50 protein-coding genes (1 of these 50 cut by a window edge) are annotated in these 57394 nt (G+C 58.5%); 22 read left to right on the forward strand and 28 right to left on the reverse strand.

Going from position 1 to position 57394, the window contains the following annotated elements:
• The 6 genes from TRL7639_RS20830 to TRL7639_RS20855 form a co-directional block, all read right to left on the reverse strand.
• The coding region (locus TRL7639_RS20830; RefSeq protein ID WP_085797837.1) for a RidA family protein at nucleotides 1-276 on the reverse strand (276 nt) is incomplete at its 3' end.
• A 12-nt stretch (nucleotides 277-288) separates the two neighbouring features.
• A complete protein-coding gene (locus tag TRL7639_RS20835) occupies nucleotides 289-1401 on the reverse strand; it encodes an aromatic ring-hydroxylating oxygenase subunit alpha (RefSeq protein ID WP_207559705.1) in 1113 nt (370 codons plus the stop codon).
• Nucleotides 1402-1403: 2 nt separating this feature from the next.
• A complete protein-coding gene (locus TRL7639_RS20840; RefSeq protein ID WP_085797838.1) occupies nucleotides 1404-2585 on the reverse strand; it encodes an aromatic ring-hydroxylating oxygenase subunit alpha in 1182 nt (393 codons plus the stop codon).
• A gap of 23 nt (nucleotides 2586-2608) precedes the next feature.
• Nucleotides 2609-3877: a flavin-containing monooxygenase gene (locus TRL7639_RS20845; RefSeq protein WP_085797839.1), complete on the reverse strand. Its 1269-nt coding sequence runs from the start codon at nucleotides 3875-3877 to the stop codon at nucleotides 2609-2611.
• 163 nt (nucleotides 3878-4040) lie between these two features.
• The gene (gene phnY / locus TRL7639_RS20850) at nucleotides 4041-5483 is read right to left on the reverse strand and encodes a phosphonoacetaldehyde dehydrogenase (protein WP_085797840.1); all 1443 of its coding nucleotides are present in this window, start codon (nucleotides 5481-5483) and stop codon (nucleotides 4041-4043) included.
• A 101-nt stretch (nucleotides 5484-5584) separates the two neighbouring features.
• A complete protein-coding gene (locus tag TRL7639_RS20855) occupies nucleotides 5585-6379 on the reverse strand; it encodes a glycoside hydrolase family 25 protein (RefSeq protein ID WP_085797841.1) in 795 nt (264 codons plus the stop codon).
• A 180-nt stretch (nucleotides 6380-6559) separates the two neighbouring features.
• Between TRL7639_RS20855 and TRL7639_RS20860 the strand changes: the two genes are divergently transcribed.
• Entirely contained in the window at nucleotides 6560-7411 is an 852-nt protein-coding gene (locus TRL7639_RS20860; protein WP_085797842.1) for a D-amino-acid transaminase, read from the forward strand.
• A 74-nt stretch (nucleotides 7412-7485) separates the two neighbouring features.
• Nucleotides 7486-8238, forward strand: a complete 753-nt coding sequence (locus TRL7639_RS22930; protein ID WP_133057686.1) for a HEPN domain-containing protein — start codon at nucleotides 7486-7488, stop codon at nucleotides 8236-8238.
• A 124-nt stretch (nucleotides 8239-8362) separates the two neighbouring features.
• On the opposite strand, the gene TRL7639_RS20870 is transcribed toward TRL7639_RS22930, so the two are convergent.
• The 6 genes from TRL7639_RS20870 to TRL7639_RS20895 all read right to left on the reverse strand — a co-directional run bounded on the left by TRL7639_RS20870 (nucleotide 8363) and on the right by TRL7639_RS20895 (nucleotide 15645).
• Complete coding sequence (locus TRL7639_RS20870) at nucleotides 8363-10576, reverse strand: NADP-dependent isocitrate dehydrogenase (protein WP_085797844.1); 2214 nt, start codon at nucleotides 10574-10576, stop codon at nucleotides 8363-8365.
• 260 nt (nucleotides 10577-10836) lie between these two features.
• The gene (locus TRL7639_RS20875; protein ID WP_085797921.1) at nucleotides 10837-12300 is read right to left on the reverse strand and encodes an aldehyde dehydrogenase; all 1464 of its coding nucleotides are present in this window, start codon (nucleotides 12298-12300) and stop codon (nucleotides 10837-10839) included.
• A gap of 9 nt (nucleotides 12301-12309) precedes the next feature.
• Complete coding sequence (locus TRL7639_RS20880; RefSeq protein WP_085797845.1) at nucleotides 12310-13347, reverse strand: LLM class flavin-dependent oxidoreductase; 1038 nt, start codon at nucleotides 13345-13347, stop codon at nucleotides 12310-12312.
• 3 nt (nucleotides 13348-13350) lie between these two features.
• The gene (locus tag TRL7639_RS23510; RefSeq protein ID WP_085797846.1) at nucleotides 13351-14268 is read right to left on the reverse strand and encodes a flavin reductase family protein; all 918 of its coding nucleotides are present in this window, start codon (nucleotides 14266-14268) and stop codon (nucleotides 13351-13353) included.
• A complete protein-coding gene (locus TRL7639_RS20890) occupies nucleotides 14265-15071 on the reverse strand; it encodes an alpha/beta fold hydrolase (RefSeq protein ID WP_085797847.1) in 807 nt (268 codons plus the stop codon). Before TRL7639_RS20890 ends, TRL7639_RS23510 begins: the two co-directional genes overlap by 4 nt.
• Nucleotides 15043-15645, reverse strand: coding sequence for an amino acid synthesis family protein (locus TRL7639_RS20895; protein ID WP_085797922.1), 603 nt, complete (start codon nucleotides 15643-15645; stop codon nucleotides 15043-15045). Before TRL7639_RS20895 ends, TRL7639_RS20890 begins: the two co-directional genes overlap by 29 nt.
• 108 nt (nucleotides 15646-15753) lie before the next feature.
• On the opposite strand from TRL7639_RS20895, the gene TRL7639_RS20900 reads away from it, so the two are divergent.
• Entirely contained in the window at nucleotides 15754-16440 is a 687-nt protein-coding gene (locus TRL7639_RS20900; RefSeq protein WP_085797848.1) for a GntR family transcriptional regulator, read from the forward strand.
• 4 nt (nucleotides 16441-16444) lie between these two features.
• On the forward strand, nucleotides 16445-16735 hold the full coding sequence (locus tag TRL7639_RS20905; RefSeq protein ID WP_085797849.1) for a DUF1330 domain-containing protein: 291 nt from the start codon (nucleotides 16445-16447) through the stop codon (nucleotides 16733-16735).
• On the opposite strand, the gene TRL7639_RS20910 is transcribed toward TRL7639_RS20905, so the two are convergent.
• From TRL7639_RS20910 to TRL7639_RS20920, 3 genes are read right to left on the reverse strand one after another with little or no spacing between them, the layout of a single operon-like run.
• Nucleotides 16732-18246, reverse strand: a complete 1515-nt coding sequence (locus tag TRL7639_RS20910) for a tripartite tricarboxylate transporter permease (RefSeq protein WP_085797850.1) — start codon at nucleotides 18244-18246, stop codon at nucleotides 16732-16734. The genes TRL7639_RS20905 and TRL7639_RS20910 overlap by 4 nt on opposite strands.
• 1 nt (nucleotide 18247) lies before the next feature.
• Complete coding sequence (locus TRL7639_RS20915; protein WP_085797851.1) at nucleotides 18248-18730, reverse strand: tripartite tricarboxylate transporter TctB family protein; 483 nt, start codon at nucleotides 18728-18730, stop codon at nucleotides 18248-18250.
• Between the two features lie 56 nt (nucleotides 18731-18786).
• On the reverse strand, nucleotides 18787-19773 hold the full coding sequence (locus TRL7639_RS20920) for a tripartite tricarboxylate transporter substrate binding protein (protein WP_085797852.1): 987 nt from the start codon (nucleotides 19771-19773) through the stop codon (nucleotides 18787-18789).
• A gap of 115 nt (nucleotides 19774-19888) precedes the next feature.
• On the opposite strand from TRL7639_RS20920, the gene TRL7639_RS20925 reads away from it, so the two are divergent.
• From TRL7639_RS20925 to TRL7639_RS20935, 3 genes are read left to right on the forward strand one after another with little or no spacing between them, the layout of a single operon-like run.
• Nucleotides 19889-20554 (forward strand): response regulator transcription factor, encoded by a 666-nt coding sequence (locus TRL7639_RS20925; RefSeq protein WP_085797853.1) that lies wholly within the window; start codon nucleotides 19889-19891, stop codon nucleotides 20552-20554.
• Nucleotides 20551-21936: a sensor histidine kinase gene (locus tag TRL7639_RS20930; RefSeq protein WP_085797854.1), complete on the forward strand. Its 1386-nt coding sequence runs from the start codon at nucleotides 20551-20553 to the stop codon at nucleotides 21934-21936. Before TRL7639_RS20925 ends, TRL7639_RS20930 begins: the two co-directional genes overlap by 4 nt.
• On the forward strand, nucleotides 21903-22928 hold the full coding sequence (locus TRL7639_RS20935) for an ABC transporter substrate-binding protein (RefSeq protein WP_085797855.1): 1026 nt from the start codon (nucleotides 21903-21905) through the stop codon (nucleotides 22926-22928). Before TRL7639_RS20930 ends, TRL7639_RS20935 begins: the two co-directional genes overlap by 34 nt.
• On the opposite strand, the gene TRL7639_RS20940 is transcribed toward TRL7639_RS20935, so the two are convergent.
• The 3 genes from TRL7639_RS20940 to TRL7639_RS20950 form a co-directional block, all read right to left on the reverse strand.
• Nucleotides 22929-24302 carry an FAD-dependent oxidoreductase gene (locus tag TRL7639_RS20940; RefSeq protein ID WP_085797856.1) on the reverse strand — a complete coding sequence of 458 codons (1374 nt, stop codon included), beginning with the start codon at nucleotides 24300-24302 and terminating at the stop codon, nucleotides 22929-22931.
• A gap of 86 nt (nucleotides 24303-24388) precedes the next feature.
• Nucleotides 24389-25363 (reverse strand): alpha/beta fold hydrolase, encoded by a 975-nt coding sequence (locus TRL7639_RS20945; RefSeq protein ID WP_085797857.1) that lies wholly within the window; start codon nucleotides 25361-25363, stop codon nucleotides 24389-24391.
• A gap of 102 nt (nucleotides 25364-25465) precedes the next feature.
• Complete coding sequence (locus TRL7639_RS20950) at nucleotides 25466-26377, reverse strand: LysR substrate-binding domain-containing protein (RefSeq protein WP_085797923.1); 912 nt, start codon at nucleotides 26375-26377, stop codon at nucleotides 25466-25468.
• Nucleotides 26378-26512: 135 nt separating this feature from the next.
• On the opposite strand from TRL7639_RS20950, the gene ugpB reads away from it, so the two are divergent.
• From ugpB to TRL7639_RS20975, 5 genes are all read left to right on the forward strand, one after another.
• On the forward strand, nucleotides 26513-27814 hold the full coding sequence (ugpB, locus tag TRL7639_RS20955) for a sn-glycerol-3-phosphate ABC transporter substrate-binding protein UgpB (protein ID WP_085797858.1): 1302 nt from the start codon (nucleotides 26513-26515) through the stop codon (nucleotides 27812-27814).
• Between the two features lie 72 nt (nucleotides 27815-27886).
• Nucleotides 27887-28768, forward strand: a complete 882-nt coding sequence (ugpA, locus tag TRL7639_RS20960) for a sn-glycerol-3-phosphate ABC transporter permease UgpA (protein ID WP_085797859.1) — start codon at nucleotides 27887-27889, stop codon at nucleotides 28766-28768.
• On the forward strand, nucleotides 28768-29619 hold the full coding sequence (gene ugpE, locus TRL7639_RS20965) for a sn-glycerol-3-phosphate ABC transporter permease UgpE (protein ID WP_085797860.1): 852 nt from the start codon (nucleotides 28768-28770) through the stop codon (nucleotides 29617-29619). Before ugpA ends, ugpE begins: the two co-directional genes overlap by 1 nt.
• Nucleotides 29620-29631: 12 nt before the next feature.
• Nucleotides 29632-30687, forward strand: coding sequence for a sn-glycerol-3-phosphate import ATP-binding protein UgpC (locus tag TRL7639_RS20970; protein WP_085797861.1), 1056 nt, complete (start codon nucleotides 29632-29634; stop codon nucleotides 30685-30687).
• Nucleotides 30684-31634 (forward strand): glycerophosphodiester phosphodiesterase family protein, encoded by a 951-nt coding sequence (locus TRL7639_RS20975; protein ID WP_085797862.1) that lies wholly within the window; start codon nucleotides 30684-30686, stop codon nucleotides 31632-31634. The genes TRL7639_RS20970 and TRL7639_RS20975 overlap by 4 nt, the downstream gene beginning before the upstream one ends.
• On the opposite strand, the gene TRL7639_RS20980 is transcribed toward TRL7639_RS20975, so the two are convergent.
• The 3 genes from TRL7639_RS20980 to TRL7639_RS20990 all read right to left on the reverse strand — a co-directional run bounded on the left by TRL7639_RS20980 (nucleotide 31631) and on the right by TRL7639_RS20990 (nucleotide 34467).
• Nucleotides 31631-32608, reverse strand: a complete 978-nt coding sequence (locus tag TRL7639_RS20980) for an agmatinase (RefSeq protein WP_085797863.1) — start codon at nucleotides 32606-32608, stop codon at nucleotides 31631-31633. The two genes, TRL7639_RS20975 and TRL7639_RS20980, sit on opposite strands and share 4 nt — an antisense overlap.
• A gap of 108 nt (nucleotides 32609-32716) precedes the next feature.
• Nucleotides 32717-33694, reverse strand: a complete 978-nt coding sequence (locus tag TRL7639_RS20985; protein WP_085797864.1) for an HpcH/HpaI aldolase/citrate lyase family protein — start codon at nucleotides 33692-33694, stop codon at nucleotides 32717-32719.
• A gap of 122 nt (nucleotides 33695-33816) precedes the next feature.
• Nucleotides 33817-34467 carry a response regulator transcription factor gene (locus TRL7639_RS20990; protein WP_235820476.1) on the reverse strand — a complete coding sequence of 217 codons (651 nt, stop codon included), beginning with the start codon at nucleotides 34465-34467 and terminating at the stop codon, nucleotides 33817-33819.
• 209 nt (nucleotides 34468-34676) lie between these two features.
• On the opposite strand from TRL7639_RS20990, the gene TRL7639_RS20995 reads away from it, so the two are divergent.
• Genes TRL7639_RS20995 through TRL7639_RS21010 form a run of 4 tightly spaced genes read left to right on the forward strand, consistent with a single transcriptional unit; the run spans nucleotide 34677 to nucleotide 38988 of the window.
• Complete coding sequence (locus tag TRL7639_RS20995) at nucleotides 34677-35921, forward strand: pyridoxal-phosphate-dependent aminotransferase family protein (RefSeq protein WP_085797865.1); 1245 nt, start codon at nucleotides 34677-34679, stop codon at nucleotides 35919-35921.
• A gap of 9 nt (nucleotides 35922-35930) precedes the next feature.
• The gene (locus TRL7639_RS21000; protein ID WP_085797866.1) at nucleotides 35931-37130 is read left to right on the forward strand and encodes a malate--CoA ligase subunit beta; all 1200 of its coding nucleotides are present in this window, start codon (nucleotides 35931-35933) and stop codon (nucleotides 37128-37130) included.
• On the forward strand, nucleotides 37127-38017 hold the full coding sequence (gene sucD / locus TRL7639_RS21005; protein WP_085797867.1) for a succinate--CoA ligase subunit alpha: 891 nt from the start codon (nucleotides 37127-37129) through the stop codon (nucleotides 38015-38017). The genes TRL7639_RS21000 and sucD overlap by 4 nt, the downstream gene beginning before the upstream one ends.
• The gene (locus TRL7639_RS21010; RefSeq protein ID WP_085797868.1) at nucleotides 38017-38988 is read left to right on the forward strand and encodes a 2-hydroxyacid dehydrogenase; all 972 of its coding nucleotides are present in this window, start codon (nucleotides 38017-38019) and stop codon (nucleotides 38986-38988) included. Before sucD ends, TRL7639_RS21010 begins: the two co-directional genes overlap by 1 nt.
• Before the next feature lie 33 nt (nucleotides 38989-39021).
• Here TRL7639_RS21010 and TRL7639_RS21015 read toward each other — a convergent pair whose 3' ends face one another.
• Complete coding sequence (locus tag TRL7639_RS21015) at nucleotides 39022-39450, reverse strand: MerR family transcriptional regulator (protein ID WP_085797869.1); 429 nt, start codon at nucleotides 39448-39450, stop codon at nucleotides 39022-39024.
• 158 nt (nucleotides 39451-39608) lie between these two features.
• Between TRL7639_RS21015 and TRL7639_RS23155 the strand changes: the two genes are divergently transcribed.
• Nucleotides 39609-39860, forward strand: coding sequence for a WGR domain-containing protein (locus TRL7639_RS23155; RefSeq protein ID WP_165759868.1), 252 nt, complete (start codon nucleotides 39609-39611; stop codon nucleotides 39858-39860).
• On the opposite strand, the gene TRL7639_RS21025 is transcribed toward TRL7639_RS23155, so the two are convergent.
• Both TRL7639_RS21025 and TRL7639_RS21030 read right to left on the reverse strand, forming a co-directional pair.
• A complete protein-coding gene (locus TRL7639_RS21025; protein WP_085797870.1) occupies nucleotides 39857-41197 on the reverse strand; it encodes an NAD(P)/FAD-dependent oxidoreductase in 1341 nt (446 codons plus the stop codon). The two genes, TRL7639_RS23155 and TRL7639_RS21025, sit on opposite strands and share 4 nt — an antisense overlap.
• 8 nt (nucleotides 41198-41205) lie before the next feature.
• Nucleotides 41206-42513, reverse strand: coding sequence for an NAD(P)/FAD-dependent oxidoreductase (locus TRL7639_RS21030; RefSeq protein WP_085797871.1), 1308 nt, complete (start codon nucleotides 42511-42513; stop codon nucleotides 41206-41208).
• Nucleotides 42514-42743: 230 nt separating this feature from the next.
• Here TRL7639_RS21030 and TRL7639_RS21035 point away from each other — a divergent pair, with 230 nt between their 5' ends.
• Nucleotides 42744-43160 carry a group III truncated hemoglobin gene (locus TRL7639_RS21035; protein WP_085797872.1) on the forward strand — a complete coding sequence of 139 codons (417 nt, stop codon included), beginning with the start codon at nucleotides 42744-42746 and terminating at the stop codon, nucleotides 43158-43160.
• Here the strand turns inward: TRL7639_RS21035 and TRL7639_RS21040 are convergent.
• Nucleotides 43157-44038 (reverse strand): helix-turn-helix domain-containing protein, encoded by an 882-nt coding sequence (locus TRL7639_RS21040; RefSeq protein ID WP_235820478.1) that lies wholly within the window; start codon nucleotides 44036-44038, stop codon nucleotides 43157-43159. The genes TRL7639_RS21035 and TRL7639_RS21040 overlap by 4 nt on opposite strands.
• Nucleotides 44039-44124: 86 nt before the next feature.
• Between TRL7639_RS21040 and pobA the strand changes: the two genes are divergently transcribed.
• On the forward strand, nucleotides 44125-45297 hold the full coding sequence (gene pobA, locus TRL7639_RS21045; protein ID WP_085797874.1) for a 4-hydroxybenzoate 3-monooxygenase: 1173 nt from the start codon (nucleotides 44125-44127) through the stop codon (nucleotides 45295-45297).
• 237 nt (nucleotides 45298-45534) lie between these two features.
• Here pobA and TRL7639_RS21050 read toward each other — a convergent pair whose 3' ends face one another.
• A complete protein-coding gene (locus TRL7639_RS21050) occupies nucleotides 45535-48750 on the reverse strand; it encodes a 2Fe-2S iron-sulfur cluster-binding protein (RefSeq protein WP_085797875.1) in 3216 nt (1071 codons plus the stop codon).
• Between the two features lie 202 nt (nucleotides 48751-48952).
• On the opposite strand from TRL7639_RS21050, the gene TRL7639_RS21055 reads away from it, so the two are divergent.
• The 3 genes from TRL7639_RS21055 to TRL7639_RS21065 all read left to right on the forward strand — a co-directional run bounded on the left by TRL7639_RS21055 (nucleotide 48953) and on the right by TRL7639_RS21065 (nucleotide 53734).
• Nucleotides 48953-49729, forward strand: a complete 777-nt coding sequence (locus TRL7639_RS21055) for a DeoR/GlpR family DNA-binding transcription regulator (RefSeq protein ID WP_085797876.1) — start codon at nucleotides 48953-48955, stop codon at nucleotides 49727-49729.
• Nucleotides 49719-51326, forward strand: a complete 1608-nt coding sequence (glpD, locus tag TRL7639_RS21060) for a glycerol-3-phosphate dehydrogenase (protein WP_085797877.1) — start codon at nucleotides 49719-49721, stop codon at nucleotides 51324-51326. Before TRL7639_RS21055 ends, glpD begins: the two co-directional genes overlap by 11 nt.
• A gap of 74 nt (nucleotides 51327-51400) precedes the next feature.
• The gene (locus TRL7639_RS21065; protein WP_085797926.1) at nucleotides 51401-53734 is read left to right on the forward strand and encodes a Tex family protein; all 2334 of its coding nucleotides are present in this window, start codon (nucleotides 51401-51403) and stop codon (nucleotides 53732-53734) included.
• Between the two features lie 523 nt (nucleotides 53735-54257).
• On the opposite strand, the gene TRL7639_RS21070 is transcribed toward TRL7639_RS21065, so the two are convergent.
• Both TRL7639_RS21070 and TRL7639_RS21075 read right to left on the reverse strand, forming a co-directional pair.
• Entirely contained in the window at nucleotides 54258-56414 is a 2157-nt protein-coding gene (locus TRL7639_RS21070; protein ID WP_133057687.1) for a S8/S53 family peptidase, read from the reverse strand.
• Between the two features lie 164 nt (nucleotides 56415-56578).
• On the reverse strand, nucleotides 56579-57394 hold the 3' portion of the coding sequence (locus TRL7639_RS21075) for a replication initiation protein (protein ID WP_085797879.1). Its footprint extends 450 nt past the window's final position; 816 of the gene's 1266 nt are visible here — the last part of the coding sequence; its start codon lies off the right edge, out of view; the stop codon is at nucleotides 56579-56581.

Below are 57394 nucleotides of genomic sequence, written 5' to 3' on the forward strand. Positions count from 1 at the left end.
GACGTCGGTGATGTAGACCACGACCTTGACCAGATGGCTCATGTCACCGCCGCACTCTTCGATCAGCTGGCGGATGTTCTGCATCACCTTGTGGGTCTGCTCGACCGGGTCGTGACTGTCGATGTTGACCGCATCATCCAGGTTCTGCGGACACTGCCCCCGCAGATAGACGGTCTTGCCGCCCTGGGTGACAACGGCCTGACACAGGTCGTTGTCCAGGTTCTGCTCAGGGTACGTCTCGGACGTGTTGAACTTGCGTATGCGTGTATGGGACATTTGTTTTCCTTGTTACGCGACGCATTGCGCCCGATCTTGTTTGGCAAGCCACAACTGAAAGTCGCGGATCGTGCCTTCGTAGTTGTCTTCGGCCAGAGGCCCCGCCAACGCATGAGCCGAGTTCAGCGCCACTTGCATGCGTTCCAGTTTTTCCCTGTCTTCTCGGTTTACGTCTTCCCACAAAGCGATGCGGCGGGCGATGGTTTCATCATCCAGATCGTCGCCATAGGCCGACATCGTCCATTTCACCCGGATCTCACCCGCGCTGAGGGGGAAGATGCTGATCGACACCAACAGACTGGCGGCCTGACTGGCCACTTGCGTCGGGAAGACCGAGAAAAGGGTCGAGCGCAGGCGCTCATCCTCGGACAGGCCCGGCGCACCGTAGCCCCGGGACGGGACGTCCTTGGGGTAATTCGCAGCGTATGATGTGTACCCGTCCCCGCCCAGCAATTTGCGCGCAAGACCCGTGGGCGTGTACCCGTGCAGCGTTTCTGGGTGCACCACCGACAGGTGATACCCTTCCATGAAGTTCTCGACGAGACACTTCCAATTGGTTTTCCACACTTCTTCGGCCACATGCACGAGGCGGAACTTTTCGCTCTCATACGGCGCCAACAGCGCTTCAAGCTCGGGATAGTGGAACGGCTCGGCATCAGCGTCGAGGCTTACATAAATGAATCCGTTCCAGATTTTCACGTTGTGACGATACAGCCCGCATTTCTTGGCATCGAAGCCTGCGTTTTTCATCCGCGCCGCCCGCATCAACGCGCCATCCAGATCATAGGCCCAGGCGTGATAAGAACAGACAAAGCGCTTGGTCTGACCACGCCCTTCGGCCAAGGGCATGCCCCGGTGGCGGCAAACGTTGGCCAGGACCGCGACCTTACCGTCGGATTGGCGCACAACGATCAGCGGCTCGTTCAACAGTTGGGTCGCAAAGTAGTCCCCCGGCTCGGGAACCTCGTCCACGCGTCCTAGGCAATGCCAACCCCGACGCAGGACCGTGGCGGCCTCGTGTTGGAATTGCGATGGATCAGTGTAGAACGCCCCCGGCATACACATCGGGCGATCTGCTGGCAGGGAAGCAAGTTCCTGCAGTTGCTTGCTCAGTTCGCTGTACATCTTCAGGCCCCCTCCTTGGCGTCAGAAACTGCGATCTTGGGTTCAAAGCTTGGGTCCATCCGGCTCATGAGGTATTGTGCAAAGTCGAAATTCGGACGCTCGAGATGCGACAGATGCCCCGGCTCGGCCCCATCGGCACAAAGGCCGCGATAGACTTTTTCGGTGCAGCCGCGATCTTCGACGTTGACCTCATCAAGCAAAGTCTTCAGCTGGACCAAGTTTTCCTGCGCCTCGGCGTCATCGGCATAGTCATCCGACATGCCGCCGCCAAAGCGGATCTGAACCTGAGACGGCCCCTTGGGATGCAGGCTGAGATACCAGAAATAGCCCGGCGTCAGCGTGATCAGCAAGCTGGGATAGATCGCCAACAGGAAGGTCGTGCGCCGCTCATCGCCCTGCAAACGATCGTTGCTGGGGTGCGCCATGGCAATCCGCAGCGTCTCATCCTTGAGGATGGTGTGATAGTTGAACGCCCTGCGACCCGGCGGGCAGATCATCTCGTCCAGCCGCGACAGCCCGCCGATGGTGCCCGCGTGGCAAACCGGCAGGTGATAGCTTTCCATGAAGTTCTCGGCCAACACCTTCCAGTTGGTGTCCCACAGATGTTCTTCAAAGAAAGTCTCGGTGTAGTTGGTCATGTCGTAGCCTTTGACCAACTCCTCGACCTCGCTCAACTGCTCGGCCACCGGCTGCGCATCCGGGTTCAGGGTGACAAAGACCCAGCCCAGCCATTCCTGGCAGGCGATGTTGGGCAGGGAATAGTCATCCTTGCAGAACGCCTTGTTCCCGTTCATCGCAGGTGCGCCACGCAAAGACCCATCCAGATTGTAGGTCCAGGCGTGATACGGGCAGACGATCGACTTGGTCTTGCCCCGCCCATGCAGCAGGGTCGACATCCGGTGGCGACAGACATTGGAATAGGCCCGCAATTCGCCATCCTTGTCCCGCAAAACGATGATGGGCTGGTCGGCCAGCTCACAGGTTACATAGTCGCCAACTTCGGCCAGAGAGCTGGCACGGCCCACACAGAACCAGTCTTTCTTGAAGATATGCTCGATCTCGTGAGCCAGAAACTCGTCAGTGTAGTAGACCGACGGTGGCATGGCGCGGGCTTGATCAAAGGGGGCCGACACATTCTTGCGCAGCGCATCGACGGGGTTTTCGATGGGGTCAAAGACGGTCATCTCAATTCTCCTCACGTGGCGCGTTATTCAGCGGCGGCTGCAGGGGCTTCGGGGACATATTCGCGATAGTTTTTCTGGATGGCTATCTGATCTGCGACATAGGCCGCGTCGTGCCAGACCCCCCAGATAAACGTCGAACCGCGGCGCGATTGCCAGGGAAGTCCAAGAAAATAGATCCCCGGCTCGTTCGAGACACCGCGCTGGTGCACAGGGGCGCCGGTTTCATCAAAGGCATCGACCTGCATCCAGCTGAAGTCTTGACGGAAGCCCGTCGCCCAGATGATCGTGGTGATTCCTGCCGCTTCCAAATCCAGTTCGCGGATCGGGTTGGTCATGCACTCGGGGTCGGGCAACATGGTGCGTGCCTCGGGCTCCATCGGCAGGTCCAGACCCATCTTGTCCGCGTAAGCATCAGCCTGATCCAGCATGTCGATATAGTTGGCATCACCCGCGGAAATGTTTTCGCAAAGGTCGCTGTCGATCATCAGCTTACCATCCGCAAAGCCGCTGGCCCGACCCAGAAGAGTCATGCCGTCATGCGCCAGGCGACGGAAATCGACGGTCTTGCCACCCTGCGCACCACTGACCGAAATGGTCACGTGCTCGGTTCCCGGCTCTTTGGCCGGGATGTCCCACAGACCCAGAACACCCAACCACCAGCAATAGTCGCGGCCCCGATAGGCGCGCGGCGGACGGTCATGGGGGCCGACACACAAATAGGTCTTGCGGCCTGAACGCTGCAGCTCGTCCGCGATCTGGCCACCCGAAGACCCGGCACCGACTACCAGAACAGCACCCTCGGGCAGGTCATTGGGATTGCGGTAGGTAGACGAATGCATCTGCGTCACGCCCGCACTTTCTGGCACCAGCGGGGGGATGACTGCATGCTGGAAGGCGCCCGTGGCCGCGATGACCGAGTTCGCCTCGATCACGCCGTCCGAGGTTTCGACGGTAAAGCCCGACCGCTCCTCGTTCCGTTTCAAGGATGTCACCTCAATGCCTGTCCGGATCGGAGCTTCGATCTTCTGGGCATATGCATTCAAATAATCCGCCACCTGTTCCTTGGGCGGGAAAGCATCTGCGCCACAGGTGGTGAAATGCAGGTTTGGAAACCGGTCGTGCCAGGCAGGGCCATTGGCCACCAGAGAATCCCACCGACGCGAGCGCCATGCCTCGGCCACACGATGCTTTTCCAGCACCAGATGAGAGATCGAATTGCGGCTCAGGTGTTCGCTCATTGCGATCCCGGCCTGTCCGGCACCCACCACCAGGGTATCGACGTATTCCACCATCTCTCTTGGCTCCTTTAGCTGTGACAGAAGCAACCCTGCCACGGCGAAAAGCGCTCAAAAAGAACAGTCTCTCTTACTGGGAATTAGGCGTTGCCTAATTGGAGGTTCGCCCCCACTAACAATCTGCAAAAGTTATGGTGGGAAATTCTTAAACAACACCCGATCAGGTCGGCCATGGTAGTGAGTATGTCTTGACGTTGGTGAAGAATTTCATCGCCTCGATCACGCCCTCTTTGACCCCATTTCCGCTATCCTTGATGCCCCCAAAGGGCGACATTTCAATCCGATAGCCGGGTTGTTCCCAAATGTTGCAGGTGCCCACATTCAGCCCGTTGATATAGGCAATTGCCCGGTGCAGGTCGTTTGTGCAGACACCCGATGACAAGCCAAAAGCCGTACTGTTCGAAATGCGCATCACCTCGGCATCGTCGTCCGGTACGCGCACAATCGGAATGATGGGGCCAAAAGTCTCTTCCATCACCAACTCACAATCATGCGGCACATGGTCGACCACGATGGGCGGCAGCAGCGCGCCGACACGCTCGGGGTGGTACAGGATGTTCGCGCCCATCTTGGCCGCGGCCAACAGCCGATCTTCGAACAGTTTTGCCGCGTCCGCATGGATCACGCAGCCCAGTTGCGTTTCGGGATCCCGAGGGTCACCAAAGTGGATTGCCTTGGCCTGTTCCACAACAAAGGGCACGAACCGATCCGCGACACTCTCTTGTACCAGAATGCGTTTGATCGCGGTGCACCGTTGGCCCGAGTTGCCGGTCGCCCCTGCCACGGCCAATGCCGCCGCCCTGTGCAGATCATCCTCGTACAGGTCATTGCAGACGATCAGCGGATCATTGCCGCCCAGCTCCAGCGCCTGACGTTTATAGCCCGCCTTCTGCGCAATCAGCTTTCCCACCGGCACACCGCCGGTAAAGGTAATGACGTCGATATGGTCGTTCGTCACCATCTCGTCCCCGATGTCACCGGGCCACCCAGTGACCACCTGAAACATCTCGGGCGGCAGCCCGGCCTCATACAGAATATCGGCTAGCGCAAGCGCCGTCAGCGGCGTCAGCTCGGTCGGTTTGCACACCATACAGTTGTTCGTGGCAATCGACGGCGCGATCTTGTGGCTGACCATGTTGAGCGGATGGTTGAAAGGCGTGATGGCCGAGATCGCCCGGACCGGTTCACGCATCGTGTAAATCTTGCGCGCCTTGCCATTGTGGGTCAGATCGCAAGAAAACACTTCGCCGTCGTCTTTCAACGCCTCGGCAGCCGCGAATTGAAACACATCCTGCGCGCGCTTGGTCTCATAGATTGAATGCTGGTGGCAGATACCAAGTTCCAGCGTCAGCCATTTCGCCAGCTCCTCCCGTTTTTCCCCGATCAGCTCGGCCGCGCGGCGCAGGATTTCGCTTCGTTCGTGTCGCGTCAGTTTGGGCGTGTAACGCGCAGCAATTTCAAAGGCCCGCGCGGCATGCTCTGGCTGACCTGCAGGAACGGTTCCGACCACCTCATCTGTATAGGGGTAATGAACCGGGATAGTCGCGTCCGTGAACACCACATCACCCCCGATCCGCATCCCTTCATGCCGCTGGTCCACCATAACTCTGCTCCGTCCTGACTTGCTTTGACCTTAGCGAGTTTGCCCACAACACCTAAGAGCCAAGGCAGACCCGCCTATACAGCCAGACATGTAACAGTTATTTAACCAGCCCATTCCAACCAAGCCTCGGGTGATCCACGAAATACGTTGATATCCACATTCCCAGCGATTCCAGGCACAATCCCGGTGCCGGTGTATTGCCAGAAGGTCCACGGTTGGCGTGGATAAACCTCGCGCGGGTGACCAGCCACCGACCGCAACCAGAACTGCGTCGCGCGCAGCTTGCCGATTCCGGTGTCACGGTAGAAATCAACCGTCGTATAAACGATCGGTCGCTTGCCGTAATGGCGCTCTAGGATGCTCAGGAATTTCAACGCCTCGGACCGGACCGTTGCCCCATCGGGACGCTTTGTGCAGGTTCGTGAAGTTGGGTTCCATTCCATATCCAACACATGGGGCAAGGCGTTAGGGTCTTTAGGCACGTTCTGAATGAACCAACGGGCTTGCTCAGCAGCTGTTCGGCAGAAGTAATAGTAGTGATACGCGCCATAGCGGACCCCGGCCTGTCTGGCGCCATCGCGGTGTAATTCGAATTTCGGATCCGCGACGTCGCCCCCTTCGGTTGCCTTGATAAAGGCAAAACTCACACCTGCATTGCGCGCGACACGCCAATCAATCGCCCCCTGCCAGCGAGAGATGTCGATGCCATGCACCGGATAGGCCCGAGGCGATCGTCCCTCCCACTCGTGCGGGTCGCTGTCACCGAACTTTGGATAAGTAACCACCGGGCCGCCGACGGGCGAGATTCGCGCTGTCTGAGGTTCGGGCGCACGCTGCCTTGACCCGCAGGACACCAAGCTCAGCGCTACAAAAACCAAAACTAATTTCTTGAACATTTATCACTCCGGGCTTTGGGCAAAACGGCCCGCCTTACGCCATTAGATGACGCCGCGCGCGGGTTTGGCCACCTCTTTTTCTGCGCACACGGCCATTTGGTTGGATCATGCCGTTTGCCTTCGTCGACCTTGGCCCTCATAACAGGCAAAACCTTTGAAATTCAGCGTCAGGACCTCCCCATGACCCGCACCGTTTTCGTCAATGGCTCCTACGTGCCCGAGGATCAGGCCACCGTTTCGATCTTTGATCGCGGGTTCCTGATGGGGGATGCGATTTATGAGGTCACGACGGTCATCGACGGCAAGTTGATCGAGTTTCCCGCCCATATGGCACGACTGGCTCGTTCACTGGCCGAGATCGAAATGCCGTTTCAGGTGGACGAGGACGCGCTGCTGGCGATGCACCGCGAATTGATTGCCCGCAACGATCTGGACCAGGGCATGATCTACATGCAGGTCAGCCGCGGCCCGGCGGATCGGGATTTTGTCTACCCCGCCGATCCCAAACCCACGCTGATCGCATTCACACAGTCGATCCCATGGCTTTCGATGCCGTTCATCGAGACCGGGTTCAAGGTCGTATCCTGCCCCGACAAACGCTGGGGTCGCCGTGACATCAAAACGGTGCAGATCCTGTGGACCTGCATGAGCAAGGTCGACGCGCAGCGCAAAGGGGCCGACGACGTCTGGTTTGTCGAGGACGGGTTGGTGACCGAAGGGTCAAGCTGCAACGCCTTCATCATCAAGGGCAACCGCATCATCACCCGCGCCTTGTCTCACGACATCCTGCACGGCGTCACCCGCGCGGTCATTCTGGAGTTTGCCAAAGAGCAAGGGTTGGAGATCGAGGAACGCGGTTTCTCCGTCGCCGAAGCACAGCAGGCGGACGAGGCCTTCGTCACTGCCTCTCCCCTCTTTGCGACCGGAGTGGTTGAGCTGGATGGCGTCACGATTGGAAATGGCAAGCCCGGCCCGCTGACGATGCAATTGCGCGAGGCGCATATTCGCGAGAGTTTGAAACAGGGGATGTAATTGACAGTAAGTAGTCGTCTTTCTTAGCCATATTTCAGTATATGTTAGTTGTAATCTCATTTGACTAAAGAAAGTTGCCCGAGCAAGCCTGGATTCGCGGCAGTGTTATTGAACATAGGAACTTTGTTAAGTTGGAAAGACCAGAGACAAAATTTGATCAGGTTGTCACAAACCGAGAAATTCGCGCCCTTCGACATTCGCGACCTTATCATAACCTTCGAGAAGCGGCTGATCAGTGCATAGAGGCAGGGAACGAGCTAATCGGTGTTGCCACTGAGCAAACCTACTCAAATCTCCTTGCAAGATCGATTGTCATATCATTCGTCACTCACATAGAGGTCTACTTCAGAGACATGCTGGATGCCGTCTTCAAGCAGTGTGATCCCGACTTCTTCACTCCAAAACTGAAGCACATCCACAACTCTAAGTATGGAATTGAAGACTTAATCGATATCTACAAACGGCGAATCCATCCATTAGAGTTGGTTTCAAGTGATGTTTCTTTTCAAAACGTAGATAAGGTAGACAAAGTGTTCTCCAAATTTCTTGGGAAAAGCATATGGAAAGCAGTATTTGATCTTAAGGTACGAATAAAAGACAAGCCAGAATGCGTGGTTTGCTTTGAGCCAGAGCTATTGAACGCTTTGGAAAGAACTTTTTCACTTAGACACGAGCTTGTTCATAATCCTAGAGCAGACTTCAAGCTCAAGGAAAACCAACTGAAGGACATAAGGAACGCAGACGGACTTTTGTTCGCTACCGATATTATTCTTGGCAACATGATCGCAGAGAACATTGATCCAGAACTGCGAATCTCAACCGAATAAACTATAGCTCCAACAGTCGTTCATGGGTGAGCGTTCCCCTGAACACTTGTCAGCTTTAGTGCGCCTGACACGTAAAACGCCCGAGGTTTCCCACGGGCGTTTCTTATTCAAAGGATGAACGTGATCAGTCGATGATCGCGTTCAGAGTTGCACTCGGGCGCATGACCTTGGCCGTTTTCGCAGCGTCGGTGTGGTAGTAGCCACCCAGATCTACAGGCTGGCCTTGAACGGCTGCCAGCTCAGCCAAGATCGCCTCTTCACCATCAGCCAGAGCCTTGGCAACACCGGCAAACTCGGCCGCCAGATCGGCGTCGTCCGATTGTGCTGCCAGGGCTTCGGCCCAGTAGCGCGCGAACCAGTAGTGGCTGTCGCGGTTGTCGGGCTCTCCCACTTTGCGGCTGGGGCTGCGGTTGTGGTCCAGAATGCCTTGGGTCGCCACTTCGGCCGCGTTGCCCAGAACGCCCGCCTTGGCGTTGCCCTGTGCATCAGCCAGGAAGTTCAGCGATTCACCCAAGGCACAGAACTCACCCATCGAATCCCACCGCAGGTGGTTTTCTTCGACCAGCTGCTGCACGTGCTTGGGGGCCGAGCCACCAGCACCGGTTTCAAACAGACCACCGCCCTGCATCAGTTTGACGATCGACAACATCTTGGCCGAGGTGCCCAGTTCCAGGATCGGGAACAGATCGGTCAGGTAATCCCGCAGAACGTTGCCGGTGATCGCGATGCTATCGTTGCCAGCCGTGATGGTTTTCAGCGACTGAGCGGTTGCTTCGCGCGGCGCCATGATCTGGAATTTGTCGGCAACGCCAGCAGATTCCAAAGCGGGTTTGACGTATGCGATCAGCTGTGCGTCATGGGCGCGGTTTGCGTCCAACCAGAAGATCGCCTCGGAACCGGTCAGGCGCTGACGGTCCATCGCCAGTTGGATCCAGTTCTCGATCGGGGCTTTCTTGACGGTGCACGAGCGCCAGATGTCCCCACCTTCGACGTCATGGCTGTGCAACGTCTCACCATTGGCCAGAACGATGCGGATGGTGCCGTCGGCAGGGGCCTCGAACGTGGTCGGGTGCGAGCCGTATTCCTCGGCCTTTTGCGCCATCAGGCCAACGTTGGCCACGGCACCGGCGGTGGTCACATCCAGCGCGCCGTTGGCTTTGAAGAAATTGATGGTCTCGTCATAGACGGTCGAGTAGCAGCGGTCAGGGATGACGCAGTTGGTGTCGCCCTTCTTGCCTGCGCCGTCCCAGCCCTTGCCGCCTGCGCGGATCACGGCAGGCATCGAAGCGTCGATGATCACGTCCGACGGCACGTGCAGGTTAGTGATGCCCTTGTCGCTGTCGACCATGTACATCGCCGGACGGTCTGCGGTGACCGCTTCGATGGCTGCCATGATCTCGGCATCGTCTTTGACGCGATCCAGCAGGTCACCCATGCCAGAGTTCGGGTTCACACCCAATGCGTCCAGCTTGTCGCCGAACTGCTCGAACACCGGGGCCAGCCATGCCTTGACCGCGTGGCCAAAGATGATCGGGTCGGACACTTTCATCATGGTCGCTTTCATGTGAAGCGAGAACATGGTGCCGTCTTTCTTGGTGTCTTCGATGGCCTCGGCCAGGAACGCGCTCAGGGCGCGTGCCGACATGAACGTCGCGTCAGCAACGGTGCCCTCGTCCAGCGGCCAAGCGCCTTTCAGAACGGTCACGGCGCCGTCTTTGCCAACGAATTCGATCTTGGCAACACCGGCCTGCGCGGCGGTGATGGTGGCCGAAACTTCGTTTGCGTAGAAGTCATTGCCGGGCATCGACGACACTTTGGTCTGGCTCGACGCATCCCAAGCACCCATCGAATGCGGGTTCTTCTGGGCATAGTTCTTGACCGCGCGGGCGGCGCGGCGGTCGCTGTTGCCTTCGCGCAGAACCGGGTTCACAGCCGAGCCCTTGATGGCGTCATAGCGCGCGCGGACATCTTTTTCCGCGTCGGTCTGCGGCTCTTCGGGATAGTCGGGCAGCGCGTAACCTTGGGCCTGCAGCTCTTCGACAGCGGCAACCAGCTGCGGCACCGAGGCCGAGATGTTGGGCAGCTTGATCACATTGGCGGCGGGTGTCTTCACCAGCTCACCCAGGGCGGCCAGGTCGTTGGACTGGCGCTGCTCGTCGGTCAGGCTTTCGGGAAAGGCCGAAATGATGCGCGCGGCCAGCGAAATATCCGGCGTGCCAACAGTGATTCCAGCCGAGGAAACGAACTTGCGGATGATCGGCAGGAACGAGGCGCTGGCCAGTTCGGGCGCTTCGTCTACAATGGTATACAATAGATCTTGGGTTGAGTTTTCGACCATTTTTCTTACCTTCTCGCCCTTCCTGGGGCGTGCGACTAAGATGAAACTCATGCAGCGGGCTGCTGCGGCTGGTGTGGGGCGAACGCCCCGGCCCCGATGTCAGGGCGCGCACAACATCTCACTGGTGTGCGAATGCCCCCCATTTAGATGAACTCTTTGCAACGTTCAATCGACTGCGCGCCGATTCAAGGCGCGCAATTTGACCCAGTCTGCAAGTTTTTCTGTGATCTTGCCGGAAATGCCCGAATTTCGGGCAGCTCTCAACGCATCACAAATGGATCGGGAATCGGATCATCCGAGGTACGAAGCCACACTGCTTTGACTTTGGTATAGTCCAACGCGGCCTGAATTCCGCCTTCGCGACCATGTCCGCTCAACCCATGTCCACCAAAAGGCGCGATGGGGGACACCGCGCGATAGGTGTTGACCCAGACGATGCCGGCGCGAATGCCCCGGATCATCCGATGCGCGCGGGTCAGGCTGTTGGTGAACACGCCCGAGGCCAAACCAAACGCTGTATTGTTGGCGATCTCAAGCGCCTCATCTTCGGTGTCAAAGGACAGGACCGACAGAACCGGGCCAAAGAACTCGTTGGTGATGCAGTCGGCTTCGGGTGCGTCCGAACAGTCGATGATCGTCGGCGGAAAGTAGAATCCATCACCTTCCAAAGCCGAGCCACCGGTAATCACTTTGGCCCCTTGTTGTTCTGATGCCTTGATCAACGCAATCGCCCGCTCACGCTGGCGCAGCGTACACAGCGGCCCCACTTCGGTCGCCATATCATCCGGCGCACCGATCACCACCTCTTGGGCTTTGACCTTGAGGCGCTCAAGGAACTCATCCTTGATCGTGTTCGAAATCACCAGACGCGATCCCGCTACACAGCTTTGCCCTGTAGCCGCAAAAATCCCCGACACCTGCGCATTCAATGCGCTTTCGATGTCAGCGTCCTCAAAGACGATGAACGGCGACTTGCCTCCCAGTTCCAGAGAGGTCGACGCTAGGTTCTCGGCCGAGTTGCGCACGATATGGCGGGCCGTTTCCGGTCCGCCCGTAAAGGCCACATGGTCAACCTTTGGGTGACTGGTGAGTGTCGCGCCCGCCTCGGCCCCGCCGGTAATGACGTTCAGCACACCTTTGGGAAAGCCCGCCTGATCAAAGATGCGGGCAAATTCCAGCATCGGCGCGGGGCCGTCTTCGCTGGCTTTCAGCACAACGGTACAGCCCGCCGCCAAAGCAGGCCCGATCTTGACCGCCGACAGAAACAGTTGCGAGTTCCACGGGACGACAGCCGCCACAACACCCACGGGTTCACGGCGCAACCAGACCTCCATATCCGGTTTGTCGATGGGCAGATGCGCGCCCTCGATCTTGTCGGCCAGCCCGGCATAGTAGCGGTAGTATTCCGCGACATAAGCGATCTGCGCGCTGGTCTCGCGGATGATCTTGCCCGTGTCGCGCGTTTCCAACTCGGCCAGACGCGGCGCGTTTTCCGCCACCAGATCCGCCAGTTTCAACAGCAGCTTGCCCCGCTGCGTCGCCGTCATCAGCGCCCAGTCAGACGACAGAAACGCGCGTTCCGCCGCCTCGACCGCGCGGTTTACATCCGCGACGCTCGCCTCGGGCATCCGCGCCCAGGGTGCGCCCGTTGCAGGATCAAGGCTGTCGAACTGCGCCGCACCATCATCAAACGCGCCGTCAATGTACTGCTGAAACTGTTGCATCATCTGTCCTTATTGAAACGCGGGCATCACGTCATTGATGAACCGCTCAAGCGAGGCTTTCTTACGCTCGAAACTCATGCTCGAGTCGATCCAGAACGAATACTCATCATACCCCAACGCCTCATATTTCTTGAGCCGCTCGATCACCGCATCCGCTTCGCCGATCACCAGATCACGTTCCATCGCTTCGGGCGAATAGAACGGATGGGCGGCCATTTCCTCGTCGCTCAGCGTTTTGATCAAGCCCTGGTCGACGGGGCGTTCGTTTTTGAACCACGCGCCAAAGTAGTTGTAGAACCGGTTCAGTTCCTCAGCACCCAGTTTCACATCCTCGGGGCTGTCAGCCACATAGGTGTGCAAGAGCAGCATGATCTTGGGACGCGGGCGTTCGGGGAATTTGGCACAGGCGTCGTTGAATTTGACCATCAGGCTCTCGATCTCGCCATCACCCTGCCACAGCGGCGTCACCTGCACGTTGCAGCCATTGGACACGGCGAACTCATGGCTGTTGGGATCGCGCGCCGCGACCCAGATTGGCGGGCCGTTTTCCTGAACCGGCAACGGAGAGGACGTGGTCGAGGGGAAGGAATGAAACTCACCCTCATGCGCATAATCCCCCTCCCACAATTTTTGCACCGCTGGGATCAGCTCGCGCATGCGCTGACCTGCTTCCCAGGCGTCCATGCCCGGCATCATGCGCTCGTATTCATAAGAATAGGCGCCGCGTGCGATGCCCAGATCAAGACGGCCGTTGGTGATGATGTCGGTCATCGCCGCCTCACCCGCCAACCGGATCGGGTGCCAGAAGGGTGCAATCACGGTCCCGGTGCCAAGGCGCACATTTTTGGTATGACGCGCCACGTCGATCAGGTTCAGGAAGGGATTGGGTGAGATGGTGAAGTTCATCCCATGATGCTCGCCCGTCCAGACCGCGTGCATCCCGCCCTGATCGGCGATTTTGCACAGTTCAATGAACTCGTCATAGAGCTGCTTTTGATCCTCATCCGGAGAGATCCGCTCCATATGCGCAAACAGTGAAAATTTCATGCCTCAACTCCCTGACATGATCGGGCGGACTTTGCCGCTGATTTGATCGCCAAAATAGATCCCGTAGTTGCCAAGTCGATTTTCACCGGCAAAGCGTTCGAGCATGATGCGAAGGGCCGGGTCGGCCACATCCATCAAGGTCGATTTGCTCAGCTCGGTAAAGCTGCCCTGTTTGGGCGCGCCTTCGCCCGCCTGGCACAGAAACGAGATATGCTGGTGTTCGCGCGCACCATCTTCGAAAACGGAATAGATAAAGCCGGGATCGGCAGGCACACCGGCCTCGGCGATCAACCGGGTCAACGCGGCGGTGGCCCCTTCGGCCCCGACCGGCATTTGGGGAAGTGTCACACCACCCAGGCCATCATCCACCATCAGAACCTCGTCACCACGCGAGATCAGAGCGCTCACGACGAGCTTGGCGCCTCGCCGCAACGCTTCGGCCTCGGCCGCCGGGGTGACATAGGCGCCCCGGGAATAACCAAGACCGGGCGCGGTGCTGGTGTCAAAGGCTTCGACCTTGCCGATCAGGATGACATGATCACCTGCTGGAACCGTCTGATGCATCGAGCAATCGAACCAGGCTGAAACATTCTCAAACACGGGTGAGCCGTGCGGCCCTTTGGTCCAATTCACGGCAGAAAACCGATCCTCAACCGGGCGCGCAAATGTGTTCGACACATCCTTTTGCCCCTCGGACAACACATTGACCGCAAACCCGTTGGCCTGTGTCAGCGCATCGTAGTTCTGCGAGGAGTTGGCAAGACACACCAGCACCAACGGCGGATCAAGCGAGACCGAGGTGAACGAGTTGGCCGTGAACCCCAGCGGGTTTCCATCAGCGTCATGTGAGGTCACCACCGTCACACCGGTCATGAACGTGCCAAAGGCGTTGCGCAAGGCGCGCGGGTCAATCGTGGTCATTCCGGGCTCCCTTTCGTGGCTGGGCGGGCCAGCCATGTTTGAAGGATATCAGTCACAACATCAGGCGCGGTCAAATTCACCATATGCCGGTGGTCTTCAATGATCACAGCCTCGCCATCCTGTGCGGCATCTGCCATCGCTTGCGACATCTCAGGCGTGGAGTTCGGATCACCATCGCCGGTCAACGCCAGCATCGGACAGGCCACTTTGGGCCAGCCATCGGCATAAGTGTCATCGCCGCGCGCAAATGCAGAGTACGCCGTGGCATAGCCGCCCTGATCCACCTGTCGCAGCCAGTTGGCGACTTGATCACGTGCCGCCATTTCTTGCGGACCAAACCATCGGTTCAAAGGTGTTTGCAGATCGACCGGACCGTTGCATATCTCATCCGCGCGTGCTTCGACCGCCTGGCGGGCATCGGCTGACCTGCGGTAGACGCCATTCACCACGGCCACCCGTTTCACCTGATCGGGATGTTCGATCGCCATGCCACCAGCAATCAATGCCCCCATCGAATGACCCGCCAGATTGACCGGCCCGAGGTTTAAAGCGATCAGAACCGCACTGGTCCAGGCGACAAAATCCGGCAGTTCTGACGCCTCGGGCAAGGGATCGCTGCCCCCATGCCCCGGCATATCCACGGCAATCACGTGATGGGTCGCCGACAGCGCGTCAACCTGCGGGCCCCAAGCCGCCGATTGCATGCCGACCCCGTGGATCAGCACCACCGGCTCGCCCTGCCCCGCCTCGCGATAGGCGATCTGGCCGTATGGCTCAGACAGCTGCAGGGTTGTCAACGTCATGGCCCAGATCCTTGAGATCCTGATAGCGGTCGCCGATCCGGTGATGTGGGCGGCCACCAATACTGGCACCCAGTGCGATCACGATCTCATCCGGCCCCGGCGCATCCGCAACCGAGGTCTGGATGGTCAGATAGTGCGAGCGGCGGCCCGCGTCGTTCTTGTCCATCAATGGGATCAACAGCGGCGCGTTGGCCGGACCGCGCGTGTTGCAGAAGGAAAGATAGCTCTTGGCCCCAACCGCCTCGCGGAAGTGATTGCCAAACCGCAACGTATGGATCAGGCCCGAAACATGCTCGACCTCGCCATTCACGCCGACGATGCCGGACTTGCCATACCCTTCGACTTTGTCGCCGCCGCCAGCCGCGTCGATCACCATCTCGGTCAGCAGCTCACCCAGTCCCGGCGCGCAATCCAGAATGCCGGGCTTCAAGTCCTCGACAAAACCCTGTCCGGCCCACGGGTTCCGCAGAACCGCAATGGCCGCAATCATCTTGAGCGGCGTGGCTGCTGCCTTGCCGCCTTCGATCAGGGTGTTTTCGACGAACAGCTGTGTCTTGCGAATTTCTGCGGGCATTGAGGCACCTGAATCAAAGAGTGAGTCGTTGGCAAGAATATGGTATACCATTATACCATACGTCAAGATGACCTTGTTCCACGTCCTGCAGATTGTTAGACATCCGCCATGACCCAAACCGGCTTTCCCGACCTCAAGATCGACCACACCCCTGTTACCTTGCGCGAAATCGTGCAGGAGAAGATGCGCGAAGCCATCATCGAAGGGCATTTCGAACCCGGCCAACGCTTGGTCGAGCGCCCTTTGTGCGATCAACTGGGTGTCAGCCGAACGGTGGTGCGGGAAACCATCCGCTATCTCGAAGCCGAAGGGTTGGTCGAGATCCTTCCCAACAAGGGACCTATCGTGGCCAATCTGGATTGGGACGATGCGCGCCAGATCTATGACATTCGCCGGATGCTGGAATCTGCTGCCGCCATGGCCTGCGCAGAGTTGGGCGACAAGAAAACCCGCAAGGCGTTGAAGGCAGCACTGGCAGATCTGGAAGGGGCCTTTGACGATGGTTCGCCCCGCGCATTGTTCAAGGCGACGGCGCAGTTTTATGAGGTCATCTTTACGGGTGCTGGACATGCCATCGCGTGGGAGGTGGTCAACCGCTTGAACGGGCGCATCAGCCGGTTGCGGGTCATGACGTTGTCGACGGCTGATCGCAAGAAACCCGGCCTTGGACATATGACAGCGATCTACAATGCGATTGCTGACGGTAATCCCAAAACAGCCCGTGATGCGGTTCACGCCCATATCGACGATGCATCCACAATCGCCAAACGCCTGTTGGCGCAAGAAGAGGAATAGAGCGATGCCCAAAGCCTATTGGATCGCCCAAGTCACCGTGACCGACCCAGATCGCTATGCCGGGTATCAGGCGGTAGCACCGGCCGCATTCCAGAAACACGGCGCGCGGTTCCTGGCGCGTGGCGGCCGGACAGAGACGGTCGAAGGCCCTGAATGGGCGCGTCATGTAGTGATCGAGTTCGACAGCATGGACCAAGCGCTGGCCTGTTATCATTCAGAAGACTACACCGCCGCGCGGAAACGGCGCGGCGGTGCATGTGAGGCTCAGATCTTCATCACCGAAGGGATGGATTAATCCCCATCCGCCACTCCGGCCTGGCGCGCCCTGGCGCGGCGGGCGCGGTAGCTGGGCAAAAGCACCAGGATCAGGGCGATCACCAAAAGACCCAAGGTCATCGGGCGTTCCCAGATAAAACCAATCCCGTCATAGAGCTGCATGGACCGCGAGAAGTTGTCCTCGAGCATGCCGCCAAGGATGAATCCGATCAGCAAAGGTGCAAGCGGGTAGTCGGCGAACTTCAAAGCAGTGGCGCAGATCCCGAAGGCAACCAGAAGCAGCAATTCAGTCGCGTTGTTCTGGCCGATGTAAGCCCCCATCAGGGTAAAGAACAAAATGAAGGGGATCAGATAGTTGCGAGGAACGGACAGCACCTTGGCGATATAGGGGATCAACGGCAGGTTCAGGATCAGCAGGATCAGATTACCGATGAACATCGACATGATCACAGCCCAGAAGATCTGCGGCTCATCAATCATCAGGCGCGGGCCCGGCGTGACGTTCAGCGCCAGCAGCGCACCCAAGAGAATTGCAGTGGTACCAGAACCGGGAATACCCAATGTCAGCAAGGGCACAAACGATCCGGTGCAGGCTGCGTTGTTTGCCGTTTCAGGCGCTGCAAGACCCTTGATCGAACCTTTGCCGAACTCATCCTGTTCTTCCTTGGTGGCGATATTGCGTTCGACCGCATAGCCCAGAAAGCTGGCAATCGTTGCACCCGCACCAGGCAGAACTCCGATAAAGAAACCCTGTAGCGATTGGCGACCAATGACTGGCGCGATTGCTTTGGCCTCGGATCTGCTGATGCGCAGGTCCTTGATCTCTCCACTATTGTCACCGGAAAGATTCTTGGGCTTGAGCACAAGGAAAAGCGCTTCGGGCAGGGCGAACATCGCCATGGCCAGCGTGATGAACCCAAAGCCAGATTGCAGGTCCATGATCCCCATTGTGAAACGGGGCATGTTGAACAGGGCACCTTCACCTACGGTTGCCATGATCAAACCCAGCAGGGTCATCAGCAGGGCCTTGGCCACTTGCCCCGTCCCGGCAAAGGCGGCAATTGCTGATAGGCCAACGACCATGAGTGCAAAATATTCGGCCGAATGGAACAACAACGCAACCGAAGACAACGCTGGCGCAAACACCATCAACAGCAACGCGCCTATGAAGCCGCCCGAAAAGCTGGCAATTGCGGCAATCGTCAACGCTTTGCCGGCCTTGCCCTGTCGGGCCATCGGGTAGCCATCAAAGCTGCTGGCAACGGTTCCTGCGACCCCCGGCGCGTTCAACAGGATCGATGAGGTTGAGCCGCCAAAGATCGCGCCGTAATAGACCCCGGCAAGCAGGATCAGCGCGGCAGATGGATCACCAAGTGAGATCGCAACCGGGATCATGATGGCGATGATCGACATCGGCCCAAGCCCCGGCAACATGCCGATGAATGTCCCAATCAGACAACCGCCGATGACCATCAGCAGGTTCTGAAGCGAAAAGGCCGTTTGGAGGCCAATAAGCAGTCCTTCGAGCATATCAGCCTCCAACAAATCCGGGCAAGGGTCGCATGTAGATCCCAAGCACTTGCTGCACGAGATACCAGACAAACACGGTCGCAATGACGGCTATGGGCACCATGATGTGCCATTTGCGTTCGCCTAGGATAAATGACCCAAGGATCAGGAACCCCGAAGTTGAAAATAGAAATCCGGCAGGACGCAGCAGCAGCGCATAGACGATCATGAGTCCAAGCAAGAACAGCGCTTGCCCAAGGTGGTAATCCGCTAGCCGCCGGTAATCGATGTCACCGATTTTCTGCTCGCTCTTTTCCAGGCCAAGCAGGATGATCAACGACATGGCGATGCCAAGAACGGACAGAACCTTGGGGAAGGTGCTCGGCCAGATCGGATTGCGTCGCATGAACGGTGCAAGCTGCGCATCCATCGTGAACCAGGCGGCATAGCCATAAGCCATGCAGATCCCAAGCAGTATCAATGCAATCCAGCGATCCAAGGCCATTGCACCCTCCTAGTTTGAAAACGGTCGGGCAACATGGCACCCGACCGCGTGAGGTCTCAGAGAAAACCGAGCTTCTTCATCAGATCGCCGATGGCCTTTTCCTGTGCCTCAAGGAAGGTCAGGAAATCATCGCCCGAGTTGTGAATATCGACCCAACCGTTGCGGTCACGGACTGTGGCCCATTCTTCGGTCTCATACATCTTGGCAATCACGTCCTGGTACATGGCCAGCTTGTCATCCGGCAGACCTGGCGCACCAAAGAACCCGCGCCAGTTAACGAATGTCGTGTCGATGCCCTGTTCCTTCATCGTCATGGCGTCAGGAGCCGCCGCGACACGTTCGTCCGAGGTCACACCGATGATTTTGACCTCGCCCGCATTCGCCAGATCAACAGCCTCGGAGAAGCCCGTCGACAAAGCGGCGATCTCGCCCGACAGCAGCGCCGCCATGGCCTTGCCGCCGGCGTCATAAGGAATGTATTTGACGCCAAGCGCATCCTTGCCGGCCGCTTCCATCACCATGGCTGCAACCAGATGGTCCATGCCCCCCGGAACAGAGCCGCCACCGATGGCCGTACCCGACGGATCGGCATCAAAAGCTGCCATCAGATCACTCATTGAATTGATCGGGCTGTCCTTGCCCACGACCAGAGCAGCATAGTCACCGATGGTGCCCGAAACCAGCGTCAGATCACGGAAGTTGTGCGGGAACACGCCGGTCAGCGAACGGATCACGATGGGGGTCGAGTTGACCATCAACGTACCGTGATTGCTGTCGGCGTTTTCAATCAAGAAGCCAATGGCCTTGCCGCCGCCACCGCCGGACATGTTTTCATAGCTCGCTGTTCCGACCAGACCCGAACCGGTCAGCGCCTCGCCGGTGCCGCGCGCGGTGCCGTCCCAACCACCGCCGGCACCACCGGGGATCAGAAAGTGGATCGCGTCCACAACGGGTTCCGCGCTGGAGGCCACAGGCGCACCAACGCTTAACGCGGCCGCAGCCGCAATCATCAGGGCGCGACGGCCCAGGTTCATCGTCTTCATGAGGTTCCTCCCCGGTTGACAGCGGCCCCTCTTGCCGCCCTTTTGAAAAGGAAAGCCCATGAAACTGACACAGACCTGACATCGGGCCTGACAAAGGCAAAGAAAGGCAAAACGGATGCGGTTCCTGCTGGTCGAAGACAACGAGCAATTGGCGCGTGCCATCCTCGACCGACTGTCGATCGAGGGGCATGTGGTCGACCATGCACCGTGCCTGGAGGATGCGACCGCATTCAAGGGCACCACTGCTTATGATCTGATTTTGTTGGATATTATGCTGCCAGATGGGGACGGTCGAACCTTTCTGGAACAGCACCGGCGCAAAGCGGACGCAACGCCGGTGATTGTGCTTACAGCGCGGTCCGAAGTATCGGATCGGGTTGGTGTGCTGGACCTGGGCGCAGACGACTACATCACCAAACCCTTCGACTTTTCCGAGCTTCAGGCGCGCTGTCGTGCGGTGCTCAGACGCCGTGGAGGGGCGGCGAGGAATCAACTCACGCTCGGCGATGTCCTGTTTGATTCGCTGGCCGGGACCCTGTCGATTGGCGGCAAAACCATCCATCTGCGGAACCGCGAATTGCGGTTGTTCGAGGTTTTTGCAGGCGCGCCCGAGCAGATTTTTTCGAAACCCAAGCTGGTCGATCGGCTGTTCTCGTATGACGATGATGTCAGCGAAAACGCGATTGAGGTCTACGTGGGACGCCTACGGCGCCACCTCTCCGGTACTCGCGCGCAGATCGTGACCGTGCGTGGGCTTGGCTATCGGCTTTCCATCTCATGACGGCGACGATCAACAAACGCGGCTCGATCCTGCGTCAGTTGATTGCTCTGCTTCTGGCGGGCGCGGCGGTTCTGGCCGTGATCCTGTTTTTTGTGGTTCAGGGGTTTGCCAGGCAATTGGCCGAAGAGAGCCAGGACAACATCCTGAATGCCTCGGTCACTGCCATTCTGGACACTGCCGCCGTGCAACAGGGGGAACTGACGCTCGACCTGCCCTATTCCGCGTTTTCGATGCTGGGCAACCTGAGCGATGATCGGGTGTTCTATGCTGTCTATTCGGATCAAACGTTCCTGACCGGGTATGCGGATCTACCACAGATCGGAACACCGGCCCCCGAACGACCGCTGTTTGAAACCGTGGCTTACCAAGGCGAAGACATCCGCATCATCAGCGCCGCGCGGCGTCTGGTGTCCGAAGGTCGGTTGGTGACGTTGACTGCTTCGGTCGCGCAAACTCGGAATGGGCAAATAACCACGCTCAACCGGATTTCGCAAAATGCGGCTGCCTTGGGGATGGGGTTCTTTCTGCTGACCGCTTTGATGGCCTATCTCGCTGCGCGATCGGCGATTGGGCCACTGCAACGGCTTGCCGCTTCCGTCTCGCGCAGAGGACCTCAGGACTTGCGCCCGGTGGCGGCCCCGGTGCCCGCCGAAATGGTGCCACTGGTCGGCGCGCTCAACAATTTCATGGACCGCCTCAAGACATCGCTGTCGCGATCCGAGGATTTCATTGCCGAAGCCGCGCATCGGATCAGAACGCCGCTGGCGACCGTGCGCACCCACGCGGAAAACACGCTCCACCGGGTTGAACGGGACGAAAACCGCGCCAGCCTGCGCGAAATGATCCGCGCCATCGACGACAGCAGCCGAGCGGCGGGTCAGCTGTTGGATCACGCGATGGTCACGTTTCGGACCGATCATCTGGAGGAAGAAGAGATCGACCTGTCCACCCTGGCGCAAGAGATGGTGCACCGCCTGGGCCCATTGGCCGATCTTCGGGACATCACGATGATCTGTGACGCGCCCGATCCGGTGTGGATCCAAGGCGATCCGATCCTGTTGCAAAATGCGCTGCGCAACCTGCTGGACAACGCGATCAAATATTCCCCCACCGAAGGAGAGATCGAAGTTCTGGTCGCGTCGACGGACACCAAAGCCACCCTGACTGTGCGCGACAGCGGCAAAGGGTTCCCACCGGGTGACATTGCCGAGCTGACCAAACGCTTTGCCCGTGGCACCAATGTCGAGGGGATCGTCGGCTCGGGCCTTGGCCTGACAATCGTGGATGAAGTCACCCGCGCCCACGACGGCACCTTATCCATCACCAACACCCCCAAAGGAACCGGCGGATGCGTTACCTTATCCTTGCCCTTGCCCTCTTGATCGTACCGCTGAGTGCGGCGAGTTTCGAGGTCGAAGATCACGCCCGCTTTGGGCCCTCGGATGCGGCGCAGGTTGTGCGTGTGATTTCGACGGGCGACATCCCCGTTTTCTCACCAGCCATTGCCAAGTTTCTGGAACAAAATCCGGACGTAGCTGTGGATTACACTGTGGCCAGTTCAACCCAGCTTATGCTTGCCCTGACCGAGGACGGGGCGGATTTTGATGTGGCGATATCGTCGGCGATGGATTTGCAAACCAAACTGGCAAATGACGGGCGCACACGCAGGCATCAATCAGCTGCAACCGAAACCCTTCCCGCCTGGGCCAGATGGCGGGACAACCTGTTTGCCTTTACTCAGGAACCCGCGGCGATTGTCCTGTCCCGATCCGCCTTTGAAGGGTTGGAAATACCCCAAACACGACAGGATCTGATCGCAATCCTTCGCCAACACCCCGAACGGTTCCGGGGCAGGATCGGCACCTATGACCTGCGCGCCTCTGGCCTGGGGTATCTTTTTGCCACCCAAGACGCGCGCACATCTGAAACGTTCTGGCGCCTGACCGAGGTGATGGGGGGGCTCGACGCACGGCTCTATTGTTGTTCGTCCCAGATGATCGACGATGTCGCCACCGGAGAGCTCGCGGTGGCCTATAATGTTCTGGGCAGCTATGCCAAAGCACGCGAGGATCTGACCCGGTTTGAGGTGGTCCTGCCTGCAGATTTCACCACCGTTATGCTGCGCACCGCGCTTATCCCTGCTGCTTCAGAGCAACCAGAATTGGCGGGTCGGTTCATCGACCACCTGTTGGAGGTCGCCTGGTCCGAGACACCGCTGGAAAGCTATCCCTTCACCCCGATCAATCAGAACCGGGGCGAAGCTGACGCCAGCCTGCGCCGGATCCGCATGGGACCCGGCCTGCTGGTTTACTTGGACCGTTTCAAGAAACGCAGCTTTCTGAAGGAATGGGAAAGCGCAATTTTGCAGCCCTGATTAGTGGTGACGCCCGCCTTGACGTTCCAACTCTTTCTGGATCAGCAGCGGATCAACCTGTGACAGCGGCAGGTTCTGCTGCTTGATCGAGATCGCCGCCGCGATCCCCGCCGCCTGACCGGTCACGGCACAGCACGCCATGTTCCGAGTAGCTGCATGGCTATCTCGATCGCCGCCAGTGGCGCGACCCGCAACCAAAAGGTTTTCGATCTTTTTGGGCAGCAGATTGCGATAGGGGATCTGGAAATAGCGCCCCGTGGTGGGCAGGATCAGGATACCGTAACCGTCGATGAATTCAGGGAAAATCCCAACCGAATCCTCAAACCGGCCCTGCTCGCGCACATCCAGGCTGGTCATGTTGTACTGACAATCGACCTTGCGCGTGTCCCGTACACCCAAGGACATGCCGAAGTTGCGCAATCGGATGCCTTCGCAGCCGGGTGTGTAGCGGCGCAGTGCCTCGATCGCGAGCATGGCCTGACGGCGGCCTTCGATCTCGTACTTGGTCAGGCTGTCGGGGTCCGTACCGTCACAATCATCCATGTGGATGAGGTTCATATAGGTCAGCTCGCCTGTGTCATGCACCGCGCCCCAGGTGCCGGCGATGGTGTTCAGATGCGGTGGGATCAACCCGTCCTTGATCGCCTGTTCAAACGGCTTTTTCAGGAAGGGCGAAAACATCTCGTCCTCTTTGCCTGAGGTCTCGATGTTCCATTCACCGCCGCCGCCCCAATCGGCGTAGGTTTGCGGATCAGACTTGATGCCATCCATGAACTTTTGCTTGTCGACACCCGCGACGTGGAACATGACCGAGGCCGCCATCATCTTTTCCAACGGCGTCTTATAGGTCGGTGCCCCGGCCCGTTCGATCACATCCGCGTCGCCGGTTGCGTCGATCACCCGCTTGGCAAGGATCGCCTCGCGCCCGGCCTTGGATTCAGTGATGATGCCGACGATGGCATTGCCATCCATGATCGGCGCCACGAACTGACGGTGCAGCATGGGGCGGATGTTGGGTTCATCCTGCACCATCTTGTCGGCCACCAGTTTGAACCCTTCGCTGTCGATCTCGTAGCTGAGCGACTGACTTTCGGGGACGGCGGCGCCCATCTCTTTGGCGCGTTCCTCAAACTCTCGGGCGATGCCGTTCGATTCCACGGTCTCTTCGTGACGGTACCAATGCATCCCCTCGACACCCACAACCGTCAGGTTGCCACCGAAACAGCCAAAGCGTTCGACCAGGCAGACCTCGACCCCAGCACGCGCGGCAGCCAGGGCAGCAGGCAGCCCGCCGGGGCCGGACCCCACGACCAGAACATCGGTTTCGTGAATGACTTCGACCTCGCGGGCCGGTTCCGTGATTGTGTGTTTCATGCGACCCTCGCGCTGCAATTTCCAGCACCTTTCCCGAACAGTTTGGATTCAGCAAGCCGTCGGCGAACGGATTTGGTCGAAAAGCGTCAGACCCGAGTGGACAGACTGTTCAAGATCGCCCGGTCATAAAATGTTGGACCCCGAACCGTGTCAAAGAACCCGTTGTGGCCGCCAAGCGGGGACATCACGACGTCCATGTCTCTGCCTGCCATCGCTGCGATATCAGCGCCGTTCACCACCGGGTCGTCGAACGCGCCAAACAGGGTCAAACGCGCAGGGCAGCCGTCAAAGTCCTCAGGAATCAGACGATAGGCGCGAAAATAGTCGTCCAATGTCTCAAACTCGGTCCAGCCGCAGATGATGTCGTCCGACATGCCCAGAACGCTTTTTTGCTGAGCGATGTTCCCAGCTTGATACCGATCCGGGAAAGCCTTGGTCTTTTCGCGCAACCACCGCCGCAGCTTACGCGTGAAATACGCCCGCATAAGCGGGTGCGCGTCGATCATCGGACTCGAAGTAACAGGGTCGATCACCGGGCTGACGGCAAAGACATGGCGCATCTTGGGAATAGGTTGAGAACGCAATCGGCGCGCAACCCGCAGGGCAAAATTTCCCCCCAAGGAATAACCGATCAGCGACACTTCTTTATCGTCGGTCAAATCGGTCACTTGAGCGATGGCGTCGAACAGGTCTGCATCTTCGGCCGCGTGATGAAAGCCCGGGTTCAGCGTGACGGCATCACCGTGCTCTAACAAGTTCACCCGGCAAACGCTGAACCCTTGCCGAAACAGGAACTTTGCGGTCGACACGACATAGGCTGATTGCACCGATCCCAGCCACCCATGCAGGATAACAACCAGCCCGCGTGATTGCGGATGACGCGACAACAAACAGGATGTCCGCGCACCTGATCCGCCCGTTAACAGGTGGTATTGAGCCGCCTGTTCAATATCCGACGCACCGCGTTTGCGGAACTTGGCGCTGGCCAAGGCCGATTGCACCACGGGTGAGCGCAGCCAAACGGGCGGAACGAATCCTTGGTGGTCAGTGGTCTCGGTCAATTCAACCTCACTTCCGCGAGCGCTAGAAAAGCTGGCATAACATTTGGTTTTGAAAACGGATCAAGACAAGCGCAATCAAACCTGCCTGCCGCGCCGTCACATTCACAGACGATCCTTGGTTTCGCTGATGTAGGGGCTGAGGCTGTCCATGAAAGTGTCGACAAAGTCCAAGGACAACAGGGACCGACTGCCCGATGCGGGCTTCAGGATCGAAAGCCAATGGTGAATTTCCGGCTCGAACCGGCGGATTTCGATGTTGCTGTTGCGGTACTGCTCGGCGTCCAACGCGCTGACGATTGTAACCCCCTGCCCCTGGCCCACCATGATACAAGCGGTCGAAAACTGCCGCACTTCGACCCAGGTGTTCATTAGCACGCCATAATCGGCAAACGTGTTGGACAAGCGCGTGTAGAAGGGGCTGTCGCGGCGAGCATGGATAAAGCGTTCGTCCTTCAGATCCAGGGGTGAAAGACAGTCCAATTCGGCCAACCGGTGCCCCTTGGGCAGAACACAGGCGGTCTTGATCGGGACATTGGTGTGCTCAACCGCAGGATGACCTGTGAATTCATCCGTGATCCCGCAATCGTATTGCTCGCCGATCATCCATTCCAGAATGCGTTCGGGTCGATCCGGTTCCAGCGTCAGGCTGACGCCCGGCCGCTCTTTGAGAAATTCGGCGAGTAGTTCGGGCAATAGTGTCGTCGCAAACCCCGGCAAACAAGCGATGCGCAGATGCCCTGCAGTGCGGTCCGTCAGGTCACGGTTCAGCTCTTCGAGGTGCTGCAGGCTGTCGAACACGCGCCCGACCTCAGATAGCAAATAGCGCGCCTCGCTAGTTGGAATCAGAACACCGCCCTCACGCCGAAACAAATCAATCGCCACGGTTTTGGAAAAGTCCGACAACAGCCGACTCGTGGCCGGTTGAGATATCCCCAACGTTTTTGCGGCCCGTGTCACCGACCCAGTTTTGGCCACGGCTTGAAACGCCTCGAGTTGTCTGAGCTTGAATTTCAATGACTTACCGCCTGCAAGTTTGTTTCGGCTTTTCTGCATATAATATTGTGTTATGCTTTTTGTCAAAAAACTTTTGCTTGCATTATGATCAAGCTTGCACACTCTTTGCGCATCCAATGTACGGGGAGACAAAAAATGTCTGTTAAATCCATTCTCTGCTCGACGGCCATTCTGGCCTCGTTTGCAACAACAACTTTCGCTGAAACCGAGGTTCAGTGGTGGCACGCCATGGGCGGCACCAACGGCGAGCGCGTCAACAAGATCGCCGAAGATTTCAATGCCACGCAGGACGAGTACAAGGTCGTTCCGGTCTACAAGGGCAACTATACCGAAACCATGACCGCCGCGATTGCTGCATTCCGTGCGAAAGAGCACCCGCAGATCGTTCAGGTGTTCGAGGTCGGCACCGCGACCATGATGGCCGCCAAAGGCGCAATCGTTCCGGTTGAGCAGATGATGAAGGACGCGGGCGAGCCGTTTGATGGCGACGCGTTCCTGCCGGCGGTTGTGTCGTACTATCAGACGCCCGAAGGTGAACTGCTGTCGATGCCCTTCAACAGCTCGACCCCGGTTCTGTGGTACAACAAAGACGCGCTGGACGCGGCTGGCGCCAAGGTTCCCGAAACCTGGGGCGAAGTGAAAGAGACCGCGCAGAAACTGGTCGACAACGGCATGGACTGCGGCGTTTCGTTTGGCTGGCAATCTTGGGTCATGATCGAGAACTTCTCGGCCTGGCACAACCTGGAACTGGGCACCAAGGAAAACGGATTCTCTGGCTTCGACACCGAGTTCACGTTCAACAACGAAAAGGTCGCGGCCCGTCTGGATGACATCGCATCCATGTCCGAAGGCAACTTGTTCAAATACGGCGGTCGTCGCGGCGACAGCCTGCCGATGTTCACCAATGGCGAATGCGGCATGTGGTTGAACTCTTCGGCCTACTATGGCTCGATGGTGAGCCAGGCGAAGTTCAACTTTGGTCAGACCATGTTGCCGCTCGACACATCCGTGGCAGATGCGCCGCAGAACTCGATCATCGGTGGCGCCACCTTGTGGGTTCTGGGCGGCCACGATGCCGAAGAATACAAAGGCACGGCCAAGTTCATGACCTATCTGTCCTCGCCCGAAGTCCAGGCGTGGTGGCACCAGGAAACCGGCTATGTTCCGATCACCACCGCCGCCTACGAGCTGTCGAAAGAGCAGGGTTTCTATGACAGCAACCCCGGCACCGACACCGCGATCAAGCAGCTGAGCCTGAACACCCCCACCGCCAACTCGCGCGGTCTGCGGTTCGGCAACTTCGTTCAGGTCCGTGACGTGATCAACGAAGAGATGGAAGCGGTATGGAGCGGCGAAAAGAACGCAACCGACGCCCTGAACGCAGCCGTCGAGCGTGGCAATGCCCTGCTGCGCAAGTTCGAACGCTCGGCCAACTAAGCCTTTTTTGAAACACCGACCATGCCGCCCCCAATCGGGCGGCATGGTTTTCGCATTTGAACAGGCAAAAGCATGCTGAAACGCGTTCACTTTCCATCATCGCCCCTGCCCTATCTGCTGGTGGCGCCACAGTTGGCCATCACGTTGATCTTTTTCATCTGGCCCGCAAGCCAAGCGATGTATCAGTCATTCCTGATCGAAGACGCCTTTGGCCTGGGGTCCGAATTTGTCTGGTTCGAAAACTTCCAGATCCTTTGGGAAGATAGCCATTACCATGCCGCATTCTGGCGTACGGCTGTGTTTTCCGTGCTTGTCGCGGCGCTGTCGATGGGGTTTGCACTGATACTTGCCGGGTTTGCGCAGCGCGTGGTGCGCGGCGCGATGTTCTATCGCACGCTGCTGATTTGGCCTTATGCGATTGCGCCGGTTCTGGCTGGTGCGCTGTGGGTGTTCATGTTCAACCCTACGCTTGGCATTTTGCCCTATTTTCTGGAATTCGTGGGCATCACCTGGAACCACTATTTGAATGGTGGTCAGGCCATGGCGCTGGTCATTCTGGCCGCGGCTTGGAAACAGGTGGCATATAACTTCCTGTTCTATCTTGCGGCGATGCAGTCGATCCCGAACTCGGTGATCGAAGCGGCCGCAATTGATGGCGCAGGCCCCGGACGCCGGTTCTGGACGATTATCTTTCCGTTGATCTCTCCCACCACATTCTTCTTGCTGGTAATCAACATGGTCTACGCATTTTTTGAAACCTTCGGGATCATCCACGCGGTGACCCAGGGTGGGCCCGGTTCCTCGACCACGATCCTGGTCTACAAGGTGTTCAACGACGGCTTTGTCGGCCTCGACCTTGGTGGGTCAGCCGCGCAATCCGTGATCCTGATGGTGCTGGTCATCGCGATGACTGTCGTCCAGTTCCGCTATGTCGAACGAAAGGTGGAATACTGATGGTTGAAAACCGCCCCCTTGCCGATGTCATCACCCACCTCGTTCTGGTGCTTGGCGTCATCGCCATCGCCCTGCCGATCTGGATCACCTTTGTCGCCGCCTCGCATGACGAGATCCGCATGTCCCAGGCCCCGCTGCCCTTGTGGCCCGGTGATCAGCTGTGGGTAAACCTGAAACAAACCCTGTTCGGCGAGGGGCTAAGCGGGACTGAGACCGCGCCCGTCTGGCTGATGCTGCTCAATAGCCTGTCGATGGCCCTGATGATCTCGCTTGGCAAAATCGCCATTTCGCTGCTGTCGGCCTTTGCCATCGTCTATTTCAAGTTTCCGTTCCGCATGACCTGTTTCTGGATGATCTTCATCACCCTGATGCTGCCGGTCGAGGTGCGCATTCTGCCCACGTTCGAGGTGGTCGCGAACCTTGGCATGCTCAACAGCTATTGGGGCCTGTCGATCCCGTTGATTGCTTCGGCCACCGCGACCTTCATGTTCCGTCAGGTGTTCCTGACCGTGCCCGACGAGATGCTGGAAAGCGCGCGAATCGACGGTGCGGGGCCGATGCGATTCTTCTGGGACATCCTGCTGCCGCTGAGCCGGACAAATATTGCGGCGCTGTTTGTCATCCTCTTCATCTTTGGCTGGAACCAATACCTCTGGCCGCTGCTCATCACCACCGATACGTCGATGACCACAATCGTCATGTCGATAAAGCAGATGCTTGAGGCAGCTGAACAAAGCCCGCAGTGGAACATCATCATGATGACCGCGCTTCTGGCGATGATCCCCCCGATCTTCGTCGTGATCTCGATGCAAAAGCTCTTTGTGCAGGGCTTGACCGAAACCGACAAATAGGACGCCCAAGACATGGCTGACATCACACTGACCGATCTGACCAAATCTTATGGCCCGACCGAAGTCCTGCACCACATCGAGGGCGACATAAATGATGGCGAGTTCATCGTCATCGTCGGCCCTTCGGGCTGTGGCAAGTCGACCCTGCTGCGTATGGTGGCGGGGCTGGAAACCGTGACCTCTGGCGAAATCCAGATCGGTGGCAAGCGGGTGAATGAGCTGGAGCCGTCTGCCCGCGACATCGCGATGGTGTTTCAGAATTACGCTCTGTATCCGCATATGAGTGTGCGCGAGAACATGGCGTATGGCTTGAAGATCCGCAAACTGTCCAAGGACGAAATCAACCGACGCGTCGAAGAGGCCGCCGACATCCTGGAAATCCGTCAGTACCTGGACCGCAAGCCCCGGCAATTGTCGGGTGGTCAGCGTCAGCGGGTTGCCATGGGTCGCGCCATCGTGCGTGACCCGCAGGTGTTCCTGTTTGACGAACCGCTGTCGAACCTCGATGCCAAGCTGCGGGTGCAAATGCGGCTCGAGATCCGCAAGCTGCAACAGCGCCTTGGCGTGACCTCGATCTATGTGACCCACGATCAGGTCGAGGCGATGACATTGGGCGACCGGCTGATGGTGCTGAACGGCGGCTATGTCGAGCAGTTCGGCACGCCGATTGAGCTGTATGATCGTCCCGCATCTGTTTTTGTGGCCGGTTTCATTGGCAGCCCCGCGATGAATTTCATTCCGGCGCAGGCAACGGGTGGCACCATCTCCTTGCCCGCTGGCGCGCAGGTGAACAGTGTAACGGAAGCGAAGGGCGACGTTCTTCTGGGTATGCGCCCCGAGCATCTGACACCCGACGAAAACGGGCCTGTGTCCATCGACGTCGAGATGGTCGAGCAATTGGGTGCCAACACGTTGCTTCACGGCACGCTCAGTGGGACCAACCATGAAATGGTGGCCTCCGTCGCCGGTCACGTCGCAGCGGACAGCGGGGCGCAACGGCGTTTCTCGATCTCGCCTGACCTGGTTCATCTGTTTGATACCCAGACCGAGAAGCGGTTGAACCCATGACAACCTTTCCCCAGCTTGACGCCTTTCGGCGCGGCCCGGGCCTGATCCGATTGGTGGGGCATCGCGGCGCGCGCGGGGTCATGCCCGAGAACACGATGGAGGGGTTCGAGTTTACGCTGGCCTGCGGTGTCACGTTGCTGGAATTCGATGTCGCCATCACCCGCGACGGCGTGCCGGTCATCACCCACAACCACCACCTGACACGCTCGGTCGCGCGGGATGCGTCAGGCGCCTGGTTGCAAGGTGAAGAGCCGAAACTGTCAGCGCTGACTTGGGACGAACTGGCCCAATACGATGTTGGCGGGCTGGACGGGCAGAGCGCCTATGGCCAGCGGTTTCCCGACCAGGCCTACCTGAACGGCGTGCGCATCCCTCGTTTGCGCGACCTGTGTGATCTGGTGGCGCAGCCACAGCACAAAGACGTGCACCTGATGCTGGAAATCAAGTCGGATCCCGAGCGACTGCAAGACGCTACAGCTCGCGCCGAGATCGTCGCCGCCGTCATCGCAGAGGTGCGTAGCGCCGGGCTGACCCAGCGAACGTTGATGCACAGCTTTGACTGGAACTTGCTGGCCGAATGTGCGCGGCAAGCACCAGAGATGCCCACCTCATTCCTGACGCAACTGCCCGAGAATGACGCAGATGTTGGAGAGGACGAGGCGACGCAGGCGGGGCCAGAGATCACGGCGGACACCTATAACACCTTGCCCGGTCTGGTGGCCGAGGCGGGTGGCAAATTGTGGTGCCCCTACTATCTGGACGTCACGGCAGACAGCGTTTTGCGGGCGCGTGAGTTGGGTTTGATCGTGGCCGTCTGGACCGTGAATGAACCGGACGACATCGACCAGATGATCGATCTGGGCGTCGATGCCATCGTCACCGACTACCCTGGCCGGGTGCAGCGCAAGCTGCTGGATCGAGGGCAGGATTGGTTGGAGCGGGGTTAACCCCGCGCCACGAGGGCTTGCGACAAAACACACATCAACTCGAACATCAGCGAAATCCCAAGCCAGGCCGTGCCCCCGCCTTGATCAAAAGGCGGGGAGACCTCGACCAGATCCGCCCCGATCAGGTTCAAGCCTGCAAGCTCGCGAATAACCTGCTGCGCTTGAAAACTGGTCGGACCACCAATCTCGGGCGTGCCGGTGCCAGGCGCATAGGTCGGATCGACAAAATCGATGTCATAGGTGCAATAGGTGGGCTGATTGCCCAGGATCTGCCGAGCCTCGCGCATAACATCCGGGATGCCGCGATCAAGCAGCTCTTCGATCCGGATGATCCGCACGCCCTGTTCGATGCCCCATTCAACGTCTTCGATGTTATAGGCCGTGCCGCGGATGCCGATCTGGACAAAGCGTTTGGGGTCCACCAGCCCCTCTTCGATCGCGCGGCGGAACGGGGTGCCGTGGGTAAACTTATTGCCGCCAAAATAGCTGTCAAACAGGTCCGTGTGGCTGTCGAACTGGATCAGGCCAACAGGTCCGTCACTCGCCAAGGCGCGCAGGATCGGTAAGCTTGACAGGTGATCCCCGCCCGCCGTCATCGGGACAATGCCGTTGTTTTTCAGGTCGGTATAGAATTCTGCAATCCTGTTCAGACTGTCCTGAATGTCGATCGGGTTCGGCGGCACGTCACCCAGGTCGGCGCAATTCACCGATGCAAAGGGATTTACCCCAGTCGCTGCATTCATCGCCCGGATCATCGAGGAATAGTCGCGCAGCTGCCGCGGGCCATGTCGCGCACCGGCCCGATTTGTTGTGCCCCCATCCCACGGGACGCCCACCAAGCCCATTTGAACATCCCCGTATCTGTCATGATCGGGGGTCAGATGCGGCAAGCGCATGAAGGTGGGAACGCCCGCAAACCGCGGCAAATCCATCGCGGACACAGGTTGAAAGAAAGGATCACCGCCGCCGACCATATCGCACCTCCAAGGCTTTACTTTGGGTCACTATGCAGAGTGGCTGGCGTGTTTCAAAGCGTTAATCGCCGGTGCCCGATTGAGTTTTCGGGCACCGGCTGGTGTCGGTTAAGCGCCTGAAATCTGGCGTGCTTTTTCAACCAGAACCTCGGCCTGACGGATCGAAGCGTAGTCGATCAAACGACCGTCCAGAGACACCGCACCCTTGCCCGCAGCCTCGGCATCGGCCATCGCCTCGAGAATGCGCTGCGCTTTGGTGACTTCGGCGTCACTGGGTGACATGACCTCGTTGGCGAGCGCAATCTGGCTGGGATGGATAGCCCATTTGCCTTCGCAACCCAGAACGGCGGCACGTTTTGCGGCCGCTTTGTAGCCTTCGGGGTCCTGGAAATCACCGAACGGACCATCAATCGGGCGTAGCCCGTTGGCCCGCGCCGCAACCACCATCCGTGCCAGAGCGTAGTGCCACATGTCGCCCCAATGGGTCATGCGCGCGCCGTCATCCATCGGGTCGGTCAGCACCGAATAATCGGGGTTCACACCGCCGATGATTGTGGTCCGCGCACGGGTGCTCGCGGCATAGTCGGCAACCCCGAAATGAAGGCTCTCATTCCGCTTGGATGCGGCCGCAATTTCGCTGACATTTTGCATACCCAAAGCGGTCTCGATGATGTGCTCAAATCCGATCCGTTTTTTCAGACCTTTGGCGTCCTCGATCTGGGTCACCAGCATGTCGACGGCATAGACATCTGCGGATGTTCCGACCTTGGGGATCATGATCAGATCGAGGCGTTCGCCGGCCTGCTCAACCACGTCCACCACATCGCGGTACATGTAGTGCGTGTCCAATCCGTTGATGCGCACCGACATCGTCTTGGTGCCCCAATCAATGTCGTTTAGGGCCGCGATGATATTCTTGCGCGCCTGTTCTTTTTCGTCGGGTGCAACCGCATCTTCGAGGTCGAGGAAGATCACATCGACGTCGGATTTTGCAGCTTTTTCAAACATTTGTGACTGCGAGCCAGGAATGGCCAATTCGCTGCGATTTAGCCGTGCCGGGGCTTGTTCGATGGGGAGAAAACTCATCTGTGACCGCTCCTTTTCAATCTGGTCAGTGGACGTGACGGCCACAAAAGGAGCGAGAATCGCGCGCTGTCAAGAAATTTTATTGCGCACAATCGCATACATTTGAAACATGATTCACCCTCTCATTCGGAGTCGGAACTCTCTCCCGGAAGGCGCGAGGAATAGTAGAACGCGATGGCCTGCGCCCGGTTCTTGACCGAGAGCTTTTCGAAGAGGTTCGAGAGGTGAAATTTGACCGTATTGATGGTGATCCCGAGCTCCTTGGACAGCTCGCGATTTGTCAGCCCTTTCGACAGCGCCTCGAGCATCGTTCGTTCACGTCGCGACAGGCTGTGGATCGGGTCTTTTTGCAGCTCGCGCACGTCGATGTAGGGAAACACCATCTTGCCTGCGGCAACGTCGGCGCAAGTGGTCAAAAGACCTTCGACATCGCCGGCCTTGTCGGCAAACCCTGCCGCCCCCGCCGTCATCGCCAGACGGGGCAGATCGCCGTTGCCATCGCCGTAAACCACCAGTCGGGGCGCGTTGACCTGATCGCGCAGCACCTCGATCAACTTGGCGGCCCCCAGAACCGGCAGATCCCAGTCGATGACGCCAACCTGAACCGGCACTCGCATCACCGTGCCCAGGAACCCTTCGGCGGTGGCAGAGGTGGCCACAAGCGAGAATCGCGGATCACGGTCAAAAATCTCGGACATGGCCGACAGAACCAGCGGATTGCTGTTGGCCAGCATGACGTCGATTGGCTTTGCAGGTGCAGCAAGATCTTGCATTTTCAGCTCATTTTCCCGGAACCTACCCATTCGGGTAGGACATAATTTGGTATACTTTCGTATCCTTACACTAAAGGGTGGGCATTTTCCTACCCATTTAGCTACCCAAAAGCAGGATTAACGGGCGTTGTGAGAAAACTCAATCGGGTTTTTTCTCTGTCGAACGATCAAACTCCCCCTGATCGGGGGCCGCAACCTGAGGTCAATTGATGAACGCGCTAACCGCCTTTCCCCCTCTCGACATCCCCGAGACGATTGCCGCAGGTCCCGGCCCCGGCCAGACCGACACCCGTGTCCTTGCCCGGTTTGCCGGTGCCGGTCTGGCCGACCACATGCAGGCCGACGTGTTGCGGGGCATGATCGAATGCAAGCATATGCTGCGCAGCCTTTGGGGCACCACGAACACCTACACCTTCGGCGTGGCCGGAACTGGGTGGAGCGGTCTGGACGCGATGTTCTGCGCCGTTCAGCCGGGCGACACGGTTGTGGCCTTCGTCAACGGCACCTTTTCGGGCATCGACGGCCAGACCCTGCGGATGAAAGCTGCAACCGCAGACGAACTGGCCGCCAATCCGCTGGATCCGCTGGCCGCATCAGTCGTGACCATCAACGTGCCGCACGGGACATCCGTGACACGCGAGGTGATCGAGGCTGCGCTGACCGAACACAAACCGAAATGGGCCTTCATGGCGCATTGGGAAACCGGATCAGGCCGGATCAACGACATCCGCGCGCTATCGGATGCGTGCCAAGCAACCGGTGCCATGGGCCTGGTCGACGCGGTGTCGTCGCTGGGTGTCTCGGATTTTGCCATCGACGACTATCCGGGCATCGTCGGTTGGGCGTCCTGCCCACAAAAAGGTGTCGCCTGCCTGCCGCTGACCTATGCTCCGGTCAGCTTTTCGGATCGCTACATCGACGTGCTCAAAGAAACCGGCGCGCGCACCTATGCGCACCATCCGATCCTGGAAGCGCGTCATTGGGCGATCATCGACGGTAAGGATGCGGAAAAAGGCACCTATCACCGCACGCACTCGGGCTATGCCGTCGCCGCATTCCATGAAGCCTTGCGGATCGCGCTGGAAGACGGTGTTGCCAACCGCGCAGCTGAATACACCCGGCACGAAGCAATCCTGCGCGAAGCGGTCACCGTCATGGGCTGTGACGTCACATCGAATATGACCAGCCTTTTGGTTCTGGACCTGCCGCCCGCGTTCAAAGGGCGCGAGATGGAGCTGGTTCAAGCCTGCCGCGCGCAAGGGTTCGGCATCTGGCCCACCCTGTCGGAACCGGTACAGGTGCGCATCGGCATTCTGAACCTGCTGTCAGAACAGACGATCACCGATATTGCTCTGCGATTTGGTCAGGCCCTGAATGACCTGGGCGCCCAGATCGACCTGGCAGAGATCGAAACCCTTCTTCGCAACCGCTACTCCGAAGCACTCGCAGCGTAAGGTGAGACAATGGACATTCACGAATATCAAGCCAAGGACATCCTGTCCGGTTTCGGCGTCGAGGTACCGCCCGGTGCCATCGCCTATAGCCCCGAGCAGGCCGCCTATCGCGCCCGCGAATTGGGTGGCGAGAAATGGGTCGTCAAGGCACAGGTTCACGCCGGTGGTCGCGGCAAGGCGGGTGGCGTCAAGCTCTGCTCGTCCGACACTGAGATCCAAGCCGCCTGCGAAGGCATGTTTGGCCGCAAGCTGGTCACCCATCAGACCGGCCCCGAAGGCAAAGGCATCTACCGCGTCTATGTCGAGGCTGGCGTGCCGATTGATCGCGAGATTTACTTGGGCTTTGTGCTGGACCGCTCCAGCCAGCGGGTGATGATCGTTGCATCCGGCGAAGGCGGGATGGAGATCGAGGACATCTCGGCCGAGAAACCCGAGAGCATCGTGCGGTCCACCGTGGAACCCGCCGTTGGTTTGCAAGAGTTTCAGGCGCGCGAGATTGCGTTTGCCCTTGGCATCGATCCTGCGCTGACTGCGCAAATGGTGCGCACGCTTCAGGGCTGCTATCGCGCGTTCACCGAGCTGGACGCGACCATGGTCGAGATCAACCCGCTGGTGATCACGGGCGACAACCGCATTGTTGCGTTGGATGCCAAGATGACGTTCGACGACAACGCCCTGTTCCGTCATCCGCAGATTTCCGAGTTTCGGGACAAGAGCCAGGAAGATCCCCGCGAAAGCCGCGCGGCGGATCGGGGTCTGTCTTATGTGGGTCTGGACGGCAACATCGGCTGCATCGTCAACGGTGCCGGTCTCGCGATGGCCACGATGGACACGATCAAGCTGGCCGGGGGCGAACCTGCAAACTTCCTCGACATCGGCGGCGGCGCCACGCCCGAACGGGTCGCCAAAGCCTTCCGGCTGGTGATGTCGGACGACAATGTGCAGGCCGTTCTGGTCAACATCTTTGCCGGTATCAACCGCTGCGACTGGGTCGCCGAAGGTGTGGTTCAGGCATTGAAAGAGGTGCAGGTGGACGTGCCCGTCATCGTCCGCCTTGCCGGAACCAACGTAGAGGAAGGGCAAAAGATCCTGGCCAAGTCCGGCCTGCCCATCATCCGCGCCACAACACTGATGGAAGCCGCCGAGCGTTCGGTGGGCGCATGGAAAAACGACCTGTCTCAGGCCACCAGAGTAAGGGCTGTCAAATGAGCATTCTTCTTGATCGCGACACAAAGGTCATCGTTCAGGGCATCACCGGACGGATGGCGACGTTCCACACACGGGACATGATGAACTATGGCACCAATGTTGTCGGCGGCGTTGTCCCCGGCAAGGGTGGCGAGACGGTCGAGGGCGTGCCGGTGTTCAACACCGTGAAAGAGGCGATCGCCGCCACCGGCGCCGAAGCGAGCCTGGTTTTTGTGCCGCCTCCCTTTGCCGCGGATTCGATCATGGAGGCCGCAGATGCAGGCATCCGGTACTGCGTCTGCATCACCGACGGCATTCCGGCGCAGGACATGATCCGGGTCAAGCGCTATATGTACCGCTATCCCAAGGACAAGCGCATGGTGCTGACCGGTCCGAACTGCGCCGGAACAATCAGCCCCGGCAAGGCGCTGCTTGGGATCATGCCTGGTCACATCTATCTGCCGGGCAATGTCGGCATCGTAGGGCGCTCGGGTACACTTGGGTATGAAGCAGCCGCACAGCTCAAAGAGCTGGGTCTGGGTGTTTCAACCTCTGTCGGTATCGGTGGTGATCCCATCAACGGCTCATCGTTCAAGGACATCCTGGAGCGGTTTGAACAAGATGACGAAACCCACGTGATCGCCCTGATCGGCGAGATCGGCGGCCCGCAAGAGGCAGAAGCGGCGGAGTACATCCGTGACCACATCACCAAACCGGTCATTGCTTATGTCGCGGGCATGACAGCGCCCAAAGGGCGAACCATGGGGCATGCGGGCGCCATTATCTCGGCCTTTGGCGAAAGCGCCAGCGAGAAGGTGGAGATCCTCTCTGCCGCCGGTGTGACCGTGGCCGAGAACCCCGCCGTCATCGGTGAAACAATCGCAAACGTCATGAGAAAGGCCGCGTGATGGTAAAACCCAGTGTTTTTGTAACCCGCCGTTGGCCCGCCGCTGTCGAGGCGCGCCTGGCCGAAGATTATGACGTCGTGCTCAACACCGGGGACAAGCCGCTGGCGGCGCCCGAATTGCGCGATGCGCTCAAAACCTATGACGCTGTGCTGCCAACCGTAACCGACAAACTGGGTGCAGAGGCATTGGATGTACCTCAGGCCCGGGCACGCATTTTGGCCAACTATGGTGTCGGCTATAGCCACATCGACGAGGGCTGCGCCCGCGATCTGGGGCTGACCGTGACCAACACGCCGGATGTGCTCAGCGAATGCACCGCCGACATTGCCATGACGCTGATGCTGATGGCAGCGCGCCGTGCCTCCGAAGGTGAACGCGAGTTGCGCAACGGTCAGTGGAGCGGTTGGCGTCCGACGCACCTGATCGGAACCAAGGTGAGCGGCAAGACATTGGGCATCATCGGCTTTGGCCGTATCGGCCAGGAAATGGCGAAACGCGCCCACCACGGGTTCGGGATGAAGATCCTGGTACAGAACCGCTCGACCGTTGATCCCAAGGTGTTGGCGCAGTTCAACGCCACCCAGGTCGACAGCATCGACGCGTTGCTGCCGCAGTGTGATTTCGTCTCGCTGCATTGCCCCGGTGGACCGGCCAACCGCCATCTGATCAACGGGCGGCGGCTGGATCTGATGAAACAGGACGCTTACCTGATCAACACCGCCCGTGGCGAGGTCGTGGACGAACATGCACTGGCCCAAGCGCTGTGGTTCGACATCATCGCCGGAGCGGGGCTGGATGTTTATGACGGCGAACCCCGGATCAACCCGGACCTGGCGGGATGTGATAACCTGGTGATGTTGCCCCACCTCGGCAGCGCCACCCGCGAAGCGCGCGAGGCCATGGGGTTCCGTGTGCTGGACAACCTCGACGACTTCTTTGCCGGGCGCACCCCAAGGGATCGCGTGATCTAAAGATGTGGGACCGTCGGGTTTCCGGCGGTCTCGTCATTCTCCGATCGTGTCGTGATCCGTCAGGCATTCGGAGTGATTGTTCAGCACCTTGAGCACATTGCAGTCCCTGCCCGACTCACCAGCGCAATTGGCAATCATGCGCTCCAACTCGGCCTCCAGCGCCTGCAGGCGCAGGATGCGCTGTCGCACCTGAGACAATTGCCGACGCGCGATGGAATCCGCAACGCTGCAAGATTGTTCGGGGTTGTCCGACAGGTCCAGAAACTCGCGGATCGCATCCAACGAAAACCCCAACTGCCGCCCGTGCCGAATGAACGCAAGACGTTCCAGGTCTTCTGCTTCATACCGACGCTGCCCTCCGGATGTGCGCCCAGGTTCATTCATCAGGCCGATCTGCTCGTAATAACGGATCGTCTGAACCTTGGTTCCGGTTTGCCGGGACAATGCACCAATCGAGAGCATGCGAAACCCCTAGTCTGTATAGCTTTTGCAAACAGGTAATCGCTAACCTATTGACCCACAAGCCACACATTCGAATTTTCCCAACCCTCGAAGTAACGACTCATTCAAACGTCGCGTTTACATTCGTAAACAGTCCCCCCACGCAAAAGGGAACAGTCGTGCAGATTCGCTTGGAAAAGATCAATCATGTGAAACGGCAGAGCCGGTATTGCGTGTTGAGCGTATCCGAGACGCTGTTTGGCGAATGGTGCCTGACCAAGGAAACCGGCCCGATGGGAACAACTGCGGGTCAGAAAAGCATCCTCTACATGCGGACGCGCGAGGATGCGGTGGCCGCATTGACCACCATGAAAGACGACAAGACCCGGTCCGGCTATGCGCCTATTCCGGTTCAATTGCCGCTGCTCTAAGACGACATCCCGTCGCGCATCCGATACCAGGCAAAGGCCAGCGGCAGGGACACACGTCGGAACGGTCCCAATTCAAACGGACGCAAGGGGCGCTTCATCAAATCGGGGTGTCGCCTACGTGACTTGCCAAGGGCCATGTCCGCGATCAAGGCACCAGCATAGTTGCCCATCGTCACACCACTGCCATGATAGCCAAGCGCGGCAAAGGCCCCCGCCATTCCCGGAACCGGTCCGGCAAAGGGCACCAAATTGCGGGTCATGCAGATCAGGCCGGACCAGAAGAAAGGCGTGTCGACATGGCGCCATTCCGGGAACATTCGATCAAAATCGGCGCGCGCGGTGGCACGGGTTGCGGCCAGGGTCTGCTCGGTTGCCCGGACCGAGCCGCGCAGCCCCAAAAGCATCCGGTTGTCTGGCAACAGGCGGAAGTAATGCAGCAAGGTTCGGGAATCCACCAGCATCTGACGGCTCCACCAGCCTTGTGCAGCAATCTCATCTTCCGTTAGCGGGCGAGAGACGAGGATGTTCGATTGCACCGGCAAGTATCGCCCCGCAAAGGCGCCGGGCATGTCATCGCTGGAATAGCCATTGGTAGCAATCAACAGCTTCTTGGCCCGCACGCGTCCTTTTGGTGTGTGCAGGACAAAACCATTTGCCTGCTCAATTCGTGTCACCGGCGTTTTGCTGAAAATCCGAACGCCACGTGCAGCAACCGCCCGATAGAGCCCCAGAACAAATTTCATCGGGTTGAGCGCAAAGCCAAGCGGCAGATGCACTGCCCCGTGAAAATCAGGGCTGTTCAACCCATGTGCCGCCATCTCCTCTTTCGGGACAAACTCGTATGGCAGGCCATAGCGGTGAGTGTATTCTGCGCCATAGTTCTTGACCGCTTGCACCGCGCCGGGTTTGTGCGCCACAAAGGTGTAACCTGTAGAGTGACGGTCGACGTTCAACTCCAGCTCGGTCACATACTCTTCGACCAGTTCGACCGAGGCGCGTTCGGCGTCAAAGAACGCTTGCGCATCTGCCGCGCCATACTTGCGGATGATAACGTCGTCACCCAGCTTAGCGCTGCCAACGGACACCAGCCCCCCGTTGCGGCCTGATGCCCCCCAGCCCGGCGGGTTTGCATCGACCAGGACCACATCCGCCCCTTCGGCGGACAAGGTCAGTGCTGCAGACAGCCCGGTGTAGCCGCCGCCGATGATCGCAAACTCGCAGCTGTGTTCCCCCTCCAACGTGGGAAAGCTGGGCGGCGCTGTGTCCAGCGTGCTTGGCCAATACCGTTCCTGAATGGGACGATCACCATAGGCCATGTCTTCGTAGATACGTTTCATCGCGCCCCTTACAGTTTGTCGCGAAAACTGTACCAGAGCATCGCCAGGATCAGCAGTGGTGACCGCAAAGCTGCCCCGCCAGGAAACCGCTGTGTGGGGACCGAGGCCATCAGATCAAACCGCTCGGCTTGTCCCGCAATGGCCTCGGCCGCGATCTGACCCGCAAGAGAGGCCATCGCGACGCCATGACCCGAAAACCCCGACAAGCTCAAGATGTTGCCTCGCAACCGTTCGAAGTGGGGCATCCGGTTCATCGTGATCCCCAGCGTTCCGCCCCAGGCGTGGTCGATGCGCACGTCGCTCAGTTGCGGAAAAATCTCGAGCATCGGCACCCGCACCGCGCCCGCAATGTCATCGGGGAACTTGTAGCGATAGCTTTCGGTGCCGCCAAAGAGCAGGCGGTGGTCATCTGAGAAACGAAAGTAGTTCACCACAAACTTGCTGTCCGCCACCGCGTGGTTGTTGCGGATAAGCTCTTCTTGCCGCTCGGGCCCCAAGGGTTCGGTCGCCACCACATAGTTGTTGATCGGCATCACCCGAGCCGCGACATGGCCATTCAGGCGGCCCAGGTATCCATTACACCCCAGAACGACGTGATCTGCGGTAACGGTTGCGGCGTCTGTCTTGACCACGGCAGGCGCGGTTTCTTGCAGAGAGGTCACCCGCGACTGCTCAAAGATCCGAACACCCGCTGCCTCGGCCATGCGGGCCAAACCCAGCACAAATTGAAGCGGATCAATGTGGCCCGCGTCCTCAAAGATTCTACCGCCGAAATAAGCAGGCGAATTGACCAGCGACCGCAGTTCATCCCGATCCAGCGCGCGAATGTTTCTGTACCCGTATTTGTCCTGCAGGTGTTTGACATAGTCGTGGCTGTGTTTGACATAACGCGCCCGGTGATCGGCATGAATGATACCTGGGTGGAAATCTGCATGCACCAGATCGGATGTGCTGAGGTCACGCACCAGATCCACGGACTGGCGCGCGATCTGCCACAGCGCCTGCGCGCGGTCTTGGCCGACCATATCCTCAAGCTCGTCCTGCTCAACTCGCTGCCCCTGCCCCACCTGGCCACCGTTGCGACCCGAAGCGCCAAAGCCCACGCGCTGCGCCTCGAGCAGGATGACATCATAACCGCGCTGCGCCAGATGAAGAGCACTGCTCAGGCCAGTAAAACCGCCGCCAACAACACAGACATCGCACCGCAGATCACCCTTGGCAGGAACACGCAGTTCCATTGTGTTCGCATGCGCGTTCACCGCGTAGTAGGAACCGGGGTACCGGCCCGGTTGATCATTGATGGTCAGCAGATCCATGTTGCGTTCTACTCCATGCTCAGGACTGGGTGGTTCTGAGCAAGATTACGCGCCCTGCCTCTTCAAATCCAGATATGATCAAATTATTTTTCTGAATTTTTCCTGTATCCTTGGCGCAAGTAATATTTTGATCATTAAATCCCGGCCCGCAACGCACATGTTGGGTCAAAACCCCGCATTGCACCCGGGCCTCAGTCGCGTCAGTAACCCTTGAACAAAAGGTTTACTCCATGACCCCAGACAGATCGCCAAGGGCTGACATCACCCGCTCGGACATTCGTTCGTTGTTGACCCTTTTCTACGCGCGTGTGCGTGCCGACGAAACCATCGGTCCGATCTTTCGCCATCACATCGGCGACGACGATGCGACATGGGCCGTGCATTTGGCCAAGATCGAAGATTTCTGGGCCAATGTCATGCTTCGTGACCGGGCCTACCAGGGCAATCCAATGCAAACCCATCTGGGCATGCCCGAGATCAAGTCACATCATTTCGACGTCTGGCTAACCCTGTTCGAGCAAACCGCACAAGAGGTTCTGTCACCCGACAAGGCCAAACTATTCGATCTGATGGCGCGGCGCATTGGTCAATCGCTGCTCATGGGCATGCAGCGAGTGTACTCGGGGCAGGTGCCGAACCTGGGTTAACGCGATCCGCCTTGGACTTGGCCCGCGCTCTGTCTGAATGCGCGTGGAGAAGACCCCGTGCCCGACGCAAAGACGCGCGAGAAGTGCGCAGGATCGGAATATCCAAGTTCATATGCTATTTCAGCTACCGACAAATTGGTAAAAATCAACTTCCGTCGCGCCTCTCTCAAGACCCGGTCGCGAACAAGGACCGAGGCTGATCGCCCGGTTTCTTGCTTGGTCACCCGATTGAGGTGCGTGGGCGAGACGGCGAGGGTCTTGGCATACTCTGCGACCTTGAGCTGCCTGCGAAACTCGGCATCAATCAGCGTTTCGAACCGCTGCACCAGCCCACCTGACACACGTGGCGCATCCCGCGGTGAAAGGACCTGCATCTGTCGCGCGATCTGCCCCAACAGCAGACCCGACAAAGATCGCAATATCTGTGCGCGTCCAAACCCTCGATCAAGATACTCGTGATGAAGCGTGCTGATCGCATTGGACAGTTCCTCAGATGCCAGTGAAACAGTCGGCGCCGCTAGAACGGCCCGTACCCCTTCGCCCACAGGCAACAGTTCGTCCAGCAATTCATTGGTGATTGTCAGAACCCAACCTTCGGTGCCTGGAACAAAGTCGAACCCATGCACGATGCCCTGCGGCACGTTCACGAAACACTGGGCCTCGAGCTCTTGGATCGTTCCATCAAGGTTGGCCGTTCCACCACCTGCCTGAATGACCAACACCTGGTGCAGGCGCGCGTGGCGATGGGGTTTGAGCTCCCAATTGTGCAATTTCGACCGTGTTTCAATCCGTTCGCAGTGCACCACATCCGGCAACTCGGCAGTTTCTCCAAACAGGTTATAGGTTTGGATTGTGGTCAGATCACTCTGTTTGCCCATGTTCGAAATATGCAAGTTTCTGCCGGTCCTGTCCATTCCCCAGACTCAGCGCCTTGGAAATAATCACAGGCTAGGGAGACGCGAACATGAAAATTCAAGTTGCCATCATTGGCGGTGGCCCCTCGGGGTTGTTGCTGTCGCAGTTGCTTCACGTGCGGGGCATAGAAACCATCGTATTGGAAAAACACAGCCGGGACCATGTGCTGGAGCGCATTCGGGCTGGCGTGCTGGAGCACGGGTTTGCGGACCTGATGCGCAAGGCGCAGTGTGGCGACAGGATGGACGCCGAAGGAGAGATCCACCACGGGTTTTACATCGCACGCAACAATCGCAAGTATCGGGTCGACCTGAGCGGCCAGACCGATGGAAACTCGGTCGTGGTCTATGGGCAGACCGAGGTGACCCGCGACCTGTATGAGGCGCGCGATCGTATGAACGGAACGGTGCTACACGATGTTAAGGACGTCGAACTGCACGACGTGACCAGCGCGGCGCCCCATCTGACCTTTCTCTCAAACGGCGATCGCAAAAGGATCGATTGCGATTTCATTGTCGGGGCGGACGGTTTTCACGGGGTCAGCCGCAAGTCCATCCCCGCGGACGTTCTGAAGGAATACGAAAAGGTCTATCCTTTTGGCTGGCTTGGGGTTCTGTCGCGGACAAAGCCCGTGTCACCAGAATTGATCTATGCCGCCAGCCCGCGCGGGTTTGCGCTCTGCTCCCTGCGCAGCCAGGTGCTCAGTCGCTATTACATTCAGGTTCCCCTATCCGACAGCGCCGAGGATTGGAGCGACGAGGCCTTTTGGGCCGAACTCAAGCGGCGCCTGCCCGATGAGGTGAGCTCGAACCTGATTACAGGCGCCTCGATCGAGAAGTCCATCGCACCACTGCGCAGCTACGTGGCCGAACCGATGCGATATGGAAACCTGTTTCTGGCTGGGGATGCCGCGCATATTTTTCCACCAACCGGGGCGCGGGGATTGAACTCAGCAGCGTCAGACATCCACTACCTGTATGAGGGTTTTGTCGATCACTATTTGAACGGGGACAGCACCGGGCTGGACGCCTATTCAGACCGCGCCCTGGCCCGCGTCTGGAAAGCGCAGAGGTTCTCGTGGATGATGACGTCGATGCTGCACAGCTTTGATGGCGAAAACTCCTATGATCGCCGGTTGCGTAAGGTCGAGTTAGACTACCTGTTGTCCTCCGCCAAAGCTCAGGCCGCCTTGGCAGAGAACTACGTGGGCCTGCCTTATTAGCCCGGAGACACTCCCGCGCCCGCGCCAACCTGACTGCGTCAGCTCAGCGAACGGCCTTGGGCCGAGCGCCTCGCCTATCGGCTCGGCGCGGCACCGCTTGGCAAACAGGGAGCGTGTGACATCAAACCTTGGGCGGCAAGCGCCAACCGCCGAGCGAAGCGAGGCCCGGCCCAACGGGAGGAGGTTTTTCTGCCAAGAAAAATTGACGACGGGCGGGAGCGCCCCCGATCTCGGACTTCACGCGTCGATTTCGACGATTCCACCAGGTTCCGCGGCGCGGGATTGGCAAGTGATAATTGCCGTTTCCCGTTGCTTGTTGGACAGAACAAAATCGCGATGCTCTACCTCGCCAGAGATCAAGCCGCATTTGCAGACACCGCAGATCCCGTCTGAGCATTTGATGTCAACAGGCAACCCGTTCTCGACCATGACATCGGCTGCGGTTTTGTCTGCGGGCACCTCCAGCACTTTACCGGAACGCGCCAATTTCAGTGTGAAGGGATGGTTTTCGTATTCAGGCTGTTCCGGCACACTGAAATACTCCAGATGCCGAGCCTCTTCGGGAAAGCCTTGCCGCTCGGCCGCTTGCATTACCCCGTCCATGTAGCGATCCGGTCCGCAGGTATACACGTGCCATCCTGTCCGGTAGCCAGCCAACACCTGATCCAAGTCCGCGCGGTTGCCCAGATCCGAGAAATGCAAGTGCACCCGATCCGACCAGGGAACTATGGCCAGATCTTGCAGATACCCCGCTTCATCCTTCCGGCTGGCAGAGTAGTGCAGTTCGAACTCTGCACCGAGATCATGCAGCCGATGAGCAAAGGCGATCATCGGCGTGATCCCGATCCCGCCGCCCATCAGAAACGTCCTGGTAGCGGTCTCTTCCAGTTCGAAATGGTTGATCGGCTTAGAGATAAAGACCTTGCGCCCCTCGGTGAAAATTCGATGCAACAGGGCCGATCCCCCGCGCCCTTCCTCCTCGCGCAGCACACCAATTTGATACGAGCTGGTATCCGCCGGGTTGCCGGACATGGAATACTGCCGCAGAAACTCGGGCGCGACGACTACGTCCAAATGCGCGCCGGCGGTCCATTCAGGCAACGGCGATCCGTCGAGGGTAGAGAATTCGTATTTGGTGACCCCTGCGGTCATCTTGTCGACCTTGGTGATCGAGACCTGAATGACCGGCGCATCCCCGTCATTGGCAAACCGGTGCACCATCGAGGTATCACCGCGCGCCAGCCGCTCCTTGTACTCGTCGGCAGGGATCATTGCCTCATACGCCGCAATCCCGGCCTCGCGGTCCATTGGAAAGGGATAGGGATAGGGCGGCGGAGCAAGTGGTGCAGGATAAACAGCGAGTGTCTGGTCCTCGTACTTCAGGTCCAGATCCCGCTGCAGATCGCGCCGGTTCACGGAATGCTTGGGTTTGCGATAGCCCCCGCTTTCGTCCAGCTCGACGTCCCACCACCACTTCTTGACCTCATTGAGCCCGCCATTGCCAACGGCGTCATCCAACTTGGCCAACATGGGCGCTGACGATGGAACATTGGTTGCCGCCCATCGGAACGGCGCCTGTGAAAACAGACCTTCCAGGTTCCACGGGCACGTTTTCATGCACCGCCCACACATCGCCCCGCCCTGTTGCGTGATCCGGTATGTGGTGCACTTCTGGCTGTCGGACTTCCAGATTTCATAGCCGTTGAACATCAGCTTGGGGCCGGCGGTGATCGCCCCGGACGGACATTCGCGCGCGCATTTGTTGCACGAGTTGCAAAAGTTCTGCAGGCCAAAGTCGATGGGCTTGTCGTGCGCCATTGGCATGTCTGTGGTGACCGCGCCAGATTTCAGGCGCGGGCCAAGGTACGGGTTCAAGATAACCTCGCCAATCCGGCTGACCTCTCCCAAACCGGCCAACAACAGCAGCGGCGGTTGCAAAACCTCACCGTCCATCACCGTGTGCGCCTTGGCGCTATAGCCGAGGTTGCGGATCTGTTGCGCGATCACCCCGCCGAGCAGCGAAAACCGCAGATAGGCCCGCATGGATTGGCTGACCGCGATCCAATCATCTCCGCTGGCCCCCTCCATCGTTTCAAACCCCTGATCGATGATCATGCTGACAGCTTTGTCATGGGGCGGGTTGATTGGCTGACCTGCCGCGTCATGGCTGTACCAGCTCCATTCCGGGCATCGGCTGGTGCCGACAGCATCGACGCCCAGAAAATAACTCGCTGCCTTCAGGTTGTCGGCATTGCGCTGCTCTTGTGTCGGGCGCGCGCCTTGCGGGTTTGCATCACCATCCTGCAGCAGGACAAAGGCCCCAAGCGCGCGGCGCTGCGCAAAGCTGGGCGCGGATTTGCGGACATAATGCCCGCCCCGTGCGGCCTCTTGATTGCCTTTGCCCATGTCGCCAAACAAGGAGCGCGCAAACATGTCGGCCCGTTTGGGCACGCGGGCAACGTTGGCCTCATCAATGTAGGTCGTGGGTTTATCCACCCGTTTGAGCCGCTCAAAGGGGTGTGCCCCATCGACGTAATTTCGCCGAGCAAAGGGATCTCGGTTCAAGGCGGATTTGGCAAACCCTTTGCCCAGCCACCACGCCGGGCCTTGGGTCTTGAACCAGGGCTGTTCGGACATCGGAGCCAATGGTTGATCGCTGGCCAGGTCCATTTCGGTCGTGATAGCAGCCAGACCAAATCGCGTGCCAAGCCACGGCGCGATCAGTTCTCCCTGCTCGGCGGTGACCAGTCCTGCAGAGACGGCAAGACGGCCCAGGTCCACTTCGGTCGTGGTCAGGGTATGGGCGCGCGCCTCGTATCCCAGAAGGCGTATGTAGTTGGCGATCACAACGGCCGTTTCGGTTCCACGTAGACAGGCGCGATGTTCCTGCGCATCCAATATCCAGTCGCTGCCCGGTTCATCAGATCGAGGATCGCGGGTGTACTCATACAGAAAGACAATCGCGTTCTTATGCCCGTCCACTGGGGTGTCCGGCGCTTCGATGCTTTCTTTGAGGTCGGCCATGATCATGTCGATGCCCGAGGCAAAGGTCTTGGTCTGCCGGGTTTTCAACGCATGCGCCAACCGTTCGATGTCGGGGTTTCTGCGCGGGGCGTCCAGAATGGCATCCGCTTTCAACCGCCCTACCCCCACCATCGAGGCATCATTGTAGTAACCAAACGCCTTGAGGTGATTTGACCGTTCTTGCGGATCGCTGGGAATGTCTGATTTTGCCTTGTTCACGAACCCATCTCGGATCGCGTCCATCATCGCCTGGAACTCTCCCATTGCGTTGACGATGCTTTCGGGGGTTTCAGGCCGCTCAAAACTTAGGGTCGGCATTACTGGCACGCGCGACAATTCTGGCGCCGATGACAGTCGGGACAATCGCTCCAGCGGGTAGGATCCCATGTGAACCGGCCGGTTCCGATCCGAAAAGAATCGAAGTCCCATGCGCCATACCCTCCCCGATTGATGACAACCTCATTGGCTTGGCAGAAGAAGCCGCAGATCAGTTGCCATGTCAACACCTTCGCTCACAACGTTCGAAAGATGCAATAACGAAAAAAACCGAAACCATATCGAAAATCCCTTCGTGACATTCGACGACAGAATGCCTAAGTAGCACGCAGTGAGTCACCAAGGGCTGCCAACCATGGATGCCGAAGAACGACACGACAAAATCCTGGACCTGCTGCGCGAACACGAGCGCGTGAACGTTGATGACCTGTCGACGCTCTTTGGCGTTTCCAACCAGACCATTCGGGCCGACCTGCGGGATCTGAGCAATCGGGGTCTGGTCACGCGGACCCACGGGGGTGCCGTGAGGGTCGATCAGGTGTCAAACCGCGAATATGCCGAACGGCGCAAACTGAAAGGGCAAGAGAAAGAGGCGATGGGGGTGCTGTGTGCCTCGTTAATCCCCGATACCTGCTCGGTCAGTTTGAATATCGGCACATCAACCGAACAGGTCGCCAAGGCGCTGTCGCATCACAAGGATCTGACCGTCCTGTCCAACAACATCAACATCATCAACATCCTGATCGGCACCCAATCCAAAGAGCTGATCTTGGTCGGCGGTGCGGTCCGTCAAAGCGATGGTGCCATTGTAGGTGAGGATGCGGTCGAATTCATCGAACGCTACAAGGTGGACTATGCGGTCATCGGGGCCTCGGCCCTGGATATGGATGGCTCGGTTCTGGATTTTGACACCCGCGAGGTTTCGGTGGCCCGCGCGATCCTGCGCAATTCGCGGATCAAGATCCTGGTTTGTGATAGCTCAAAATTCGAACGCTCGGCACCGATCCGCATCTGCGCTGTTCAGGACCTGGACTATGTGGTGACCGACCAGATGCCCCCGATGGAATTTATTGAAGCAGCCCGCGCAGGGCAGACAGAGATTTTGGTATTGGACGAGCTGAATGCAGGTTGACGCTAAACGCTCCGAAGGCGAGCCGCTGGATATTTTCATCATCGGCGGTGGGATCAACGGCTGTGGCATTGCCCGCGACGCGGCAGGCCGTGGCTTTTCGGTCGCTCTGGCCGAAATGAACGACCTGGCATCGGCGACGTCTTCGGCCTCGACCAAGCTGTTCCACGGTGGGTTGCGGTATCTGGAATTTCTCGAGTTTCGCCTGGTCCGAGAGGCCCTGATTGAACGCGAAGTTCTGCTGAAGGCCATGCCCCACATAAGCTGGCCCTTGCGGTTTGTCGTGCCCTATCACAAGGACATGCGGTTCGAGAGCGACACACCCGTATCCCGCCTGTTGGGCACGGTAATGCCCTGGATGAAAGGCCGCCGCCCCAGTTGGTTGGTGCGGCTCGGCCTGTTTTTGTATGACACGATGGGGGGGCGTGAAATCCTGCCGTCGACCAAGACGCTGGATCTGAAAACAGACCCGGCTGGACGTCCCTTGCAGACCAAGTTCCAGAAGGCGTTTGAATATTCGGACTGTTGGATTCAGGACGCACGTCTGGTGGTATTGAACGCCCGCGATGCGCAAGCCCGTGGCGCGCAGATCATGACGCGCACCAAAGTTGTCAGCGCCGAACGCACAGATGACCTGTGGGCCATAACGACCGAGGACATGGCGACCGGAAATCGCCATACCACTCACGCCAAAATGCTGATCAACGCAGGCGGTCCATGGGTGGGCGACATCATCCACAACACGCTGCGCGTCAACTCGACCGAGGGTGTGCGGCTGGTGCGTGGAAGCCACATCGTAACCCGTAAACTGTTCGAGCACGACAAGGCCTATTTCTTTCAAGGCACCGATGGGCGGATCATCTTTGCTATTCCCTATGAGGGCGACTTTACCCTGATCGGCACCACGGATGCAGATCACGCTGATGCCAGCACAAAACCCGAATGCACCGAGGCCGAGCAGAAATATCTGCTCAACTTCGCCTCGCAATATTTCGCCACTTCGCTGAGTGTCGATGACGTGGTCTGGAGCTATTCCGGCGTGCGCCCGCTCTATGACGACGGTGCAAAGTCTGCGACGGCGGCGACGCGGGAATACGTGCTGACGCTGGACCAATCCGACGGGGCGGCGCTGTTGAATGTCTTTGGCGGCAAGATCACCACATACCGCAAACTGGCAGAGGCAGCGTTGGACAAGGTAGCCAGGGTTTTCCCCGACACCGAACCCAACTGGACCGAAGGCGTCCCCCTGCCCGGCGGCGATTTCCCGGTCGAGGGGCTGGACAGCCTTATCGCCTCGACCCGAGCGCAATATCCGTTCCTGGATCAGACCTGGGCCACGCGGTTGGTGCGCGCCTATGGCACCGAAGTCCCCGAGGTTTTGGGGAATGCGGCCACAGAGCAAGCCCTTGGTCGTGATTTCGGTGCGACCCTGACCGAACGCGAAATCAACTGGTGCATCGACAACGAATGGGTGCGTTCTGCCGACGACATGCTGTGGCGCCGGTCCAAGCTTGGTTTGCGTCTGACCTCGGATCAGGCCGCCGCAGTTGAGGCATACATAACCAACGCGCTGCAGCCGAAACCGGCGAAAGCCAGCTGAACCGCCATTCCCACTTGGCGCGCCTTGGCGGGCTGGTTAAACAGGGTGTCCGACCCAACCCGACGGAGGCCCCCTTGGACACCGGACAGCGCATCGCCCAGACCATCGCAACCGAAATCAGCGCCCGCCCCCAACAGGTGCGCGCCGCCGTTGCCCTGCTGGACGACGGCTCGACCGTGCCCTTCATCGCGCGCTATCGCAAAGAGGCAACGGGTGGGTTGGACGACACCCAACTGCGGCAGCTGTCGGACCGGCTGACTTACCTGCGCGAACTGGACGCACGGCGGGATACGATCCTGACATCGATCAAGGACCAGGGGAAGCTGACTGATGACCTGGCCAAATCTATCGCGCTGGCCAGCACCAAGGCCGCGTTGGAAGACATCTATCTGCCGTACAAACCCAAGCGTCGCACCAAGGCGATGATTGCACGTGAAAACGGGCTGGACCCACTGGCCGAGGCGATTTTGGCGGACCGGACGCAGGTACCGGAAACCCTGGCCGAGGCCTATGTGACAGAGACCGTGCCAACGACCCGCGACGCCCTGAACGGCGCTCGTGACATCATTGCCGAAGGGTTGACCGAAAACGCGGGCCTTTTGGGTGAGCTGCGTAAGTTCATGCAGGCCGAGGCGTTTTTGACCTCCAAGGTCATCGCGGGGCAAGAGACCAACGGCGCCAAATTTTCAGACTATTTCGATCACCGCGAACGGTGGGCAGATGTACCTTCGCACCGGGCGTTAGCCATGTTGCGCGCGTCAAAAGAGGGGGTGGTCACGCTGGACGTGGCCCCCGACCCGGAAACCGGCGCCGATCGGGCCGAGGGAATTGTCGCCGCCCAATTGCAGACCCGCAGCGATACGGCGGGAGACAAGTGGTTGCGCAAGGTTGCCGGCTGGACCTGGCGGGTCAAGCTGAGCCTGTCGATGATGGTTGAACTGATGGCCGATCTGCGCAACCGCGCTCAAGAGGATGCGATCACCGTTTTTGCCCGCAACCTGAAGGATCTGCTCTTTGCTGCCCCGGCGGGTGCACGCCCGACCTTGGGCCTGGATCCTGGTATTCGGACCGGCGTCAAGGCCGCCGTCGTCGATACGACCGGCAAACTGGTGGCGACTGAGACACTCTATCCGTTTCAGCCAAAAAACGATGTGCGGGGTGCCGAGGCCGCGATCCTGAAGCTGATCGCAACCCATGGGATTGAACTCGTCGCGATCGGCAATGGCACCGCAAGCCGCGAGACCGAGCGGTTGGTGGCGGATACATTGAAACTGTTGCCCAAAGGGGTGAAGGCACCGACCAAGGTCGTGGTGTCCGAAGCCGGTGCCTCGGTCTATTCGGCATCCGAATTGGCGGCGCGCGAGTTTCCCGATCTGGACGTGTCGCTGCGTGGTGCAGTGTCGATTGCACGTCGCCTGCAAGACCCGCTGGCGGAACTGGTGAAGATCGAGCCCAAATCCATTGGTGTGGGTCAGTATCAGCACGACGTCGACCAACACCGGCTGAGCAAATCGCTGGCGGCTGTGATCGAAGACGTGGTGAACGCGGTCGGTGTCGACCTGAACACTGCCTCTGCCCCGTTGCTGGCCCATGTCTCGGGCCTTGGACCTGGATTGGCCGAGGCCATTGTCGCCCATCGGGACATGAACGGGGCGTTTGGCGCGCGCAAGGATCTGTTGAAGGTGTCGCGCTTGGGTCCGCGTGCCTTTGAACAATGCGCGGGATTTCTGCGTATCCGCGATGGGGCCGAGCCGCTGGATGCCTCGTCTGTTCACCCTGAAGCCTATGATGTTGCGCGGAAAATCGTTCAGGCCTGCGGGCGGGACATTCGTCAAATCATGGGCCAGGATGGTGCGTTAAAATCACTGCGCGCCGAACAGTTCGTGGACGAAAGCTTTGGTCTGCCCACGGTTCGCGACATCTTTGACGAGCTGGAAAAACCCGGCCGCGATCCCCGACCCAGTTTTGTCACGGCCTCTTTTGCCGACGGGATCGAAGATATCAAGGACCTCAAGCCCGGCATGTCGCTGGAAGGCACGGTAACCAACGTCGCGGCCTTTGGCGCCTTTGTCGACATTGGCGTGCATCAAGACGGGCTGGTGCATGTCAGCCAATTGGCGGATCGTTTCGTCAAGGACCCCCACGAAGTGGTCAAGACGGGTCAGGTGGTGAAAGTGCGCGTGACCGAAGTGGATGTTGCACGCAAACGCATCGGATTGAGCATGCGCAAGGATGGCGGCACGTCTGACCGTTCCGAACGGGGCAACCGCGGATCCGCGCCGCGCGGCAAACCTCAGGCCAAGGGGCGAGGACCGCAGAAAGGCCACCATCAGGCCAAATCAAACCCAAAGACACCTGACACAGGTGCGTTGGGTGCTGCCCTTATGGATGCACTGAAGAAAACGTGACGTGGAAGACGCGCCTTTGCCTTCTCGCGCAACCTTGCGCTGAGTGGATTTGCGCCCCAAGTTCGAACCCAGTTACCGTGAAAAAATCGTCAAAATTCGCTTCACGTTTCACGGAATATTGACCCGATAATCGCAATTGCAGACGGTTGGGCCGCAACCTGACGAAGCAGAATCGATGAGGGAGCAACCGGGCATTTCGCATGCTCCCGGTGCTCGGATGATGTTTCGCCGGATTATGTGGGCAGGCCCGTGCTGATCCGACATCGGACCATGAACTTTCAGCTGCACTGAAAGTACCCCAAAAGATACGGATCTTGGGATACAGGCGCGCGTTGAGTGGCCGTGCTGCCTGTTTCGTCTGAGTCCCCAACTTGGACGAAAAACGAGGGCCTGACATGATTCCCGTCGGGCCCTCGTTCATTTCAGGGAATATTTCTAAGGATTGGTCGCAACACAATACCAGACATCTGATGGAATACCGACGGCACGCAGCGCCCGGAACAGATCGGGAAGTCCGCCGATGTTACTTGTGCAACAGCCGAACCGGGGCGTCGAATTCTTGGGATGAAACCAGCGTGAGCCCAGAAGTCAAAACACCAGAACGTGCGCTTTGTTCTTCGGGTGCGACGGGCAAGCCCATCACATCACAATCATCTGCCGACACGGATTTTGAATTCATCACCCGCTTCGTTTCATTTTCCTGGTCATAGGTTCCGCCCACCACATAGACATCAGCCAAACTGCCGTCGGGATAGGCCGAGAATGCCCCCAACCGAGCAACCCGCCCCACTGTCCACAAGGGCACGTTGCGCGCCACCTCGGTTTCAGAACTGATGCCGTCGATACCGGGTCCGTCCGCACGGGGCTGCGGTGCGAAGTCCGGAACTGTTCGCACGCTGTTGTTGCAGCGCAGCGTGATTTCTGCGTGCAATGGTGCGCCGGCTTCGTTGGTCAATTCCAACCTATAATCTCCAGTCGGCACGGATTGACCACGGTTGTCCCGGTTCAGACTTGGGGCAAAGGCCACAACAATCTGCGTCTTAGCCGTGTCACCGAAGCGACGTACGTAAGCCCGAGAAATCACAAACTCGCCCCGCCCTGTTACCAGACGCTTGCGGTCGACAGTGTATGACGCGCGTGCAATGGACCCATCATCGCCTACAATCTGACTGCGAGTCAGTTTTAGATCCACCTGATCCCCCCCGGGCCCGGTGATAACCAAAGTGGCACGGTTCAACTGTTCCAGCCACACTTCGACAAAGGAAACCGCCTGAACCTCAGGCTGGATCTGCCAGTTCACAACATCCGTTTCTTTGCACGGCAGCCTCATGTTCACGCGTTGGCTCTCGTGAGTAGCAGAGTCATTTGACATCACTACTGCTGTCGCCACGCCTTCGGCATTGCGCAACCGCGCCAGTCGTCGGATTTCACGTTCAAGGAAACCGGTGCCGTCCGTGGCATCGGACAAGTTCTTGTAGCTGATGTTAATGACTACCGCGACGCGGCGCGTTTTTCCTTTGTTGTCTTTCCAGTTGTCCGCCCACCGAAGCAAGCGGATCACTCCGGTCAAAACATAGAATTCCAGTCGCCCGGCCCAAGGTTCGTCGCTTGCCAACTTCGGCAACTGAACAAACATGACCGGTCGCGCATCGCTGGGGTTCTGAGCCGAGTGACTTTCGGTCGTTTGTGCATCCAGGTTGTCCTCTGTAATACGGGCTTCCAGCGGTCGGTTAATGTTTCGGGCCATGCATTTGCCAGCCGCCATCGCGATTGATTTCTGCTTGTTGGCATTCAATAGCCGATAGAATTCGACCTCGTCGACGGCACCGTCATAGATCATATCATCCATTTCAGCGCTCAAGTCGGACCCGTTCGAACTGTGTCCAAACTCCAATGCGGCTCCGGTCCTGGACACTGACCAGGACTGCCGCCAGTAGTGATCAATTCGAGAAGGAGCTGTGGAGTTCACCTCTTCCGTTTCGCAACGAAACCGCTCGTTTGCAACCGAGATTTCGTCATCAACGTATCCGGTGACAACCTTGTCGCACAGCGGACGATCTAAAACATAATGATGCTGAACCACAGCAGGCATTTCACCAGATGCAGCGTGTCGCGCATAACGTTTGGCACCGCGAAAAGCTCTGTCCAAGCCATCCAAGTTTCCAGATGTCACTAACCGTGAGATCGGAATACCCACACCGATGTGTAGTGTTTCGCATCCCAAGACGGAATCGTAGGCGATGGCTTCAGGGCGGTACAGAAAGAAACGCGTAAACCGCTCGACATTCTCACCGGCCAACTCTCCGACGATAATGTTGACCACCACAGCCAGAAAATCCCGATCATATTGGAGAGTTTTCCCTTTGTCGGTTCGGATCATGTGGTTGACCAAAGACTGAAGTGTCGACGTGTAATCGCCTTGTTTGCCCCGATTCAATTCGACAAACACAGGCTTCCAGACCCGCGCCCCCTTGGCCGATTTAGGGTCGCGCATAGCCTGTTCCCAGTCTTCAAAGGGTTCCACGATATCTGCTGGCTTGTTGCCCGACACCATCGACTTCGGCTCGTTCCAGATAACGTTCATGTCTACACCTCCCACTTGCACCGGGAAATTTGACATAACTGGCAAACAAGTACAGTTCGACGGGCACGATTCACGGTTTTTTTGCGATGCATTCACGCGTCAAACTAGAAACTAGTCAGGTCAGAACTCGCTGTGTCTGCAGGCCCCAATCCGTATGCGTTTACGACCAAAGGACAATGCTTGGATCATTTGGCGACGGCGGGTCGCCAAGAACAATTAGCGAACACTTATGCGGTATCCACCAAGAGATCACCAGAACCTCAATCGATCCCTTCAAAGGCATCCGGCTCAAGTTGTGCCCAAAACGCGAAAATTGCCGTAGCATTCAGCGCAGATTGCCAGCCATGAGTTCGAAACTCGGCCCGCTCGAGATCATCATCCAACCCGGCCAAGAACAACCGTTTGTCTGCGTCCCTTTGGGTGGGGTTTCGTCGCGAAACCAGCTCCGAAACAACTTCGAATTTGCGTGACCGCTTGGCACGCTCGGCCAAACGGGCATCCAACTCCTCATCTGCCTCACGCTCTTTTGCGCGTCGTTCTTCTGCCAGCTTCAATGCTTCGGGGTTTGGCGGAGAGGGCACTTTGGCTTGATTGTTATAGTCATCCTTTAGCGCTGCATTAAGATAACCCGCAGCGGATTTTACGTCTGGCTGCCGACGAACGTAGTCCAGTTTTTCGGCCACGTAATCTTCGCCGTGTTCAACAATCCACTGACGCGCCAATCGGTCAGACACACCTTGCTCGATCAACTTCTTGTACACACCCATGTTCCGAATGCCGTCGTCATCACCGATCTGGAACATTGCCAGTTGTGGATTTTCCTTGATCAAAAATCGAACATCAGCGACCGCCCTGCCCTTCTTTTTGAACTCTGGTGTGATCTCAATGTCCGAATTCCGATTCACCTCGACCACAGCCGGTTTGATAATCTTTGCATTCAGGTGCTTGAAACTCTCGTAATAGCTTGACCCATCCACGCCCATCAATTTGCGAAAGATCTCAAGCGACCACCAACCGGTCGACCCGGTGCGCACGAAACGATAACAATTTTCATAGAGCGCCAGACCGTGACCCGA

The sequence above is a fragment of the Falsiruegeria litorea R37 genome, from assembly GCF_900172225.1.
Classification (GTDB): domain Bacteria; phylum Pseudomonadota; class Alphaproteobacteria; order Rhodobacterales; family Rhodobacteraceae; genus Falsiruegeria; species Falsiruegeria litorea.

What these genes read in the sequence shown, in the direction of transcription:
- TRL7639_RS20835 (WP_207559705.1), bottom strand. Translation starts at nt 1,401, where the DNA reads ATGTACAGCGAACTGAGCAAGCAACTGCAGGAACTTGCTTCCCTGCCA.
- TRL7639_RS20840 (WP_085797838.1), bottom strand. Translation starts at nt 2,585, where the DNA reads ATGACCGTCTTTGACCCCATCGAAAACCCCGTCGATGCGCTGCGCAAG.
- TRL7639_RS20845 (WP_085797839.1), bottom strand. Translation starts at nt 3,877, where the DNA reads ATGGTGGAATACGTCGATACCCTGGTGGTGGGTGCCGGACAGGCCGGG.
- phnY (WP_085797840.1), bottom strand. Translation starts at nt 5,483, where the DNA reads ATGGTGGACCAGCGGCATGAAGGGATGCGGATCGGGGGTGATGTGGTG.
- TRL7639_RS20855 (WP_085797841.1), bottom strand. Translation starts at nt 6,379, where the DNA reads ATGTTCAAGAAATTAGTTTTGGTTTTTGTAGCGCTGAGCTTGGTGTCC.
- TRL7639_RS20860 (WP_085797842.1), top strand. Translation starts at nt 6,560, where the DNA reads ATGACCCGCACCGTTTTCGTCAATGGCTCCTACGTGCCCGAGGATCAG.
- TRL7639_RS20870 (WP_085797844.1), bottom strand. Translation starts at nt 10,576, where the DNA reads ATGGTCGAAAACTCAACCCAAGATCTATTGTATACCATTGTAGACGAA.
- TRL7639_RS20875 (WP_085797921.1), bottom strand. Translation starts at nt 12,300, where the DNA reads ATGCAACAGTTTCAGCAGTACATTGACGGCGCGTTTGATGATGGTGCG.
- TRL7639_RS20880 (WP_085797845.1), bottom strand. Translation starts at nt 13,347, where the DNA reads ATGAAATTTTCACTGTTTGCGCATATGGAGCGGATCTCTCCGGATGAG.
- TRL7639_RS23510 (WP_085797846.1), bottom strand. Translation starts at nt 14,268, where the DNA reads ATGACCACGATTGACCCGCGCGCCTTGCGCAACGCCTTTGGCACGTTC.
- TRL7639_RS20890 (WP_085797847.1), bottom strand. Translation starts at nt 15,071, where the DNA reads ATGACGTTGACAACCCTGCAGCTGTCTGAGCCATACGGCCAGATCGCC.
- TRL7639_RS20895 (WP_085797922.1), bottom strand. Translation starts at nt 15,645, where the DNA reads ATGCCCGCAGAAATTCGCAAGACACAGCTGTTCGTCGAAAACACCCTG.
- TRL7639_RS20900 (WP_085797848.1), top strand. Translation starts at nt 15,754, where the DNA reads ATGACCCAAACCGGCTTTCCCGACCTCAAGATCGACCACACCCCTGTT.
- TRL7639_RS20905 (WP_085797849.1), top strand. Translation starts at nt 16,445, where the DNA reads ATGCCCAAAGCCTATTGGATCGCCCAAGTCACCGTGACCGACCCAGAT.
- TRL7639_RS20910 (WP_085797850.1), bottom strand. Translation starts at nt 18,246, where the DNA reads ATGCTCGAAGGACTGCTTATTGGCCTCCAAACGGCCTTTTCGCTTCAG.
- TRL7639_RS20915 (WP_085797851.1), bottom strand. Translation starts at nt 18,730, where the DNA reads ATGGCCTTGGATCGCTGGATTGCATTGATACTGCTTGGGATCTGCATG.
- TRL7639_RS20920 (WP_085797852.1), bottom strand. Translation starts at nt 19,773, where the DNA reads ATGAAGACGATGAACCTGGGCCGTCGCGCCCTGATGATTGCGGCTGCG.
- TRL7639_RS20925 (WP_085797853.1), top strand. Translation starts at nt 19,889, where the DNA reads ATGCGGTTCCTGCTGGTCGAAGACAACGAGCAATTGGCGCGTGCCATC.
- TRL7639_RS20930 (WP_085797854.1), top strand. Translation starts at nt 20,551, where the DNA reads ATGACGGCGACGATCAACAAACGCGGCTCGATCCTGCGTCAGTTGATT.
- TRL7639_RS20935 (WP_085797855.1), top strand. Translation starts at nt 21,903, where the DNA reads ATGCGTTACCTTATCCTTGCCCTTGCCCTCTTGATCGTACCGCTGAGT.
- TRL7639_RS20940 (WP_085797856.1), bottom strand. Translation starts at nt 24,302, where the DNA reads ATGAAACACACAATCACGGAACCGGCCCGCGAGGTCGAAGTCATTCAC.
- ugpB (WP_085797858.1), top strand. Translation starts at nt 26,513, where the DNA reads ATGTCTGTTAAATCCATTCTCTGCTCGACGGCCATTCTGGCCTCGTTT.
- ugpA (WP_085797859.1), top strand. Translation starts at nt 27,887, where the DNA reads ATGCTGAAACGCGTTCACTTTCCATCATCGCCCCTGCCCTATCTGCTG.
- ugpE (WP_085797860.1), top strand. Translation starts at nt 28,768, where the DNA reads ATGGTTGAAAACCGCCCCCTTGCCGATGTCATCACCCACCTCGTTCTG.
- TRL7639_RS20970 (WP_085797861.1), top strand. Translation starts at nt 29,632, where the DNA reads ATGGCTGACATCACACTGACCGATCTGACCAAATCTTATGGCCCGACC.
- TRL7639_RS20975 (WP_085797862.1), top strand. Translation starts at nt 30,684, where the DNA reads ATGACAACCTTTCCCCAGCTTGACGCCTTTCGGCGCGGCCCGGGCCTG.
- TRL7639_RS20980 (WP_085797863.1), bottom strand. Translation starts at nt 32,608, where the DNA reads ATGGTCGGCGGCGGTGATCCTTTCTTTCAACCTGTGTCCGCGATGGAT.
- TRL7639_RS20985 (WP_085797864.1), bottom strand. Translation starts at nt 33,694, where the DNA reads ATGAGTTTTCTCCCCATCGAACAAGCCCCGGCACGGCTAAATCGCAGC.
- TRL7639_RS20990 (WP_235820476.1), bottom strand. Translation starts at nt 34,467, where the DNA reads ATGCAAGATCTTGCTGCACCTGCAAAGCCAATCGACGTCATGCTGGCC.
- TRL7639_RS20995 (WP_085797865.1), top strand. Translation starts at nt 34,677, where the DNA reads ATGAACGCGCTAACCGCCTTTCCCCCTCTCGACATCCCCGAGACGATT.
- TRL7639_RS21000 (WP_085797866.1), top strand. Translation starts at nt 35,931, where the DNA reads ATGGACATTCACGAATATCAAGCCAAGGACATCCTGTCCGGTTTCGGC.
- sucD (WP_085797867.1), top strand. Translation starts at nt 37,127, where the DNA reads ATGAGCATTCTTCTTGATCGCGACACAAAGGTCATCGTTCAGGGCATC.
- TRL7639_RS21010 (WP_085797868.1), top strand. Translation starts at nt 38,017, where the DNA reads ATGGTAAAACCCAGTGTTTTTGTAACCCGCCGTTGGCCCGCCGCTGTC.
- TRL7639_RS21015 (WP_085797869.1), bottom strand. Translation starts at nt 39,450, where the DNA reads ATGCTCTCGATTGGTGCATTGTCCCGGCAAACCGGAACCAAGGTTCAG.
- TRL7639_RS21025 (WP_085797870.1), bottom strand. Translation starts at nt 41,197, where the DNA reads ATGAAACGTATCTACGAAGACATGGCCTATGGTGATCGTCCCATTCAG.
- TRL7639_RS21030 (WP_085797871.1), bottom strand. Translation starts at nt 42,513, where the DNA reads ATGGATCTGCTGACCATCAATGATCAACCGGGCCGGTACCCCGGTTCC.
- TRL7639_RS21035 (WP_085797872.1), top strand. Translation starts at nt 42,744, where the DNA reads ATGACCCCAGACAGATCGCCAAGGGCTGACATCACCCGCTCGGACATT.
- TRL7639_RS21040 (WP_235820478.1), bottom strand. Translation starts at nt 44,038, where the DNA reads ATGGGCAAACAGAGTGATCTGACCACAATCCAAACCTATAACCTGTTT.
- pobA (WP_085797874.1), top strand. Translation starts at nt 44,125, where the DNA reads ATGAAAATTCAAGTTGCCATCATTGGCGGTGGCCCCTCGGGGTTGTTG.
- TRL7639_RS21050 (WP_085797875.1), bottom strand. Translation starts at nt 48,750, where the DNA reads ATGGGACTTCGATTCTTTTCGGATCGGAACCGGCCGGTTCACATGGGA.
- TRL7639_RS21055 (WP_085797876.1), top strand. Translation starts at nt 48,953, where the DNA reads ATGGATGCCGAAGAACGACACGACAAAATCCTGGACCTGCTGCGCGAA.
- glpD (WP_085797877.1), top strand. Translation starts at nt 49,719, where the DNA reads ATGCAGGTTGACGCTAAACGCTCCGAAGGCGAGCCGCTGGATATTTTC.